Below are 56,620 nucleotides of genomic sequence, written 5' to 3'. Positions count from 1 at the left end.
AACACCAGGCCCCGGCCGTGCACCGCACCGAGCGAACGCCAGAAGCCGTTGTCCAACCGGCCCGGCAACCCGGCGCTCTGCCCGATCATCCAGAACGTGGCGAGGTAGGCCACCGACGCCAGCAGGGACAGCACCAGCACCGAGCCCAGCAGGGTGCCCAACTTGGCCGCGAGCACCGTCAACCGGCGCGGTCGCCAGAGCAACAGATTCACCACACCGCCCGAGTTCAGATCCGCGCCGATGTAGGAGGCGCCGACCAGGAACCCGAACAACACCAGGAACGCGATCAGGAAATGGAGCAACGACTCGGCCTGCTCAGCGAAGCTGAACACCCCCGGCAGGAAGTCGGCGGCGATCGGCAGCCGGTCCTGCCGGATCGGGTCGAGGTCCGCGCAGTCGGCGAAATACTCGCTCGTGTCGGTCGGCGACCTTTCCTGCAGGCGGGCCAGGCACTCCTGGTGCGTGGTCTCCATACTCCGTCGCGCGTCGACGGCCTGCTGCCGCGCCGAGTTCAGTTCACTGGCGGTCGGCTTGTGGGAACCGGTCAGCGTGGTCGCCGCCGTGACGGCGAACGCCAACACCAACAGGACGACCATGAGCTGCACGAAGCGACGCGCGGACAGCCGCTCCAACTCGGCACGCACCAGGTTCACGCTTCCACTCCCCGATCGAGATCGATCCCAGCCTGACCGTGCGGCAGCGACGAGTCGTCGACCTGCCGGGGCACCGACGGATGCTCGTACGCGCCGGTCAGCTCCAGGAAGACGCTCTCCAGATCCGGCCGCAGCGGCGTCAGCTCGCCCACCCACAGACCCTGCTCACCGAGCACCCGGCTGACCACCGTCGGGTCACTCGTCCCGCTCACCACCAACGCTCCGCCGTCCACGACCGCCGTCAGGTCGGCCGCGTGCAGCAACTCGACGGCCCGCTCCGGCTCGGCCACCCGCACCAGGAACTCATGCCGGTCGTAACCCGCCAGCACCTCGTCCACCCGACCGGTCGCCACCCGACGTCCCCGGGAGATGATCGTGACGTGGTCGCAGATCAGCTGGATCTCGCCCAGGATGTGACTGGACACCAGCACCGTCACACCGCTGGCCGCCAGAGACCGCACCAGGTCCCGCATCTCCCGGATGCCCGCCGGGTCCAGCCCGTTCGCCGGCTCGTCCAGGATGAGCAACCGCGGGTCCTTCAGCAACGCGGACGCCACCGCGAGGCGCTGCTTCATGCCCAGCGAGTAGCTCTTCACCCGATCATCGCCGCGGTCGTACAGGCCCACCAGATCCAGCACCTCGTCGACCCGCGAGACCGGCACCCCACCGGCGCGGGCCAACAGCCGCAGCGTGCGGTGACCGGTGAAGTTGCCGAAGAACTGCGGGCTCTCCACGATGGCGCCGACCTGGCCCGCCACCCGGGGCAGCAGCTCCGGCGACGGTTCGCCGAGCACTGTCATCCGGCCGCTGTCGGCGCGTACCAGCCCGAGCAGGGCCCGCAGGGTGGTGGTCTTGCCCGAGCCGTTGGGGCCCAGGAAGCCGTGGACCTGGCCCGCCTCGACCAGCAGGTCGAACCCGTCCACCGCCACCCGTCGCCCGCTGCGCAGGCTGCTGAAGGTCTTGCGCAGACCCTCGATCTCGATGACCGCGCTCATCCGCGCGGCTCGGTACGTCGACGGGGCATGGGCCGTCCTTCGGGCTTGGTGATCAATGACACGGCGCTTCACCCTATGGCTGAGGTGCCGCCCGTGGGGGGCACCCCGGCGTTGCGTGGTTGGATGGTGTGGTGACTGGTGACCTGATCCCCGGCGCTGCCGGCGCCGCGCCTGCCGCCGCTCTCGTGGACCCGGATCTGGTGGTCAGCCTCGACGGCGTCGGCGTACGCCGCTCTGGCACCGCCCTCCTACAGGACCTGACCTGGCGCGTCGAACTGGACGAGCGGTGGGTCGTGCTCGGCTCCAACGGTGCCGGCAAAACCACACTGCTCAACCTCGCCGCCGGTCGGCTGCACCCCACCACTGGTGTCGCGCACGTGCTCGGCGAGCGAATCGGCCGCACCGACGTCAACGAGCTGCGTACCCGGATCGGGCTCACCACCGCCGCGATCGCCGAGCGGCTGCCCGCCGACGAGCGGGTCAGCGACGTGGTGGTGACCGCCGCCTGGTCGGTGGTCGGCCGCTGGCGGGAGAACTACGACCGCGGCGACGAGGTGCGGGCGCGGGCACTGCTGAGTCAACTCGGCGTCGGTGGCCTCGCCGAACGCCGCTACGGCACCCTCTCCGAGGGTGAGCGCAAGCGGGTGCAGATCGCCCGGGCCCTGATGACCGACCCGGAGCTGCTGCTGCTCGACGAGCCCGCCGCCGGGCTCGACCTGGGTGGTCGGGAAGACCTGGTCGCCCGACTGGCCGAGCTGGCGTACGACCCCGATGCCCCGGCGATGGTGCTGGTCACCCACCACGTCGAGGAGATCCCGCCCGGGTTCACCCACGCGATGCTGCTGCGCGAGGGTGGGGTGGTCGCCCAGGGCCTGCTCGCCGAGACGCTGACCGGTGACAACCTCTCCAAGACCTTCGGGCTGCCACTTGTGGTCGAGCGGTCGGGCGACCGCTTCACGGCTCGCGCCGCCTGAGCGCCGGACAGGCGGAGACGGCCGTGCCGCAGACCCGGGTTGCCGTGGTGGGCAGCGCCAACATGGACCTGGTCGCGATTGCACCCGCGCTGCCTCGACAGGGCGAGACCATGCTCGGCACCGACTTCGTGATGGTGCCCGGCGGCAAGGGCGCCAACCAGGCCGTGGCCGCGGTCCGGGCCGGCGCCTCCTGCGCCTTCCTCGGCGCGATCGGCTCGGACGCCTTCGGCGTCACCCTCAAGGCCCGCATCACCGCGGCCGGCGTGGACACCAGTCAGCTTCGCGTGGTCTACGGCGCCTCCGGGGTGGCGCTGGTGATGGTCAACGCCCAGGGGGAGAACGCCATCGTGGTCACCCCCGGCGCGAACGACGCCCTGGTCGGCCTCACCGAGGAGGAGTTGGCCACTGTGCGCGAGGCAGACGTCCTCGTCGCCCAACTGGAGATCCCGGTGCAGACGGTGACGGCCGCCGCGGTGGCCGCCCGCGAGGCCGGCACGAGGGTCATCCTGAACGCCGCCCCGGCACGGGACCTCCCACCCGAGCTGCTCGCCGCCGTGGACCTGCTGGTCGTCAACGAGGGTGAAGCGCAGGCGCTCGCCGGCCGGGGTCGGGAGGAGCCGCGCGCGCTGCTCGACCTGACCCCCCGGGCCGTGCTCACTCTCGGCGGTGAGGGCGCCTGGTACGTCGACCGGGACGGCACCGAGGTGCACGTGCCGGCGGTACGGGTCGACGTGGTCGACTCCACCGCCGCCGGTGACGCGTTCACCGCCGCGCTGGCCGTCGGCTGGGGCGAAGGGCGCGACCTGGTCGACGCGGTGCGCTGGGCGTCGGCGGCCGGCGCCGCCTGCGTCCGCAAGCTCGGCGCGTCGGTGGCGCTACCGCAACGCGCCGAGATCGACGAGCTGTACGTACCGGCCTGACCGCACCCGCCGCACACCGGCCGACTGGCCCGGGCGGGCCGGCCGTCAGCCGACGGGCTCGTCGGTGAGCTTCTCGCCGCGTCGGCGCAGCATGCCCAGCCCGGGGATGCCGGCCACGGCGAGCTTGAGGTCGCGGGTCACGTCCAGCAGGTCGTGCAGGTCGGGGCCGACCCGGTCCAGCGTGGCCAGGATCGGCAGGATGTCCGCCGTCAGGTGTTCCTTGAGCTTGGGCAACTCGTCGATGAGGTGGATCGCCGCGCTGATCTCCTCGTGACTCAACTCCTCGACGAACCGCCCGGCCATCGGCGCGGCCCGGCGCAGCGCCGGCTCGTACGCGGCCAGCAGCTCGGCCGCCGTGGCGGCGGCCTCCGCCGCGCTGCCCACTGTGGCGGCGGCGCGGCCCGCCACCCGGTCGGCCTCGGCCACCACCGTGCTCGCCGCCCGGGAGACCCGGTCGGCCTCGGCGACCACCACTGCGGCGGCGGTGGCCACCTCGGTGGCCGTGTCGATGGCGGTGGTCGCGGAGGCGCTGATGACTGCCACCTCGCGAACCGCGGCCTCGGCGTCAGTGAGCACCTGGTCTGTCCGGTCCAGTGTCGTCTCGATCCGGTCGACCACGCCGTTGATCCGGGCCAGCAGCGCCTCCACCCCGTCCAGCACCGCGAACGCGCGGGCGGGCACGGCGGCCATCGAGGTGGCCGAGCCGAGCGCCTGGTCGAGAGCGGAGCGGGTCAGGCCGACCACGGCGGCCGGGGTTGGGAGGGGAATCGCCATGGGGTCAAGTGTGCGTCGGCCGTGCCATAACCGCCCGACGGAGCCGGTCAGCGTGAGCGCCGGCCCGCGGTGTCGGCGCGGGCCACCCGCAGCGCCCACCAGATCAGCGGCGCCTGCAACGGCACCCGGCCGTACGCGATGGCCCGCTTCGTCGGGCGTCGGTGCCGCCAGTCCACCGCCATCTTCACGTTCGCCGGCAGGACGGCGACGAAGAGGCCGGCGGCGGCCCGACCGCCGGCCCGTCGGGTGGCCGGGTGCGCCACCGCCGCCGCCACTGCCAGTTCGGCGATGCCGCTGGCGTACGTCCAGAACCGGGCCGGGCCGGGCAACCCGCGCGGCACGATCGGGTCGTAGAGGCCGGGGCGTACCAGATGGGTGACGCCGGCCGCGGCGAGCAGGCCGGCCAGGGCGACGGCCTCGCCGCGGCGGGTGGTCATCAATGGTCCCCCTGCTGTTCGACGGCGCGCTGAACGGCCCGGTAGATCTGCCCGAACCGTAGCGCGTCGGGGGTGCGCACCAGCAGGTCCTCCCGGCCGTGGTGCTGCACCCACAGCTCGTGCACGTGGCTGCCACGCTCGTAGGAGCGGTCCAGCCAGCCGAGGGGGATCTCCAGGAACGGCGCCAGGGCCAACGCCCCCACCGCGCAGGCGGCCAGAATGATCAGCGCGAGCTGCCAGTTGCCCCGGTCCTGAGCCGACCACGCCAGTGACAGCACGCAGACCACGGCGACCAACGGCGGCAGCGAGAGCAGCAGCACCAGGACGCCGCGCCCCAGCACACGGCCGCGGACGGCGAGAGTTTTCTGCCCCCGGTCGTGCCAGACGAACGTCACGTCGGACAGGGCGATCACATGACCGCCCGCCCGGATCGACTCGGAGGTCACCTGCACCGCGTCGTCCCGGTAATAGAGGGTCATCACTAAGCCTAACCACCGGCAGGCAACCCTCGCCTCCGGTGCGGGCACGGCCGGACGAGCCGATCCGGCTCTGCGCGTGGGCCGCTAACGACGGCTGGCGGGGCGGGCCGGTTGGCTGTGCTCGACCGCGCGCTGCACCGCCCGGTAGATCTGCCCGAAGCGCAGCGCGTCACCGGTGCGCAGCAGACGCACCGGCTGACCCCGCCAACGGGCCCAGATTTCCAGTTGGCGGCTGCCCCGGGCGTACGAGCGGTCCAGGTGTTCGAAGAGGAAGTCGGCGACCGGTCCGACGGCCAACCCGACCAGCACCGACGCGCCGACGATCGCGATCGTCACGGTGGGCGAGCGGTGCAGCCAGACGGCCACGCCGATGCCGAGCACCGCCGCGACCAGCGGGCCGGCGAGCGCGGCTCCGATCGCACCCCGTCCCACCAGCACGCGCCAGGAACGGGTGCCCCGGCGGTGCCAGATCATGGTGATGTCGGCCAGCTTGTAGCTGCGACCGTCGACACTGACGGTGGTGGAGGTGACCTGCACCGACCTGTCGTCGTAATACGTGATCATGGCTGGACTCCCGCCCACGGGGCTGACACCACACTACTTACCCAAACGAGCCGGGTCGTAAGGTTGGCACGCGACTTCGACGAGGAAGTGAGGGCAGCGTGGGCGAGTTCGTTCGGCTGGAGACCACTGACGGCATCGGCACGATCCGGCTGGAGCGGCCGCCGATGAACGCGCTCAACACCCAGGTGCAGGAGGAGTTGCGCGCCGCCGCCACGGCGGCCACCGCCGATCCCGAGGTCCGCGCCGTCATCGTGTACGGCGGGGAGAAGGTCTTCGCCGCCGGCGCCGACATCAAGCAGATGGCCGAGATGTCCTACGTGGACATGGCTGACCGGGCGGCGAACCTGTCCAGCGCGCTCGGCGCGATCGCCCGGATCCCCAAGCCGGTGGTCGCCGCGATCACCGGGTACGCCCTCGGTGGCGGCTGTGAGCTGGCGTTGGCCTGTGACTGGCGGGTGGTCGCCGAGGACGCCAAGCTCGGCCAGCCGGAGATCAAGCTGGGCATCATCCCGGGTGCGGGCGGCACCCAGCGGCTGGCCCGCCTGGTCGGTCCGGCCCGCGCCAAGGACCTGATCATGTCGGGGCGGATGGTGGACGCCCATGAAGCGCTGCGCATCGGCCTGGCCGACCGGGTCGTCCCGGCCGCCGAGGTGTACGACACGGCCGTCGCGCTGATCACTCCGTACCTGACCGGGCCGGTGCAGGCGCTGCGCGCGGCGAAGCTGGCTGTCGACGGTGGCCTGGACATGGACCTGAACTCCGGCCTGGCCTGGGAGAGCCAGCTGTTCGCGGCGCTGTTCGCCACCGACGACCGGCGCGAGGGCATGGCGGCCTTCGTCGAGAAGCGCAAGCCGGGCTTCACCGGCCGCTGATCCGTCGCCGGCCGCCCCGACGGCGCCCTGACCTTGGCAACGTCCGGTGGCCGGGGCCACGGTCGCAGAGCCATGTGACTGGCCGGTAACCTGTGATCCCGGCCACGGACGATGGGAGCGACATGACGGAGCGGATCGAGGGTCACGGCGGCGAGTTGGCGCTCGCGGCACTACGCGCGCACGGCGTACGGGAGATGTTCACGCTGTCCGGAGGGCACGTCTTCCCGCTCTACGACGCCGCGTACAAGACCGACTTCCCGATCTACGACGTCCGGCACGAGCAGTCCGCGGTCTTCGCCGCCGAGGCGGTGGCCAAGCTCCAGCGTCGCCCCGGCCTCGCCGTGCTCACCGCCGGGCCCGGTGTCACCAACGGCATCTCCGGCATGACCAGCGCGTTCTTCAACGCCTCGCCGGTGCTGGTGCTCGGTGGCCGCGCGCCCGCGTTCCGCTGGGGCTCGGGCAGCCTCCAGGAGATGGACCACCTGCCGCTGGTCAGTCCGGTCACCAAGCACGCCGAGACGGTGTTCAGCACCGACGACATTCCGCGTGCGGTGGGTGCGGCGCTGAACGCCGCGCTCACCCCGCACCGCGGCCCGGCCTTCCTCGACTTTCCGCTGGAGACGGTCTTCTCGGTCGCCGAGGTCGAGCTGCCGACCGTGACGGGTGTCGACCCGATCGCCCCGGATCCGGAGGAGGTCGGCCGCGCGGCGATGCTCATCGCCGGGGCGCAGCGGCCGGTCATCATCGCCGGCTCCGACGTGTACGCGGGCGACGCGGTCGCCGCGCTGCGTGAGGCGGCCGAGGCGTTGCAGGTGCCGGTCTTCACCAACGGCATGGGTCGCGGCTCGCTCCCGCCGGAGCACCCGCTGGCGTTCGCGAAGGCCCGCCGGGCCGCGCTCTCCGGCGCCGACGTGGTCGTGGTGGTGGGCACCCCGCTGGACTTCCGGCTCAGCTTCGGTGACTTCGGTGACGCCAAGGTGGTGCACATCGTCGACGCGCCAAGCCAGCGGGCGACGCACGTGCAGCCGGCCGTCGCCCCCGCCGGTGACCTGCGCCTGATCCTGTCCGCGCTGGCCGACCACTCCGGCGACCGGGCCGACCACTCCGACTGGATCGCCGACCTGCGCGTCGCCGAGGACGCGGCGAAGGCTCGGGACGCCGCGGAGATGGCCGCCGAGACCGATCCGATCCGCCCGGCCCGGATCTACGGCGAGCTGCGTCGGGCGCTCGCCCCGGACGCGATCACCATCGGCGACGGCGGCGACTTCGTGTCGTACGCCGGGCGGTACCTGGAGCCGGCCCAGCCCGGCACGTGGCTGGACCCGGGCCCGTACGGCTGCCTGGGCACCGGCATGGGTTACGCGATGGGGGCCAGGGTCAGTCACCCGGACCGGCAGATCTGCGTGCTGATGGGCGACGGCGCGGCCGGCTTCTCGCTGATGGACGTCGAGTCGCTGGTCCGTCAGAAGCTGCCGGTGGTGATCGTCGTCGGAAACAACGGCATCTGGGGGCTGGAGAAGCACCCGATGCGGGCCATGTACGGCTACGACGTGGCCGCCGACCTCCAGCCGGAGCTGCGGTACGACACAGTGGTCAGCGCGCTCGGCGGGGCGGGGGAGACGGTCGCCAAGGCGGCCGACCTGGGCCCGGCGCTCCAGCGGGCGTTCGACTCCGGAGTGCCGTACCTGGTGAACGTGCTCACCGACCCGACCGACGCGTACCCCCGGTCGTCGAACCTGGCCTGAGTCGCACCCGCCGCCGCCGTCGCACCCGCGCCGGCGGCGGCGCGTTCACACCTCCGGTCGGTCACCCTCGCGCGGCGGCTCACCGTCGCGGCGGCGCAGGTCGTCCTCGCGTCGCCGCAGGTCTTCCTCCCAGCGTTGGAAGAGCTCCTGGTCCTGCTGCTGGGCGCGCTCCTCGACGGAGCGCAGGAACTCCGGGTCGTCGTCGGGGGCCACCGGCCGAGGGCGCTGCCGCTCGCCACCGCCGGTGCCGCCCGGCCAGCCCTTGCGGCTGCCGGGGGTGGGCTCCCGGCCGACGATGAACCAGGCGATCGAGCCGACCAGCGGGAAGAACAAGATGATCAGCACCCAGGCGATCCGGGGAAGGGCACGGATCTTGCCCTCCTCGGCGGAGAGGCAGCTGATCAGCGCGCAGACGGCGAGGACAATCTGCACCAGGAAGAGGAGTACGCCAAGCCGGGCCATGCACCCATGATGACGCACGGGATCGCGTCACCACAGTCCGCGCAGCACCAGCAGCACTCCCAGTAACGCCAGCACCACAGTGCCCACCGTGACCAGGGGCAGTGTCCGGCCGCCGGTGCGGGCCGGACCGGTGCCCGTACCCCGGGGCCAGCAGAGCACCAGCAGGGCGCCCCACACCAGAACGGTGCCGCCGGCGATCAGCGCACCGGTCGGGTCGCCCGTCGACGCCAGCCGGACGGCGAGCACTGTCACCACGGTCACCGTGAGCAGGGTGCGCCGCCAGGCCAGCCGGGTCCGCTCCGGTTGCAGCCCCGGGTCGCGTCCGGTGCTCACCGCCCGCCGACCGCCCGCATCAGGACGGCGGCCACCAGCAGCAACGCGCCGACGCCGACGGCGAGCGCCAGGATGGCGGGGAACCGGGACGCGGGCAGCTCCTGACCGAGCCGGATGGCCCGCTCGGTACGCGCCCAGTGGTCCACAGCACGGATCGCGACCGCCGCGCCGAGCAGCAGCAACGCCACCGCGATCACCTCCCGCAGGTGGCTCATCGGCAAAGGTGGCAGGAACTGCGCGGCGGCCAACCCGCCTCCGACCAGCGCCAACCCGGTGCGCAGCCAGGCGAGGAAGGTCCGTTCGTTGGCCAGGGAGAAGCGGTAGTCCGGTGTTTCACCGACCGAGCCCAGCTCCGCCGGGTCGAACCACCGCCTGATCGCCTTCCACACAACGGGAGATTATCCGCTTTACCTCCCGCTTAGCCTTGGTCGGTGACTGATCTCGACGTAACGACGCTGCGCACCGCGTACGACAACCAACTCCGCCCGGACATCCCCGACCCGGTTCCGGCCGGGGTGACCGTGGAGCGGGACGGGCCGCTGGTCCGGATCACGGGGCTCGACTCCGGAGGGTTCCTCACCTACCGCGACCTGGGCGGGTTGACAGGTGACGCGCTGGACGAGTTGATCGCCCGGCAGGTGCAGCTGTTCCGCGAGCGCGGCCAGTCGGTCGAGTGGAAGACCTACGCGCACGACGAACCGGCGGACCTGGTGGACCGTCTGCGCGCCGCCGGTTTCGTGCCGGAGGACCGGGAGACCGTCGTGGTCGGCCCGGTCGCGCCGCTCGCCGCCGCGCTGCCCGTCGCCCCCGAGGGGGTACGCCTGCGTGAGGTGACCTCCCGGGAGGACCTGGAGCGGATCGCCGCCATGGAGGAGGAGGTCTGGCAGGAGGACCGCTCGCACCTGGTGTGGGGCCTGGCCAAGGAGATCGACGCCGACCCGCACTCGATCACAGTGGTGGTGGCCGAGGCGGACGCGACGGTGGTGAGCGCCGGCTGGGTGCGCTTCCCGGCGAACACCGGCTTCGCCACCCTGTGGGGTGGGTCCACCCTGCCGCATTGGCGTCGCAAGGGCATCTACCGGGCGCTGGTCACCTACCGGGCCCGGCTCGCCGACCAGCGGGGTCGGACGCTGTTGCAGGTCGACGCCTCGGAGGACAGCCGGCCGATCCTGGAGCGACTCGGCCTCGTCGCGGTCACCACCACCACCCCGTACGTCTACACTCCGTGATCATGGAGCAGCGGTTGACGGACGAGGAGCGGCTGACCCTCAAGACCGGTGCCTTCGGCGCCGTCTTCCTGGTCTCCAACGCCGACCCCGGTGTCCTGGGGGTGATCCGGGAGAGCATCGCCGCGTCCGGCGCGCTGGCCGACGCCAGTGGCACTGTCAAGGAAGCGTTGACCACCGGCCCGCTGCCGCGACTTCCCCGGGACTCGCAGCTGGAGATCGAGTCGGTGGTGCTGCCGGCGCTGGGGCAGGCGGTGCGGATCCTGCGCGAGAAGTCCCCACGGGACGTGGACGCGTACCGCGAACTGGTGTTGGCCGCTGCGGACCAGGTGGCCCGGGCGCACGACGGGGTGGCGCCCGCCGAGGCGACCGCCATCGACCAGATCCGGGTCGCCCTGGCCGAGCCGGCCTGACCGGCTGCGCGTCGGTGAGCTGTGTCACTCTGTGTGCTGCCGGAGCGCAACCTACTGGCAGGTAACATTGCGCCGTGGGCAAGTGCACAACCGCCCGCGGTTGACCTGGCGTCGACCGACGCGCGACGCTGCGCCCCAGACCGGGCGAGCGAATCGCAACACCACACAGGAGGGTCGTCGAAGCGCGATGAACATCGTCGTACTCGTCAAGCAGGTGCCTGATTCGGGCGCGGACCGCAACCTGCGCAATGACGACAACACCGTCGACCGCGGTTCGGCGAACAACGTGATCAACGAGATGGACGAGTACGCCATCGAGGAGGCGCTGAAGATCAAGGAGGCGCACGGCGGCGAGGTCACCATCCTGACCATGGGTCCGGACCGGGCGACCGAGTCGATCCGCAAGGCGCTCTCCATGGGTCCGGACAAGGCCGTGCACGTGCTGGACGACGCCCTGCACGGCTCGTGCGCCGTCGCCACCTCGAAAGTGCTCGCCGCGGCTCTCGGTCAGCTCAATGCCGACCTGGTCATCTGCGGTGCCGAGTCCACCGACGGCCGGGTCCAGGTCATGCCGCACATGGTCGCCGAGCGACTGGGCGTCGCGGCGCTGACCGGTGCCCGCAAGCTCACCGTCGACGGCGCGACGCTGACCGTCGAGCGGCAGACCGAGGAGGGCTACGAGGTGGTCACCGCCGCCACCCCCGCCGTGGTCTCCGTCTGGGACACCATCAACGAGCCGCGCTACCCCTCCTTCAAGGGCATCATGGCCGCCAAGAAGAAGCCGGTGCAGACGCTCTCGCTGGCCGACCTCGGGGTCGCTGCCGACGAGGTGGGCTTCGACGGCGCCACCAGTGCCGTCGTCGAGCACACCAAGCGCCCCCCGCGCTCCGGCGGCGCCAAGATCACTGATGAGGGCGAGGGCGGCGTCAAGCTGGTCGAGTTCCTCGCCACCGAGAAGTTCGTGTGAGAGGGGGGTCTGACATGTCCGAGGTTCTCGTCGTCGTCGAAGCCACCAAGGAATTCGGCGTCAAGAAGGTCACCCTGGAAATGCTCACCCTCGCGCGTGAGCTGGGCACCCCGAGTGCTGTGGTGCTGGGCGGCGCCGGTGCCGCCGAGGCGCTGAGCGGCAAGCTGGGCGAGTACGGCGCGGAGAAGATCTACGCCGCCGAGGGTGACGAGATCGACGGCTACCTGGTGGCCCCCAAGGCGACAGTGCTGGCCGAGTTGGTCAGGCGGGTGCAGCCGGCCGCCGTGCTGCTGGCGTCGGCCCAGGAGGGCAAGGAGATCGCCGCCCGGCTCGCCGTCAAGCTCGACAACGGCATCCTGACCGACGTGGTCGGCCTGGACGCCGACGGCACCGCGACGCAGGTCGCCTTCGCCGGCTCCACCATCGTCAAGTCCAAGGTCACCAAGGGCCTGCCGCTGGTCACCGTCCGGCCCAACTCGGTCACCCCCGCCCCGGCGGCGGCCACCCCGGCGATCGAGCAGCTCAGCGTGTCGGTCACCGACACCGACAAGCTGGCTACTGTCGTCGAGCGGGTCGCCGAGCAGAAGGGCTCCCGCCCGGAGCTGACCGAGGCCGGCGTGGTCGTCTCCGGCGGTCGGGGCGTCGGCAACGCCGACAACTTCAAGCTGGTCGAGGAGCTGGCCGACCTGCTCGGCGGCGCCGTCGGCGCGTCCCGCGCGGCCGTCGACTCCGGCTTCTACCCACACCAGTTCCAGGTGGGCCAGACCGGTAAGACGGTCTCCCCGCAGCTCTACGTCGCCCTCGGCATCTCCGGTGCCATCCAGCACCGGGCCGGCATGCAGACCTCGAAGACCATCGTCGCGGTCAACAAGGACGGCGAGGCGCCGATCTTCGAGCTGGCCGACTTCGGGGTGGTGGGCGACCTGTTCAAGATCGTCCCGCAGGCCGCCGAGGAGATCCGCAAGCGCAAGTAAGCCAGCGATACGGCAGTGGCCGCCCGTGTGAACGGGCGGCCACTGCCGTGTCGGGAGCTGATCGGCGAGCCGGGGAGCTGAGCCGGCCCGCCGATCAGCCCGTCAGGGAGCCCCTCAGCAGGCTGTCGCCGGAGTGGCGGGTGTTGTTGTCGTACTGCTCGGCGGAGACGTCGACCACCGAGTAGCTCTTGAGGTCGACATTCGGGGGCAGGGGTAGCAGCGCGTCCGAGCCGCCACCCAGGGTGCCGACCGAGAACATCTCCATCGTCGTCGGATTGATGAGCCAGACCTCGTAGTACCCCGCGACGCGCGGGAGATTCGCCACATGCAGATGTAGTTGGCCGTCCTTCAAAACCCGGGCGTCACCCTTGGCCGTCGGCGGGGTCGCCCCGTACGCCGCCAGCGGTGCACTCGCCACCACCACCGGCGGCGGGGTGGGCGTCGGATCGTCCGGTCGGAGCACCGAGACGGTGCCCACCACGCCGACCGCTGCGGCGGCGGCCGCGGTCACCGCGGTGGCAACCCAACCGGACCAGCCGCGACCCCGACGGGATCGCCGTGCCGGGTCCAGTCGGGTCACCGTCGACTCGGCCGCCGCACCGAAGGTCTGCTCGGCCGTCGTGGTGTCGGCCTGCTCGGGCACCCGGTGTCGACGGCTCTCGGTCAGCAACGGCCCGGCCTCCGCAGCCCTGACCTGGGCTTCGATGCCCTGCCAGACGTGCTCCGGCGGGTCGGGCAGGTCGGCCAGGCCCTGCGTCTCGGTGCCGAGCCCCGCCACCTGCTGAAGGCTCGCGACCTCCGCGCGGCAGAGCGCGCAGGTGGCGAGGTGGGTGCTCTCCCCGTTGTCCGCCTCGCTCTCACCGAGCGCCAGAAATACCAGCCGGTCGTGGTCCAGGTGCTGCACCGTCCACCTCCCATCTGCGCTTCAAACTCGCCATGCCGCGTCGAATGTGACTCTTCACGGTGCCCAACGGCACGCCGGTCACGGTGGCTATCTGCTGGTGTGTCAGGTCGTCGTAGAAGGCCAGCTCCAGCATCCGTCGCTGGTCGTCCGGGAGACGAGCCAGCTCGTCGGCGATCACCAACCGGTCCACCACGCGGTCCGGGTCCGGCTGGGTCTGCGCCGGCTCGGGCAGTTGTCGGACCGTCTCAGCATCGCGGCCCACCTCGACGCCGCCGGCCAGCCGAAGATCACTCCGTTCGTGAACGACGTCTCGAAGGTCGACGCCGGCAAGGCCCGGCTGATCGTCCGGCACACCGCCGCGGCCCCGGCGGTCGACGTCCGCGCCGGTGGCACCCCGGTCTTCGAGGACCTGACCAACCCGAACGAGGCCAAGGGCGACGTCGACGCGGGCGAGGTGAAGGCGGACGTGGTGCTGGCCGGCACCGACACCGTGGCCATCGGCCCGGCGGACCTCAACCTCAAGGAGGGCACCGCCACGATCGTCTACGCGATCGGCTCCGCCGAGGGCAAGACCCTCGACGTGGTGGCCCAGACCATCACCGGCCTGCACTCCGCCCCGGGCGGCGTGCCCAGCGGTGACGGCGGCCAGGCCGGCACGGGCGTGAACACCTGGTGGTACGTGCTCACCGGTGCCGGCGTACTCCTGCTGCTTGGTGGTGGGGTGCGGATGGCGACCGCACGGACCGGCCGCAAGTGACGGTGCGCAATCGCGGCGCGCTGGCGGCCCTGGCCGCCAGCGTTGCCGCGCTCACCGCCGCCGCTCTGGTGGCGTGCGCCAACCAGCCGGCCGGGACGGTGGGGGCCGAGCAGGCGAGCACGCTGGCCAGCCCCGCACCGACCGCCGCCAGTGCCCCGTCGGTGTCGGTGACCGCGGGTGAACTGCCCGCCAATCCGAAGATCATCCCGCCGGTGCGGCTGCTGATCCCGGAGATCGGCGTCACCGCCACAGTCAACGCGGTCGGGATCAACGAGCGGACCAACGAGTTCGAGGTGCCGCCGAGCGTCGACCAGATCGGCTGGTACCGCTACGGCCCCGGCCTGGAGGCGGAGGCCGGCTCGGTGGTCATCGCCGGTCACGTGGACAGCGCCAAGCAGGGCAAGGGGGCGTTCTTCCGGCTGCGTGAGCTGGACCAGGGCGACACGTTGACAGCGACCGGCAGCGACGGCGAGGCGCGGCGCTACCGGGTCGTCGCCCGGGAGGAGTACGCCAAGACCAAGATTCCGCTGGACCGGTACTTCGCCCGCGACGGCAAGCCGCGGCTGACCCTGATCACCTGTGGTGGCCCGTTCGACGCCAAGGCGCGCAAGTACCGCGACAACATCGTCGTCACCGCGGCGCCCACCTGACCGGGTCCGCGCGCATCGGGCCGGGGTGGAGTTCCACCCCGGCCTTTGCGTGCGGTCCCCTCCGGCATCCGGTCCCCAAGGTGTCGGCCGTACGCTGAACGGCGATGGCTTACCTGGATCACGCGGCGACGACTCCCATGCTCGATGAGGCACTGGAGGCGTACGTCGCCACCGCCCGCGAGGTCGGCAACGCGTCCTCCCTGCACGCGGCGGGCCGTCGTGCCCGCCGCCGGGTCGAAGAGTCACGCGAACGGGTGGCCGCGGTGCTGGGCGCCCGGCCCTCCGAGGTGATCTTCACCGGTGGTGGCACGGAGAGCGACAACCTCGCGGTGAAGGGCATCTTCTGGGCCCGCCGAGCAGCCCGGCCCGACCGCCGCCGGGTGGTCTCCAGCGCCGTCGAGCACCACGCGGTGCTGGACGCGGTCGACTGGCTGGCCCAGCACGAGGGCGCCGAGGTCGGTTGGCTCCCGGTGGACGCCGTCGGTCGGCTCGACCCGCAGACCCTGCGCGCCGAGTTGGCCGCGCACGCCGACCAGGTGGCCGTGGTCACCGCGATGTGGGCGAACAACGAGGTGGGCACCGTCCAGCCGGTGGCCGAGCTGGCCGCCGTCGCCGCCGAACACGGTGTGCCCTTCCACACCGACGCCATCCAGGCGGTCGGTCAGGTGCCGGTCGACTTCGGGGCCAGCGGGGTCGCCGCGCTGACCGTCACCGGGCACAAGTTGGGCGGCCCGACCGGGGTGGGCGCGCTGCTGCTCGCCCGGGACGTGCCGGCCACGCCGCTGCTGCACGGCGGCGGCCAGGAACGCGACATCCGCTCCGGCACCCTGGACACCGCCGGCATCGTCGCCTTTGCGGTCGCCGTGGAGACGGCCGTGAAGGGTCAGCAGGAGTACGCGGCCCGGGTGGCCGCGCTCCGCGACGACCTGATCGAGCGGGTCCGCCAGGCGGTGCCCGAGGTGATCTACAACGGTGACCCGACCGACCGGCTGCCCGGCAACGCGCACTTTTCCTTCCCCGGCTGCGAGGGCGACGCGCTGCTGCTCCTGCTCGACGCGCAGGGGATCGCCTGCTCGACCGGCTCCGCCTGCTCGGCCGGGGTGGCCCAGCCCTCGCACGTGCTGCTGGCGATGGGCGCCGACGACGACCGCGCCCGCTCATCGCTTCGCTTCACCCTGGGCCACACCAGCACCCAGGCCGACATCGACGCCCTCATCGCGGCCCTCCCGGCGGCGGTCGACAGAGCCCGCCGAGCCGCCGCCCTCCGCACCCCCCGCTGACCCGGGCCCAGCCCCCGCGATCTTGCACTTTCGGTTGTCCGTTCGCGCCTTGTGCGGCATATGTCGCCGCAGAAACTGCAAGATCGCGTCGACGGGTGCGCGGGGCGGGCCAGGGTTCGGGGGGATTGCGGGGCTGGTGGATAGGGTTGTGGTGGGGACGGGCGGGACGGGGAAGGGGAGTGGGTCGGTGAGGGTTCTGGCGGCGATGTCGGGTGGGGTTGACTCGGCCGTGGCGGCGGCGCGGGCGGTGGCTGCCGGGCACGATGTGACCGGCGTGCACCTGGCGCTCGCCCGCAACCCACAGACCTATCGGACCGGGGCGCGCGGCTGCTGCACCCTGGAGGATTCCCGGGACGCCCGACGGGCGGCCGACGTGATCGGCATCCCGTTCTACGTGTGGGACATGGCTGACCGCTTCCACGAGGACGTGGTCGACGACTTCGTCGCCGAATACGCCGCCGGTCGTACGCCGAATCCCTGCCTGCGCTGCAACGAGAAGATCAAGTTCGCGGCGGTGCTGGACCGGGCGGTGGCCCTGGGCTTCGACGCGGTGGTGACCGGGCACCACGCCCGCCTCGGCGCGGACGGGCTGCTGCGGCGCAGTGTCGACCTGGCCAAGGACCAGTCGTACGTGCTCGCCGTGCTCACCCGCGAGCAGCTCGACCGGTCGATCTTCCCGCTCGGTGACTCGACCAAGGCGCAGGTCCGCGCCGAGGCCGCCGAGCGTGGCCTGGCCGTGGCCGACAAGCCGGACTCACACGACATCTGCTTCATCGCCGACGGGGACACCCGCGGCTTCCTGGCCGGCCGGCTCGGTGAGGCGCCCGGCGACGTGGTGGACGCGTCCACCGGCGCGGTCGTCGGCAGTCACAGCGGTGCGTACGCGTACACGGTGGGGCAGCGCCGCGGGCTGCACCTGGACCGGCCCGCCCCGGACGGCCGGCCACGCTACGTACTCTCCATCACCCCGAAGACCAACACGGTGACGGTCGGCCCGGCCGAGGCCCTGGACGTGTCCGACGTGCACGCCGTACGTCCGGTCTGGACCGGCGGCGCCCGTCCGGACGCCCCGGTCGAGTGCGAGGTGCAGTTGCGCGCGCACGGCGACGTGGTGCCGGCGACCGTCGCCCTCGACGGTGACCGGCTGCACGCCGAGCTGCGCCGACCGGTTCGCGGCGTCGCCGCCGGTCAGGCAGTGGTGGCGTACCGACCGGACCCGGCCGGCGACGTGGTCCTCGGCTCCGCGACCATCACCGGCTGACCGCACGGCCCGGGTGTCCGCGGGATAGCCTTCGCCCGTGACAGATCAGGCGTGGCCCTGGCCGGCCGGCGCGGCAACCGGAATTGGTTCGCTGCCCGGCACCGACATCGGCGAGGCTCAGCGGGTGGTCCTCGGTGAACTTCCCGAGCTGCCCCACCTGCCCGAGTTGCCGACCCGTGGCCCCGGAGCGGACATGATCGGCCGATCCGCCGGGCTGCTCGTCGAGCTGCCCGTCGAGGTGTACGCGGGGCGGTGGCGGGTCGCCCCACGCCCGGGCCGCGACCTGCGCCGGGCCCGTGACCTGATGGAACGCGACCTGGACCAGCTCGCCGAGCAGGCCGAGGGGTACAACGGGCCGATCAAGGTGCAGGCTGCCGGCCCGCTCACGCTGGCCGCCTCCCTGGAGTTGCCGATCGGTGGCCGACTGTTGCGCGATCCCGGCGCGGTCCGTGACCTGACCGGCTCCCTCGCCGAAGGGCTGCGCGCGCACGTCGCGGCGGTTGCCCGCCGGCTGCCCGGGGCATCGGTGCTGCTGCAACTGGACGAACCGTCACTGCCGACCGTGCTGGCCGGGCGGGTGCCGACCGAGAGCGGGCTGGGCGCGTACCGGGCGGTCGAGTCGGTGGACGCCGCCGCCCTGCTGCGCACGATCGTCGACGCGGTCGGCGTACCGACACTGGTGCACTGCTGCGCCCCGGACGTGCCGCTGGAGCTGATCCGCTCCACCGGCGCCGTCGCGGTCGCCCTCGACCTGGACCTGGTCACCAAGCTCGACCCGCTGGGTGAGGCGATCGACGCCGGCCTCGGGTTGCTGGCCGGGGCCGCGCCGGCCCGGCCGCCGTCGGCCGGTGGCGCGCCGACCTCCGCGCAGATCGCCGATCGGGTACGCCAGGTCTGGGACCGCCTCGGCTTTCCCCGTCGGCAGCTCGCCGAGCAGGTGGTGGTCACCCCGGCCTGCGGTCTCGCCGGTGCCACCCCGGAGTACGCGCGGGAGGTGCTCGCCGCGTGCCGGGACGCCGGCCGACGGCTCGCCGAGGTGTGAGGTTTCCTGTCGTACCCGGTGGGCAGGATGACGGTCATGATTGGACAGCTGCGTTCAGTGGTGATCGACTGCCCGGATCCGCGGGCGTTGGCGGCGTTCTACGCCGAGCTGCTCGGGGTGCCGCTCGCCGAGGGCGACTCCGACGACGACTGGGTGGTGCTGGGCGGCCCGCCCGGTCATCAGCCGCGCCTCGCCTTCCAGCAGGCGCTCAACCTGCGCCCCCCGGTCTGGCCGGATCCCGAGCGCCCACAGCAGTTCCACCTCGACGTGACGGTGGACGACATCGAGGCCGCCGAGAAGGCGGCGCTCGCGCTGGGGGCTCGGCGGCTGCCCGGCGAGGGCGAGGGCTTCCGGGTCTACGCCGATCCGGCCGGCCACCCGTTCTGCCTCTGCTGGGACTGAGCCCGCCGTGGGTTGCGGCGGCCGGGCATGATGGCCGCCGTGATCCCCACCTCTGCGCTGCGCGCCTCCGCTTCGCTCTTCGGCCTCGCCTACGGTGACGCGCTGGGCAAGCCGACCGAGTTCCTGACCGTCGCCGAGATCGAGCGCCGGTACGGCCCGGCCGGTCCGCGTGAGCTGTCCGGCGAGCCGGCACTGGTCACCGACGACACCCAGATGGCGCTGGCGGTGGGTTGGGCGCTGCACGAGGCGCCGTCGTTCACGCCGGAGGCAGTGGAGCCACTGCTGCGGCAACGCTTCCTGGCCTGGGCGGTCAGCCCGGACAACAACCGTGCCCCGGGCATGACCTGCCTGCGCGCCTGCGCCGAGCTGAGCCGTGGGGTGCGCTGGCAGGAGGCGACGGTGGTCGGCTCGAAGGGCTGCGGAGCCAACATGCGGGTCACCCCGGTCGGGTTGCTCGACGTGGACCTCGACACACTCGCCGGGTTGGCCCAGTTGCAGGCCGGGCTGACCCACGGCCACCCGACCGGGTTGGCCGCCAGCGAACTCACCGCCTACGTGGTCTTCGCGCTGCGCGCGGGCGCCTCGCTGCCCGACCTTCCCGCGCTGCTCACCGAGCGGGCACTGTCCCAGCGCCTGGTCTACCGGGAGCGGTGGCTGGGAGACCTCTGGCAGCGCGCCGGGTCCGGTTCTCCGCAGGAGTTCATCGCCCAGGGCTGGGACGAGTGTCTGGCGGTGCTGGGCCGACTGACCAACACCCTGGCGCTACCGGACGACGGTGGTGACCCGTGTCAGGCCACCGGGGAGGGCTGGGTGGCCGAGGAGGCGCTGGCCACCGCGCTGCTCTGCGCCGTACGGCACGCCGACGACCCGGTCGCGGCGCTGGCCCGCGGCGCGACCACCGCCGGCGACTCCGACTCGATCGCCGCCCTGGCCGGCGCGTTCGTGGGCGCGGCCGTCGGCATGACCGCCTGGCCGCGCGACTGGGCCGACCGCATCGAGTACGCGGACCAGTTGGCCACGCTCGGCGCGACCTGGGACTGATCCGGCCCGGTTCGGTCTGGCCTGGCTCGGCCTGGCTCGGCCTGCTCGGCCTGCCCCGCCTGGTTGGCTGACCGGCCTGCCTCGGCCGGGCAGTCATGATCAACTCGGTTTCCTGTAAACCGGGGCATCCGGGGCCTCAGGACACCGCGACTTTCAGGAACCCGAGTTGATCATGAGCCGCGCTCGGCCGCCAGGACGGGGAGGGGTGGTCGGCGGGCGGTCAGGAGGTGGGGAGGTGGCGCAGGCTGCGGACCTTTCGCCACAGGTCGGCGTCGCAGCGACCGGCGTGGTCGGCGAAGGCGGCCGAGCTGAGTCGGATCGGCTCGGTGAGGCTGAGGTAGCTGTCGTGCTCCGCGCCCGGGTCCCACTCCCGGGTGGGAATCCGCACGTGGTCGTCCCTGTCGCTCTTGTCCTGGCTGGTGATCTTCAGGACGTCGGCGCCCCGGGAGTCGGCGCGCAGCACCAGGCATGGGCGCACCTTCGACCCGCTGCCGTCGGCGTACGGCACGTCGGCCCACCAGATCTCACCGGGCGCCGGGGCGTCGCCGTGCCGGTCGGTGTCGCGCGAGCGGGGTTTGGTGGACGGCCGTTCGGCGCCACGGGGCCGCGGCGGGGTGGAACGACGACCACCGGTGCCGCCCCGACCCGGCCGGGTGCCCGGACGCCGGTTGGCCACCCGGTGCCGCCAACTGTTCCACGCCCAGCCGGCGGCCACCGCCAGCAGGATCGCCACCGCCCAGAGCAGTGCCTCGGGCATCCGTACCTCCGCGTCCCGGCGACCCGCCGGCCGCACCGTCCGGCGATCCTTGCACGCCGCCGCCCGCGCCGCCCGCCAACCACACCGCGGCCGCCCCACCGCCGCGCTGCACGCACACCTCCACGCCGCCATGCCCCCGGTGGCACTCGGCCGTCACCCTTGATCACTTGATGACCAGTAGCTGGATCGCCCCGTCGACGGCTACTGAGCATCACGTGATCACCGGATGGGGCTGAGGGTGAGGTCGCTTCGGGCGCGGGTGGGCGGCGGATTGTCCCACCGGCCCGATACGGTGCCGGAGTAGCGTGATCAGGGAGGTCGCAGGCGTGTCCGAAGGTGGCGGTGTGTCCGAGGAACAGATCGGTCAGCAGGTCAGCCCGGCGCAGGAGGCGGCGGCCGGGGCTGAGCCCACGCCGCAGGCCCGGGAACGGCATGCCGCGCTCAGTCAGGAGTTGACCGAGCATCAGTACCGCTACTACGTGCTGGACGCGCCGACCATCCCCGACGCCGATTTCGACAGGCAGTTGCGCGAGCTGGAGGCGCTGGAGGAGGAGTTTCCGGCGCTGCGGACGCCCGACTCGCCGACCCAGCGGGTGGGTGGCACGTTCTCCACCGACTTCACCCCGGTCACCCATGCCGAACGGATGCTCTCGCTCGACAACGCCTTCGCCGACGAGGAGTTGGCGGCCTGGGCCGAGCGGGTCGAACGGGACGCGGGCGGCCCGGTGCCCTACCTGTGCGAGCTGAAGGTCGACGGGCTGGCGATCAACCTGACCTACGAGAACGGCCGGCTGGTCCGGGCCGCCACCCGAGGCGACGGACGTACCGGTGAGGACGTCACGGCAAACGTGCGCAGCATCCGGGACGTGCCCAGCCAGCTCGTCGCGTCCGCCGAATTCCCGGACGTTCCCGAGTTGGTGGAGGTCCGGGGCGAGATCTACTTCCCGATCGCCGCGTTCGCCGATCTCAACGCGGGTCTGGTGGAGCAGGGCAAGGCGCCCTTCGCCAACCCCCGCAACGCCGCCGCCGGCAGCCTGCGACAGAAGGATCCACGGGTCACCGCCACCCGGCCGCTGCGCCTGGTCGTGCACGGCATCGGCGCCCGCCGGGGGTTCCAGCCCACCGCCCAGTCCGAGTCGTACGCGGCGCTCAAGTCGTGGGGGTTGCCGACCAGCGACCGGTGGCGGGTCGTCCCGGACCTGGCCGGCGTGGCGGAGTTCATCGCCTACTACGCCGAGCACCGGCACGACGTCGAGCACGAGATCGACGGCGTGGTGGTCAAGGTCGATCCGGTCTCCATTCAGGGCCGGCTCGGGTCGACCAGTCGTGCCCCGCGCTGGGCGATCGCCTTCAAGTACCCGCCGGAGGAGGTCACCACCAAGCTGCTCGACATCGACGTGAACGTGGGGCGCACCGGCCGGGTCACCCCGTTCGCCGTGCTCGAGCCGGTGCGCGTGGCCGGTTCCACTGTCGCGCTCGCCACCCTGCACAACGCCCGCGAGGTGGAGCGCAAGGGGGTGCTGATCGGCGACACGGTGGTGCTGCGCAAGGCCGGCGACGTGATTCCCGAGGTGCTCGGCCCGGTGGTCGACCTGCGGCCAGCCGATGCCCGGCCGTTCGTCATGCCGACCAGTTGCCCGGCCTGCGGCACCCCGCTCGCACCGTCGAAGGAAGGCGACGTGGACATCCGTTGCCCCAACACCCGCAGCTGCCCGGCACAGTTGCGGGAGCGGGTGTTCCACCTCGCCGGCCGGGGTGGGTTCGACATCGAGGTGCTCGGCTACAAGGGCGCGGCCGCCCTGCTCGACGCGGAGATCATCAGCGACGAGGGCGACCTGTTCCAGCTCGACGCCGAGCAGCTGTCCCGGTCGCCATTCTTCGTCAACAAGGACGGCAGCCTGGGCAGCAACGCCACCAAGTTGCTGGACAATCTCGCGGTCGCCCGGGAACGGGACCTGTGGCGGGTGCTGGTGGCGCTCTCCATCCGGCACGTCGGCCCGACCGCGGCCCAGGCGCTCGCCCGGCACTTCCGCTCGATGGACGCCATCGACGCGGCCACCGAGGAGGAGCTGTCCTCCGTCGACGGGGTCGGGCCGACCATCGCGGCCAGCATCCGGGAGTGGTTCGCGGTGGACTGGCACCGCGAGGTGGTCCGCAAGTGGGCCGAGGCCGGCGTACGGATGGCCGAGGAGGCGGTCGACGAGGGTCCGCGCCCGTTGGAGGGGTTGACCGTGGTGGTGACCGGCACCCTTGCCGGTTTCTCCCGCGACCAGGCCGCCGAGGCCGTGCAGAGCCGGGGCGGCAAGGTCAGCGGGTCGGTCTCCAAGAAGACGAGCTTCGTGGTGGTGGGGGACAACCCCGGGTCGAAGGCCGACAAGGCCGCCAGTCTCAAGGTGCCGGTGCTCGACGAGGACGGGTTCCGACTCCTGCTGGACGCCGGCCCGGACGCCGCCCGGGAGGTCGCTCAGCTGGGCGGCTGACCCCGCCGGCGGCCGGGCACGGCGACTGGCCGCGTATACCAACTTAATTACGACTACGACCGATTCGTGACTGTCGTACCGGGAAACTGGGGGCCGAGGGCGTTTCATTGGGTCACGGCGCGCGCACCGGCACGCCGATGGTCGGTCGGGAGGTGTGGTGGAGGTCGCCGACCCACGCAACTCGCTTCCTGCGGGACGGGTCGCACTGTTCGCCGCCTTCATCGCCGGCATCCTGGCGGTCGCCGCGCTGACCGCTGCCGTTCCACTCGCGACGCTCCCCGGCGAGTTGTCCCAGTTGCCGGTGGCGTTCTGGACGATGGCCGCGCTCGCCGTGGTCTGCGACGCGCGCCCGTTCGTGCCACCGGGGCGCCGGCAGACGTCGGCGGTGTTCCCGTCCACCTGCTTCACCTTCGCGATCCTGCTCGGCTGGGGTCTCGGCCCGGCGGTGCTGGTGCAGGCGGTGGGCGTCGTCGTCTCGGGTTGGCGGATGCGGCACGCGGCGTGGCGCACGGCGTTCAACGTTGGCCAGTACGCCTGTGCTCTCGCCGCCGCCTACGGGGTGATCCAGCTCGGCTCGGGCACCATCTTCTCCGGTGGGCGGTTGCACTGGACCGATGTGGCCGCCGTCGGCGGTGCCGCGCTGGCCTGGTTCGTCGTCAACTACGGGTTGGTCAGCTGGGCGGTGCGGCTCCGGTTCGGGGATCGCTGGTGGCCCACCGTCCGCCAGGGCCTCGGCTTCGAGTTGCTCTCCACCGGCTCACTGCTGCTGCTCGCCCCGGTGCTGGTCGCGGCGGCGCGGGTCAGCGCCGCGCTGATCCCGCTGGTGCTGGTACCGCTCTTCGCCGTCTACCGGATGGCACGGTTGACCAACGAACAGCAGCACCTCGCCGCCGCCGACCCGCTGACCGGGCTGCCCAACCGCAAGGCCCTGCTGGCCGAGGTGGCCGAGCAGGTGCACCTGCACGCCGAGCGGACCGCCCGTGGTGAACCCGACGGGCAACTCGCGCTCCTGCTGATCGACCTGGACCGTTTCAAGAACGTCAACGACGCCCTCGGGCACGCCGTGGGCGACCGGCTGCTGGTCGAGGTCAGCGCCCGACTCACCGACATGCAGCCACGACCACAGATGATCGCCCGGCTGGGCGGTGACGAGTTCGCCATCGTGATGACCGGGCTGACCGACGTCGGTCAGACGCGGGAGTTGGCCGACCGGGTGGTTCAGGCGCTGGCCGAGCCGGTGCCGCTCGACGGGCTGCCGTTGGACGTGGGCGGGTCGATCGGGATCGCCTTCTTCCCGGAGCACGGCGAGGATTTCGCCACCCTGATGCGCCACGCCGACGTCGCGATGTACGACGCCAAGCACCGCAACGACACGGTGGCCGTGTACGCCCCGGAGTCCGACCACAACTCCGCCGAGCGCCTCGGCCTCCTCGCCGACCTGCGCCGCGTACTGGAGACCAGCCCTTCGGCCGAGGGGCCGTTCGACGCCGACGCCGAGCCGGCGGTTCAGGGCCGCGGCGAGGGTGCGCAGCCGGACGGGAACGGCCGGCACGGCGTGCCGAGCGACGCCGAGCGGACTGCCGACGTACCCCTTGTCGCGTCGGCGGAGGTGCGCGGCGGTGACGGGGCGGCGCTGCCTACCGGCGCCCCGGCCGAGGGCGCGCTGCCCACCGCGGCGTCGGACCGGTCCGCGGCAGCGGCGGACCCGGCGTCGGCGGTCGCCACAGCACGGCCGGGAGCTGCCCGGTGGTGGGCACGCCGTCGGCGCACCGACGCCGAGCTGGTGCACTCCGATGAGCTGATCAACCGGATCGCCACCGGAGCCGACCCGATCCGGGGGCGCAACGCCCGTGCCACGGTCGCCGGCGCCCGTTCCGGCCCGGTCCGGGAGCGGCGCGCCGGGGGCGGGATCGGTCGACGGTCCCCGAACGGGGGCGCGGCGGGCAAGGGGCGCGACGGGGCTCGGCGGGACGTCGGGCCGGGTACACCAGGGCAGCCACTCGAACCGACCGGGTGGGCACACGCGGACGATGAGCCGGCCGACGACGCCGGGGAAATCACCATGTACTACCAGCCGCAGATCGCCATCGCGACCGGTGAGGTGGTCGGCGTCGAGGCACTGCTGCGGTGGCGGCACCCCCGGCGGGGCATGGTCGACCCGGAGGAACTCATCCGGGTCGCCGAGCAGAGCGCCGTGATGCGACTGCTCACCCGTCGTGTCGTCGACGACGTGGTGGAGCAGCTCGCCAAGTGGTCGGCGGCCGGCATCGGCCTGCGCGCGGCGCTGAACGTGAGCGTGCGCGACCTGCACACCGGCGAGATCGCCGACCAGATCGCCGACCGGCTGGCCCGCTACGGGGTGCCGGCCGAGCGGCTTCAGGTCGAGATCACCGAGGGCGCGTTGATGGCCGACCCGCGCCGGGTGCTGGCCACCATCTCCCGCCTGCACCGGATCGGGGTGGCCATCGCGCTGGACGACTTCGGCACCGGCTACTCCTCGCTCCAGCACCTGCGCCGCCTGCCGCTGGCCGAGGTGAAGGTGGACCGGTCGTTCGTCCTCGGCATGGCCGACGACGCCGACGACGCGGCGATCGTCCGGTCGATGATCGAGCTGGCCGGCGCGCTGGGGCTGCGGGTGGTCGCCGAGGGTGTCGAGGACGAGCGGACCTGGCGGATGCTGCACGCCGCCGGCTGCGACGCCGCTCAGGGCTGGTTCTACGCCCGGCCGATGCCGGCCGAGGAGTTGGTCACCTGGCTGGCCCGGTACCGGCCGGTCCGCCCGACCGGGGGGCACCCGCAGCCGGATGCCGATCGCCGTCCCACCCGCTGACCCGGCACGAGGGTCGCTGGAGGGGGAGTCGGGGACGCGGCACCGGAGCGGAACAATAGACTCGCTCCGGTCACCGCGTGTCACGCTCCACCTGTCGCGCGGCCGGCACACCGCCCGACCAGCAGGAATTCAGAAGGGGGCACGGATGGCCGCCATCTCCCGCGAGGAGGTCGCGCACCTGGCGCGCCTGTCGCGGCTCGCCGTCACCGAGGAGGAGCTGGACACGTTCGCCGGCCAGCTCGACGTGATCCTCCAAGCGGTCGCCCAGGTCGGCGAGGTCGCCGCCGCGGACATCCCGCCGACCTCGCACTCGGTGCCGCTGACCAACATCTTCCGCGAGGACGTCGTCACGCCGTGCCTGACCCCGGAGGAAGCGCTGTCGGGCGCGCCCGACGCCGAGGACCAGCGGTTCCGCGTACCGCGGATCCTGACCGAGGATGTGGCCTCATGAGCGAGCGTCAGCGAGCGAATCAGCAGTGCAGCGCCGTGGTGCCTCATGGCGTCGCGGAGCGAAGCGGAGTGACGGCATGAGCGATCTGATCAAGATGACCGCGACGGAGATCGCGGCCCTGGTCGCCGGGGGCGAGACGTCCGCCGTCGAGGTGACGCAGGCGCACCTGGACCGGATCGCCGCGGTCGACGACCGGGTGCACGCCTTCCTGCACGTCGACACCGAAGGCGCGCTCGCCGCGGCCCGCGCGGTGGACGAGCGCCGGGCCGCCGGCGAGGAGCTGGGCCCGCTCGCCGGTGTGCCGGTCGCGGTCAAGGACGTGCTCGCCACCCGGGGCGTGCCGACCACCGTGGGGTCGAAGATCCTGGAGGGCTGGCGCCCGCCGTACGACGCGACGATCGTGCAGCGGCTGCGGGAGGCCGGCACGGTGATGCTCGGCAAGACCAACATGGACGAGTTCGCGATGGGCTCCTCCACCGAATACTCGGCGTACGGCCCGACGCACAACCCGTGGGACCTGAGCCGGATCCCGGGTGGCTCGGGTGGTGGCAGCGCCGCCGCGCTGGCCGCGTACGAGGCGCCGCTGGCGATCGGCTCGGACACCGGCGGCTCGATCCGCCAGCCCGGCGCGGTCACCGGCACCGTGGGCGCCAAGCCCACCTACGGCGGCACCTCCCGTTACGGGCTGGTGGCCTTCTCCTCGTCGCTCGACACCCCCGGCCCGTGTGCCCGGACGGTGCTCGACGCGGCCCTGCTGCACCAGGTGATCGGCGGTCACGACCCGCGCGACTCCACCTCGATCCCGCAGCCGGTGCCGGACGTGGTGGCGGCGGCGAAGCTCGGCGCGACCGGTGACCTCACCGGTGTGCGGCTCGGCATCGTGAGCGAGTTCGTGGGCGAGGGCGCCGAGCCGGGCGTGATGGCCGCGTTCCGCGAGTCGGTGGACGCGCTGACCAAGATGGGTGCCGAGGTCGTCGAGGTGTCCTGCCCGACATTCGCGTACGCCCTGCCGGCGTACTACCTGATCGCCCCGAGCGAGTGCTCCTCCAACCTGGCCCGGTTCGACGGTGTCCGGTTCGGCCTGCGGGTCGGCGACGACGGCAACCGGTCGCTGGAGGAGGTCATGTCGCTGACCCGCGAGGCCGGCTTCGGCCCGGAGGTCAAGCGCCGCATCATGATCGGCACGTACGCGCTGTCGTCGGGCTACTACGACGCGTACTACGGGCAGGCGCAGAAGGTCCGGACGCTGATCACCCGGGACTTCACCGCCGCGTTCGAGCGGGTCGACGCGCTGATCTCGCCGACCACCCCGTCGGTGGCGTTCCCGATGGGCGCGCGGACCGCCGACCCGTACCAGATGTACCTGGCCGACCTCTACACGATTCCGACCAACCTGTACGGCGGGCCGGGCATCTCGGTGCCCTGTGGGCTCTCCGACGGGCTGCCGGTCGGTTTGCAGGTGATGGCCCCGACGATGGCCGACGACCGGATGTACCGGGTCGCCGCCGCGTTGGAGTCCGCCGTCGGCACGTTCACCCCACCGACGCTGTGAGGCAGGAGCCCCGATGACCACGACACTGCCCGCGTACGACGAGGTCGTTGCGCGCTTCGAACCGGTGATCGGCCTGGAGACCCACGTCGAGCTGGGCACGAACACCAAGATGTTCTGCGGTTGCCCGACCGACTTCGGCGGCGAGCCGAACACCCGGGTCTGCCCGGTGTGCCTGGGCCTGCCCGGTTCGCTGCCGGTGGCCAACAAGGCGGCCATCGAGGCGATCATCCGGATCGGCCTGGCGTTGAACTGCTCGATCGCCGAGTGGTGCCGGTTCGCCCGGAAGAACTACTTCTACCCGGACATGCCGAAGAACTTCCAGATCAGCCAGTACGACGAGCCGATCTGCGTCGACGGCTACCTGGACGTCGAGGTGGGCGGCGAGACGGTACGGATCGAGATCGAGCGGGTGCACCTCGAGGAGGACACCGGCAAGACGCTGCACGTCGGCGGCGCCACCGGCCGCATCCACGGCGCGACGGAGTCGCTGGTCGACTACAACCGGGCCGGCATCCCGCTGGTAGAGATCGTCACCAAGCCGATCACGGGCACCGGTGCGCTCGCCCCCGAGGTGGCGAAGGCGTACGTCGCCGAACTGCGCGACGTGATCCGCACCCTGGGCGTCTCCGACGTGCGGATGGAGGAGGGTTCGCTGCGCTGCGACGTGAACACCTCGCTCAACCTGCCGGGCGCGGAGTGGGGCACCCGTACCGAGACCAAGAACGTCAACTCGCTGCGGTCGGTGGAGCGGGCGGTCCGCTCGGAGATGCTGCGGCAGGCGTCGGTGCTCGACGCGGGCGGCCGGATCACCCAGGAGACGCGCCACTTCCACGAGGACACCGGTGACACCACCCCGGGTCGCTCGAAGGAGACGGCCACCGACTACCGGTACTTCCCCGAGCCGGATCTGGTGCCGATCGCCCCGGACCCGGCCTGGGTCGCCGAGCTGAAGGCCGCCCTGCCGGAGCTGCCCCGGGTGCACCGGCGTCGGCTCCAGCAGCAGTGGGGCCTCTCCGACCTGGACATGCAGTCGGTGCTGAACGCCGGAGCGGTCGAGCTGATCGAGGCCACCGTGGCCGCCGGCACCACCCCGGCCGCGGCCCGCAAGTGGTGGCTGGGTGAGCTGTCCCGCCGGGCCAACGAGAGCGGCGTGGAGCTGGCCGAGATCGGTGCCACCCCCGCCCAGGTCGCCGAGCTTCAGGGTCTTGTCGACGCCGGCAAGCTCAACGACAAGATGGCCCGCACGGTGCTGGAGGGCGTGGTCGACGGTGAGGGCTCGCCCACCGAGATCATGACCAGCCGGGGCCTGGAGGTCGTGTCGGACACCGGCGCGCTCACCGCCGCCGTGGACGAGGCGATCGCCGCGAACCCGGGCATCGCCGACAAGATCCGCAGCGGCAAGGTCGCGGCGGTCGGCGCGCTGGTCGGCGCGGTCATGAAGACCACTCGTGGTCAGGCCGACGCGAAGACCCTGCGTGAGCTGATCCTGGAGCGCCTCGGCGTCCAGGGCTGAAACCCACCCGGAGCAGGCCGCCGCCGGGATCCGGCGGCGGCCTTCCGCCACCCCCTGTCGACTACGCGGCCACCCCGCACCCCTCGCGAGGGCGTCAACGGCGACGCCTGGATGGAGCCACCGTGACCGAGCACGACCTCGATGTCCTCGACGAGATCCAGCAGCGGGTGCTCTGGCTCGCCACCCGGATCGTGGATGCCGCCAACCATGACCGGGCCACCGGCGACGGTGTGAAGGTCGGCGGCCACCAGGCGTCCAGCGCCTCCCTGGTCACGGCGATGACCGCGCTCTGGTTCGCGCACCTGGACGTCGAGGACCGGGTCGCCGTGAAGCCGCACGCGTCCCCGGTGTTCCACGCCATCCAGTACCTGCTCGGCAACCTGGACCGTTCCTACCTGCCCCGGCTGCGGGCCCGCGGCGGCCTCCAGTCGTACCCGTCGCGCACCAAGGACCCGGACGCTGTGGACTTCTCCACCGGTTCGGTCGGCCTGGGCGCGGCGGCGCCGCTCTTCGCCGCCGCCACCCGGCGGTACGTCGACGCGCACTTCGGGGCCCGCCCGCACTCCCGGTTCGTGGCGTTGATCGGCGACGCCGAGCTGGACGAGGGCAACATCTGGGAGGCGGTGGCCGACCCGGCGACCACCGGGCTGGGCAACGTCATGTGGCTCGTCGACTTCAACCGCCAGTCGCTGGACCGGGTGGTCCCCGGCATTCGGATCAACCAGTGGCGGGGCCAGTTCGAGGCGGCCGGCTGGCACGTCGTGGAGGTCAAGTACGGCCGCCGGCTCGCCGAGGCGTACGCCCGGCCGGGCGGCGAGGCGCTGCGCGACTGGATCGACGCGATGCCCAACGAGCAGTACCAGTCGCTGTTCGGGCTGACCGGCCCGGCGCTGCGCAAGCAGTTCCTGGACGGCGCTCCGGCCGGCATCGCCGAGCTGATCGCCGACGTCTCCGACGAGGAGCTCGGCCCGCTCGTCACCGACCTGGGCGGGCACGACCTTCAGGCGATGCTGGACGCGTACGCCCAGTGTGACGCGGTCACCGACCGGCCCAGCGTCGTCTTCGCGTACACGGTGAAGGGTTGGGGGTTGCCCATCGCCGGCAATCCGCGCAACCATTCCGCGCTGCTCAGCTCGGAGCAGGTCGACACGCTGCGCGCCGCGCAGGGGTTGACCGCCGAGACCGAGTGGGACCGCCTCGACCCGGCGTCACCCGCCGGGATCCAGGCCGGCGCCCGCCGGGAGGCGCTGTCCCGCGCGCCGCGCGAGCGCGCGTTGGGGGTCACCGTCCCGGAGAGCACGGGAGTACGCGCAACCAAGCCGATCTCCACGCAGGAGGTCTTCGGTCGGGTGCTGGTTGACCTGGCCCGGGACCGGGAGGTGGGCCGCTACCTGGTCACCACCGCCCCGGACGTGGCCACCTCCACCAACCTCGCCGGGTTCATCAACAAGACCGGGGTGTTCGCCCCCACCGAGCAGCGTTCCTGGACCGAGGACCGGATGCTGCGCTGGACGGAGAGCCCCGCTGGGCAGCACATCGAGCTGGGCATCTCGGAGATGAACCTGTTCCTGCTGCTCGGTCAGCTCGGGCTGTCCTGGGACCTGTCCGGGCAGCCGCTGCTGCCGGTGGGCACTGTCTACGACCCGTTCGTGCTGCGCGGCCTCGACGCGTTCCTGTACGGCACCTACTCCGGCTCCCGGTTCGTGGTGGCCGGCACCCCGTCCGGCATCACCCTCGCCCCGGAGGGCGGCGCCCACCAGTCCACGATCACCGCGTCGGTCGGCCTGGAGCTGCCCGGGGTGACCTTCGTCGAGCCGGCGTACGCGGCCACCCTCGACTGGCTGCTCTGCGACGCGCTCGGTCAGATCGCCGGCGGGTCGGCCCCGGCCGCGACCGCCGCACCCGCCGAGGACGGCGCGTACTACTTCCGGTTGAGCACCCGACCGCTGGACCAGGCGCCGTTCGAGGCGGCCCGGGCGCGGCTCGGCGACGCGGTGCTGCGCCGTCAGGTCGTCGCCGGGGCGTACCGGCTGGTCGACGCGCACCAGGCGTACCCGCACCTGGTCGACGCCCCGGTGGTGCAGCTGGCCGCCTCCGGCGCGGTGCTGCCCGAGGTGCTGGCCGCCGCTGCCGAGTTGGCCGACGAGGGCATCGCCGCGCACGTGGTCGACGTGACCTCACTGGACCGGCTCTACCGGGCCTGGCAGCGCACCCTTCGCCAGGGCGTACGGACGGCCACGGTGCCCAGCGTGCCGGGCGCGCTGCGGTCCGCGTTCGCCGATCGGGTGCCGGTGGTGACAGTGCACGACGCCGCGTCGCACGCGATGGCCTGGCTCGGTTCGGCGGTCGGCGCACCGGCGGTGCCGCTGGGCGTGGACGAGTTCGGCCAGTCCGGCAGCGTCGCCGAGCTGTACGAACTGCACGACCTGCTGCCCGGCAGCATCGTCAACGCCGCCCTGGCCGCCATCGCCCTCCGCTGACCCGTCGACCGCCCGCCGGTCCGCTGGCGGGCGTCGGCTCAGCCGGTCGGCGTCGGCGTGGGTGTGGCGGGGACACCACCGCTCGGCGTGGGTGTGGGTGTGGCGGGGACGCCGGCGGTCGGGTTCTCCACCAGGCGTCGTTCCAGGTTGACCTGGGCCTGGCCGGTGCCGCCGACGGTGATGGTGTCGTACGCCTGGAGCAGCTTCTGCTCGTCGAAGTAGAGCACGCTCATCGACAGCGGGGTTGGCTTCTCACCCTCCAGGCCGCGCAGCCCGGCGCCGCCGGTGGAGCCCTCCACCATCAGCGTGGTGCGCTGCTGCCCGGGCGCCTGCGGCAGCTCGGAGACCTGCCGGGAGTGGGTGTGCCCGGCCAGCACCAGCGGGCAGGTGCCGGCGAGCGGCCCAGCCGACGCCGGGTCGTGCACGAGCGCGATGTTGACCGGTCGCGGTGAGCTGCGGACCGTCGCGGCGAGCTGGTTGCCGGCCCCGATCACCTGGTCGGCCACCTGCTGGGTCAACCCGCTGCCGGCCGGGGAGGTGTTCTTGTCCGGGGTGAAGCGGGGGTCGCCGATGCCGGCGATGGTCAACCCGGCGACCGTCGTGGTCGTGTTGTTCAACACGATCGCGTTCGGCTGACGGGCCACCGCGGCGGCGGTCTTGCCGGAGTCGTGGTTGCCCCGGATGAAGACGTACGGCTTCTTCAGCAGGCCGATCGAGGCGACGAACGAGGCCTCCGGTTCGCTGCCCCAGTCGGTGATGTCCCCGGTGTCGATCACCACGTCGATGCCGAACTGCTCCACTACCGTCCGGATCAGTTGCCAGCCGGTGGGGTTGAGGTGCATGTCGGAGACGTGCAGCACCCGCGTGGTGCCCGGGGTCGGCTCCAACAGCGGAAGCGCCGACACGGTGGTGTAGAGCTGGCTGACGTTGCCGACCAGACGCTGCAACTGCTCCGCGTACTTGGTGTAGTCGTTGGCGATCCGGCGGGCGTCACCGACGATGGCCGGCGCGTTGACCAGCAGCCCCTCGTAGCGCGGCTCCTCGATGGCCTGCGGACGAAGGGTGGCCGCCGCCGTGCCGAGGCTGCCGGCGGTGACCAGCAGCGCCAGCCCACCCGCCCAGGCGGTGCGCCGGGCGTTGCGGAAGATCAGCCCGGCCAGGATCAACGTGACAAGCACCGACGCGCCGAGGGTACGCAGGCCGAGGCGCATCACCCCGGAGCGGACGTCCTCCACGGCGCTCTGGCTGGCCCGGCTGATGCTGGCCGGATCGTCGATCAGCGCCTCGGTACGCCCCTGGTCGAGCGCGCCCAGCCGGACGGTGAGATGGGTGGGCCCGTCGTGGCTGTCGAGCAGCAGCGCGCCCAGCGGCGGGATGTCGACTGTGGTGCCGCCGTCCCGGGCGGGGGAGATGCTGAGGTTGGCCCGGAACGGGCCGATGTCGGTGCTCACCTGGCCACCGGCCAGCACCCCGAGCACCGCCCCGGCCAGGGCCACGGCGAGGACGGCGACGATCAGCCCGAGGCGGCGCAGCGGGCCGGCCGCGCCGACCCACCAACCCGTCGTCGGGCGCGGCTGATCGTCACCGGTCACCGGGTCGTCCCGGTCACCGGCGTCGTCGTGCCCCTCGTCGCGTTGCCCGTCCATGCTGAAATTCTGACCTGCCCGTCGGAAGATCTTGGCAAACCTGAACGGATGGTGACGCAATCAGCTGCGTCCGCCGTCACCACCCGCGAAGACCACCCGCAGCAGCCGGTCGTCGTCGCCCGCCGGATCGCCCCGGCCGTCGTGGTTGGAGGTGCTCACCCAGAGCGACCCGTCCGGTGCCGCGGCCACCGCACGGAGCCGACCGTAGCGGTTGGTGAGCAGCTCACTGGGCTGACCCAGCAGGGTGCCGGTGTCGGTCAGCTCCATCACCCAGAGGCGCTTGCCGCGCAGACAGCCGGTGACCAGCAGCCGGTCCGTGGCCGCCAGACCGGAGCAGGACGCGTCCGACGTCGCCCACTGCGCGATCGGGTCGGTGAACCGCTTGTCGCCGGCCTGGCCCTCGACCTCCGGCCACCCGTAGTTGCCGCCCCTGGTGATCTGGTTGATCTCGTCCCAGGTGTTCTGGCCGAACTCGACGGCGTACATCCGCTTAGCGGCGTCCCAGGCGAGACCCTGGACGTTGCGGTGCCCCAAGGACCAGACCGGGGAGTTGGGGTACGGATTGCCGGCGGCGGGCTTACCGTCCGGGGTGATCCGGAGGATCTTGCCGCCGAGGCTCTTCACGTCCTGGGAGAGGGGGCGCTGACCGGCGTCACCGGTGCTGACGTAGAGCTGTTTGTCCGGTCCGAAGCCCAGCCCACCACCGTTGTGCACATTGGCCTTCGGGATGCCGGTGAGGATCGGGGTGGGCTGCCCGCCGAGTTGCAGCCGGGCGACCCGGTTGTCCCGCTCGGTGGTGTAGTAGACGAACACCGTCCGGTCCCGGGCGTAGTCGGGGGAGACGGCGACGCCGAGCAGGCCACCCTCGCCCGCCGCCGCCACGTCGGGGATCGTCTGCACCGGGCGGACCCGCAGCCCGTCCGGCCCGGACTCGGGCCCGACCTGGAGGATCCGGCCGTTGTCCCGCTCGGTGACCAACGCACCGCCGTCCGGCAGGAAGGCGATCGCCCACGGCACCCGCAGACCCTTGGCGAGCACTGTCGCCACCGCCTGCTGGCCGGCACCGCCGGGGCTCGCCGACGCGGACGGGGTCGGCAGGTTGGGCGGTTCGCCGGCCGGGTCGGGCTCCGGCTCGCCGAAGCTGCAACCGGCGGTGAACAGCAGCGCCGCGCAGGACGCCGCGAGGGCCACCCGGAGGCGGTGGATGCGAGGGTACGGGGGACGGGCGCTCACCCGGCCCAGGGTAGCCCGCCGCGCGACCCGGCCGGGCCCGTCGAGAGGCAACGGGTGCCGATGGACCCGCTCGATGATCCCCGGTTAACCACTCACCGAGCCCGTACGGCCAGCAGCGCGGTGTCGTCCTCACGGTGTCGGATCGAGGCGAGCACCAGGTCGCACAGGTCGTCGAGGGGCAGCGTGTCGGTGCCGGTCAGCCGGCCCACCAGCTCGGCCAACCCCTCGTCGATGGAGCGGTCCCGCCGTTCGATCAGCCCATCCGTGTAGAGCAGCAGGGTGTCGCCGGTGGCCAGGATGGTCGACTGGCTGCTGCGGGGCGACGGGCGGCCCAGGCCGAGCAGCGGCTCCGGCGTCGCCTCAAGGGACTCCACCGCCCCGCCGACCCGGACCACCAGGGCCGGCGGGTGCCCTGCGTTGGACCAGGTCACCTCGTGCACACCGGCGCGCTGCGGACAGATCCGCACCAGCGTCGCGGTGGCGGCGATCGGCAGCCGCAGGCCACGGATGGCGCCATCCAGGTTGCTCATCAGTGACCCGACCGCATCCGGCCGGCCGAAGGCGTTGCCCCGCACCAGGTTGCGCAGCTGGCCCATGGTCGCCGCCGCCTCGATGTCGTGCCCGGCCACGTCACCGATCGCCGCGATCACGTCGCCGTCGGGCTGCACGAAGGCGTCGTACCAGTCACCGCCCACCTCGACCCGGTCGGCCGCCGGCTGGTAGCGGGCCGCCAACTCCAGCTCCGCCACCACCGGCAGTTGGGGCAGCATGCTGTGTTGCAGGACCTCGGCGACGTGCCGTTGCTCGCCGTACATCGAGCTGTTGCCGACGGCCTGGCCGGCCCGACGGCCGATGTCGACAGCGGTGAGCAGGTCCCGGTCGTCGAACTGCTGACGCTCTCCGCCGTTGACGAGGGTGATCGCCCCCAGCACCGTGCCGCCGACGCCCCGCACCGGCACGCTCAGGTAGGAGGCGATGCCCAGCCGACTGGCGATGGAGGCCATCTCCGGGTGGGTGGTGCCCCTTGTCACGTCGGCCAGGGACGCCACGCTGCCGAGCCGGGGCTGGCCGGTCCGGAGCACGGTCCGGATGATCGACTCGGAGCTCAGCCCGGTACGCAGCAGATCGCCGAAGCGGTCGACGTCCGCCGCGCGGGCCGGGTCCCGGTGCACCGAGACCACCTCGCGGGGCAGGCCGGTCGGCCCGATCAGGGTGAGCAGGCACCAGTCGGCGAGCAGCGGCACCATGGTGGCTGCGAGCCGGCGCAGCGCGATGCCCACGTCCAGGGTGCCGGCCAGCGTCTCGCTCACCCCGGCCAGCAGTTCCAGCCGCCCGTGCGCCTGCACCACCCGCCGCCGGGCCTCCTGCGCGCCGTCGAGCGCGATCCGCAGCCGCAGCTCCGACGAGCAGGCGGCGGCCAGGTCGGCCAGGGTCCGCAGCTGCGCTGCCGTCCAGGCGCGGGGCTTGCTGTCGATGGCGCAGAGCGAGCCGAGCACCCGGCCGGAGAGGTCGGTCAGTGGTATCCCGGCGTACGCGACCACGCCAAGGTCGTCGATGGCCAGGTTGTCCCGGACGCGGGGGTGGAGCCGGGCGTCCGGCAGCACCATCGGCACCTCGTCGTCCACCACGTGCTGACAGAACGAGTGACTCAGCGGGGTCTGCCGACGCTCCGACCAGGGCTCCGGCAACCCGACCGCCCCCGGGAAGAACTGCCGGTCGGCGGAGACCAGGGAGACCAGCGCGACCGGCACGTCCAACAGGTCGCTGACCAGCCGGGCGAACCGGTCGAACGCCTCGTCCGGGGCGGCGTCCAGCCCGGTGTCGGCGAGCGCGCGCAATCGCGCCGGGTCGCCGAGCACCGAGGGTGGCGCAATGGAACGCCGGGCGGAGGCGGGGGAGCCGTCGTTCATCGTGCACCTGTCTGCCGGGCGGAGGCGGACGGCCCTCCGACCCTTCCTTATACCTCGCGCGGGCCCGGATCGAACCTCGCTGTGCTGAGTCTCGCCCGCCGCCGCCTCGTGCGCCACCGCTCGGGACGCCGGTTCGCCGCCGTGCCTGCACCGGCAGCGGCCGCGGGGACTATCGTCGACGGACGTGAAGGTATGGATTCCGCACCAGGCCGGCCTGAACCTCCTGGGCGAGCTGCCCGCGGACGTGACAGTGGAGGTCTTCGAGCACACTGACCGGATGCCGTCCGAGGCGGCCGACGTCCGCTTCTGGGTGCCGCCGTTCCTGGGCGGCTCGGACGCGACGGCGGTGCTGCGGGAGCTGCCCGACCTGGCCGTGGTGCAGTTGCTCTCCGCCGGGGCGGACGCCTGGGCCGGCCGGACACCGCCGGCTGTGACGCTCTGCGACGCCCGGGGCGTGCACGACCCGTCCACCGCCGAGTGGGTCGTCACCGCGATCCTCACCCAGCTGCGGGCGTTCCCGGCGTTCGTCCGCGCGCAGGCCGAGCGGCGCTGGACGTTCGCGGAGAACACCCCGACCGACGAGCTGACCGGTAAGCGGGTGCTCATCATCGGCGCCGGCTCGATCGGTGCTGCGGTGCGCGACCGGCTCGCTCCGTTCGACGTGAGCTTCACCCTGGTCGCCAGGACGGCCCGCCCGGAGCAGGGGGTGCACGCCGTCGAGGAGCTACCCCGGCTGCTGCCCGACGCGGACGTGGTGGTGGTGCTGGTGCCGCTCACCGACCAGACCCGTGGCCTGATCGACAAGGCGTTCCTGGCCGCGATGCCGGACGGGGCGCTGCTGGTCAACGCCGCCCGCGGCCCGGTCGCGCACACCGAGGCGCTCGTCGCCGAGCTGGGCACCGGTCGGATCTCGGCGGCGTTGGACGTCACCGACCCGGAGCCGCTGCCCGCCGACTCGCCGCTCTGGGGCATGCCGAACGTGTTGCTCACCCCGCACGTCGGCGGGTCGGTGCGCGGGCTGTTGCCACGGGCCTACCGGCTGGTGGGCGATCAGGTCCGCCGGTTCGCCGCCGGGCAACCGCTGATCAACACGGTGGTCGACGGCTACTGACCGGGGGTGTCCGCCGGAGCGTCCGGCAGCGGCTGGCCGGTCGCCGCGACCAGTCGGGGCAGATCCGCCCCACGGACGGCCGGCAGAGTGACCTGGCGGCCGTCGTCGAGCCGGGCCACCGCGCGCCCGCGCTGGTCGGTGGTCAGCTCGAGGACCTGGTCCCACTCGATCCGACGCTGCCCGACCAGCGCCCGGATGCGCAGCTCCCGCGCGTCGGCGTCGGTGCCGGCCCGCCAGGCCCACACCGCGACGGCGAGCGGGACGAGCAGCACCGGCAGCAGGTAGTCCCGGGCGTTGGCCAGCGGCAGGGCGCCGACGAAGGCGATGATCGCGGCCACCAGGATGGCTTGGTTGTACCGGAAGCGGACCGTGTCGGGCTTACTCACCCTCCGATGATCCCACTCCGGGTTGTTTCGGCTCGCGGCGGGCGGTGCCGGCAGCGTGCGGTACGCCGTACAGTGACACAGGTCGTTGTCTCCCCTGAGTGACCGGCAAGTAACCAATTCGGCCGTCCATCGTTGCCAATCGTGGGTAGCGGACTCGCAACGTCCGATGTCCCGCACCGCCGCACCGCCCCCGTGCCCCCTCACGAAGGCGACCGCCGTGCTCCTCGCGTACCCGTTCCGCGTCCTCGTCCCCCGCCGTGCGGCACCGGAGGCCGCCACGTCCGTGGCGGTGGCGCTGCTCCTCCTCGCCGGTTCCGTCGACCTGGTCCCGCCCTCGGTGGTGATCGCGCTGGCCGCCGGTGCCGGCGCCACGCTCGCCGGGCTGCGACTATCCCGGCTGGCGTCGCGGCGCGGCACCGATCCGACACCGCGTGCGGCGGGGGTGCTACTCGACGCGGCGGTGGTGGCGGCGGGTCTCACCGCCGTCGTGTTGCCCCTGGCCGGCATCGGGCACACCCTCGCCGTGTTGATCGGCTCGCTGGTCGTGGCGGCCCTCTCGACGGCCGGTCTGTACCGGCTCCCCGGCCGATCCCGGCCGGCGGCCCCGGTCCGGCTGCGGTGGCTGGTCGAGTCGACCGGCCCGGCCGTCGGACTGGCCCTCGCCGGCTGGTTGCTACTGCCCCCCGACGGCCTTCCGGTCCCGGTTCGGCTGGTCTGCGCGTTGACGCTGGGCGGGTTGGGCATGGCCGCGTTGAACGCGTTCGCGGGGCCACGTCGGCGCTCGGGTGCGGCGCTCTGCCGGGGCGGCGTCCTGCTCACAGTGGGCGGGCTGGTGCTGCTGGCCACGTTGCCGTCAGCGCCGGCCGGCCGGGTGGCACTGCTGGCCGTACCCCCGTTGGTGTTCGGGATGTTGCTCGTCGCGGTCGGCGCGGCGGATGCGGCGGACGACACGGAGTCGGCGGAACCGGTCGCCGCGGCCTGGCCCCAGTCGGTGCTCCCCGCGGCGGTGCTGCTGCTGGCATCGGGTCTGCACCTGGGAGCCGGCCGCGCACCGGACCGGACGAGCGTGCTGTTGGCCCTGGCGGCGATGCCGCCCCTGGTGCTGCGCGAGCTGCTGCGCGCGGGCGACGCGTCCACGTCCGTTCGGCGTGCCGCTCATCGGCGACCGGCCGGCCGTTCGCTGCGGCACCGCCGTGCGGCCCCGGGCCGCTGGCCGGGCGCGCCGGAGCCGCCGCCCGAGCGGGGGCCGGGCGCCCCGGAGGGCGCGGCGACCGCGATGGGTGCCGGCTCGACCTGGTCGCCAGATCACAGTTCCGCGTTCTCGGGGCTCAACCAGCGACCCGCGGCGGCGAGCCCCGGCGACCGGGCCGCCCTGCTGGACGCCCTGGCCGCGATCGGCGACGTTCCGGCGTCGGCCGGCGCGCTGCTACTGGTGGACCTGCACGGCACCGAGGGTCTCGGCCCGACGGCCCGGGAGGACGTGCTGGCCGAGGCGGTGCACCGGGCCCGCGCGGTCATCGCCCCCGACGATCTGGTCACCGGGTGCACGGGTACCGGCTTCGCGGTGGTCACCGCCGCCGGGCCGGTGCTGGCGTACGCGCTGGGCACCCGACTGTTGAGCGCGCTCAGCCCGCCCTACCGGCTGGCCGGCGCGATGCTGCGCGTGCAGACGAGCATCGGGTTGGCCGAGGTGAGCGGCGCCGGGCCGGCGGACGTGCTCCGGCAGGCCGAGCTGGCCCGGCGACGTGCCGTGCAGCTGGGCCGGGACCGAGTGGAGTGGTACGACGCGTTCCTGGAGGAACAGCTGGTGCGTCGGCTCGACCTGGAGCGCGAGCTGCCCGGTGCGGTGGCGCGCGGCGAGCTGGACCTCGTCTACCAGCCGGTGGTCGACCTGGCCGACGGGCAGCCGGTGGGCGCGGAGGCGCTGCTGCGGTGGCGCAGCCCGGTGCTCGGCACTGTGCTCCCGGCCGAGTTGCTGCCGGTCGCCGAGGACCTGGACCTGGTCGGCGAGTTGGAGTGGTGGGTGCTGGACCGGGCCTGCCGGCAGTTGTCCGACTGGTCGGTGGGTGTCCGGGAGCTGTGGATGGCGGTCAACGTCACCACCCGGGAGCTGACCACCCCCGCCTTCGTCCAGCGGCTCGCGGCCGTGCTGGCCGCGTACGGGGTGCCACCGGAGCGGCTGGTGGTGGAGGTGAGCGAGCCGAGGGTCGCCGGTGATCTGTCGACAGTGGTGGCTCGGCTGGCCGGGCTCCGGTCGTTGGGTGTACGCACCGCGTTGGACGACTTCCGGCCCGAGCACGCCTCGCTGGCCCAGCTTCGCCGCCTGCCGATCGACCTGCTCAAGGTGGGCCCGGAGTTGGTGGGCGCACGCCCGGACGGGCAACCGCCGCTGATCGACGTGGTGGTCAACGTGGGTGAGCGGCTGGGCGTCGAGATCGTCGCCGAGGAGTTGGAGTCGTCGACCCAGGTCGAGGGGGCGCGCCGGGGTGGCTGCCGGTACGGGCAGGGGTTCGCGCTGGCCCGGCCGGCGACGGCCGAGCGGGTCGAGGCGTACTTCGAGGAGTTTCCCTCAGCGTCTCGCTGAACCGGTTCATCTCCCCCGGGGCGGTGCGGTGCTGCCGCGCGGCGTGAGGTGAGGTGTCTCGTCCTGCACCCGCCCGGCCGGTTGCCCGGCGACGACGGCGAGCAGTTGCCGGGCGGCGTGCGCGCCGTACGCCGGGATGTCCCGGCCCAGCGCGGTCAGCGGCGGGTGCACCAGCCGGCACAGCGGCGAGTCGTCCCAGGCCACGATGGACAGATCGCCGGGCACGGTCAGGCCCATCTCCTGGGCGACGGAGAGCCCGGCGATGGCCATCACGTCGTTGTCGTAGATGACAGCGGTTGGCCGGCCGGCCGAACTGAGCAACCGGCGGGTGGCCCGGCCGCCCTCCTCGCCGGTGTAGTCGGACCAGACGGTGACCGCGTCGACCAGGCCGAGCCGTTGGCAAACCGCCGCGAAGGCGTCGGTGCGGATCTCGGTGTGCCGCAGGTCGGGCAGGCCGGCGACCCGGGCGATCCGCCGATGCCCGAGCGCGACCAGGTACTCCACCGTCTCGGTCAGCGCGGCGGCGTCGTCGGACCAGAGACTCGCCAGCTCACCGGTGCCGCCGGGGCCGCCGATCACCACCGCCGGCAGTTGCAGCTCTTCGAGTGCGGGAATGCGACGGTCGTCGGTGCGCAGGTCGCAGACGAGCACCCCGTCCACCCGCCGTTCGCCCCACCAGCGCCGGTAGACAGCGATCTCGGCGTCCGGGTCGGTCACCACCTGGAGGGTCAGCGCGTACGAGCGGGCGGAGAGTTCGGCCTCGACGCCACTGATCAGCGCCATGAAGAACGGCTCGACGCCAAGGGTTCGCGCCGGTCGGCACAGGGCCAGGCCGATCGCCCCGGCGGTGGCGGCCGAGAGGGCGCGGGCGGCGCTGCTGCGGCTGAAACCGATCTCCGTGGCGATGGCCAGGATGCGCTGCCGGGTGGCCTCGGAGACGCCGGGCTGCCCGTTCAGCGCGTACGACACGGCGCCCTTGGACACCCCGGCGCGTCGGGCGACGTCGGCGATGGTCGGCCGCTTCACCGGCGTGCTCCTTCGCTCTCTGGCCGTTGACAGCCCGGATTCCGGACCGTACCGTAGCTCAGCTTATCCGGTTCAGTACGGCATCTTTCGATGCGGGAAGGTGCGGTGAAATCGTGAGCCGACAGGCACTCTACGACGGTTGGACAGTGCGAGCGGCCCCCGGCGCACAGGTGCCCGAGGAGATCGCCGGCCGGTCCGTGCCGGCGACCGTGCCGGGCTGCGTGCACACCGATCTGCTCGACGCCGGGCTGATCCCCGATCCCTACCTCGACGACAACGAGCGGTCGCTGGCCTGGATCGGACGCACCGACTGGGTCTACCAGACCACAGTCGTCCACCGGGCGGGCGGCGACGAGCGCGTCGACCTGGTCTGCGCCGGCCTGGACACCGTCGCCACGCTCACCCTCAACGGTGTGGAGGTCGGCCGCACCGCGAACATGCACCGCGGCTACCGGTTCGACGTCCGACCGCTGCTGCGCGACGGGAACAACGACCTGGTGGTCACGTTCGACTCCGCGTACCGCTACGCCGAGGCGCAGCAGGAACGGCTCGGCGACCGGCCGAACGCCTACCCGGAGCCGTTCCACTTCATCCGCAAGATGGCCTGCAACTTCGGCTGGGACTGGGGGCCGACGCTGGTCACCGCCGGCATCTGGCAGGAGATCAGTTTGCACGCCTGGTCGACCGCCCGACTGGCCACCGTCCGTCCACTGGTCACCATGGACGGTCGCGACGGCCGGGTCGAGGTGCACGTCGAGGTCGAGCGGGTCGCAGACGTCCCGCTGACCGTCCGCGCGGCCGTGGACGGCGCCCGCGCCGAGGTGGTCGTACCGGCCGGGCAGCGCACGGCCGTGCTGAGCCTCACCGTTCGCGAGCCCGCGCTGTGGTGGCCCCGGGGGTACGGCGAGCAGACGCGCCACCCGATCGATGTGACACTGCACTCGCCGGACGGTGACACCCTGGACGAGTGGTCGCACCGGATCGGCTTCCGCTCGGTACGGCTGGACACCACACCCGACGAGCACGGCACCCCGTTCGCGTTGTCGGTCAACGACGTACCGGTCTTCGTCCGCGGCGTCAACTGGATCCCGGACGACGTGTTCCCCACCCGGATCACCCGGGCTCGGCTGGCCGAGCGCTTCGACCAGGCGGTCACGGCCAACGTCAACCTGCTGCGGGTCTGGGGCGGCGGCCGGTACGAGTCGGCGGACTTCTACGACCTCGCCGACGAGCGCGGTCTCCTCGTCCAGCAGGACTTCCTCTTCGCCTGCGCCGCGTACCCGGAGGAGGAACCGTTCGGCACCGAGGTGGCCGCCGAGGCCGCCGAGCAGGTGACCCGGCTCGCGCCGTACCCGTCGCTGGTGCTCTGGACCGGCAACAACGAGAACATCTGGGGCTGGCACGACTGGGACTGGCAGCAGGCCCTCGCCGGGCGCACCTGGGGGCGCGGCTACTACCTCGACGTGCTGCCCCGGATCGTCGGCGAGCTGGACCCGACCCGCCCGTACTGGCCGGGCAGCCCCTGGTCGGGCACCGAGGCGATCCACCCCAACGACCCGGCGCACGGCACCACCCACATCTGGGACGTGTGGAACACCGACGACTACACCAGATACCGGGAGTACGTTCCGCGCTTCGTGGCCGAGTTCGGCTACCAGGCCCCACCCGCGTACGCCACGCTGCGGCGGGCGTTGAGCGACGAACCCCTGGCGCACGACTCACCGGGCATGGCGCACCACCAGAAGGCGGCTGGCGGTGACGCCAAGCTCCAGCGGGGCCTCGACGCGCACCTGCCCGCCCCGGCGGACTTCGACGACTGGCACTACCTGACGCAGCTCAACCAGGCCCGGGCGATCCAGCTCGGGGTGGAGCACTTCCGCTCGCACCGGGGCGTCTGCGCGGGCACCATCGTCTGGCAGCTCAACGACTGCTGGCCGGTGACCTCCTGGTCGGCAGTCGACGGCGACGGTCGCCGCAAACCCCTGTGGCACGCGTTGCGCCACGCGTACGCCGACCGGCTGCTCACCGTGCAGCCGCGCGACGGCGGCCTGGCCCTGGTGGCGGTCAACGAGACCGCCGAGGCATGGACCGCGACGGCCGCGGTCACCCGGTTCACGCTCACCGGGGAGCCGAGGGCGAAGACCTCGGTCGACCTCGACGTCCCGGCGTACTCCTCGGTGGTGCTGGCGCTGCCGACGGACCTGGCGCGGCCGGAGGATGCCCGGCGCGAGTTGCTGGTCGCGGAGGCCGGTGGCACCGCGGAGCGCGGCCTGTGGTTCTTCGCCGAGGACCGGGAGGTGGACTGGCCGGCGGCGGCCTGGGACGCGACGGTCGAGCCGGTCGACGGTGGGCAGCGGGTCCGGGTCACCGCCCGCACGGTGCTGCGCGACCTGACGCTCTTCCCGGACCGCCTCGATGCGACGGCGGAAGTGGACAAAGCCCTGGTCACCCTGCTGCCCGGCGAGTCGACGACCTTCACCGTGCGCGCCGACGCCGCGCTGGACCCGGCGGCCCTCGTCGCCCGCCCGGTGCTGCGCTGCGTCAACGACCTGACGTCGAGCTAACCACGCCGTCCCCGCCGCCCCGCGCGCGCCGCCCCGCGCGCGCCGCCCCGCGCGCGCCGCCCCGCGCGCGCCGCCCCGCGCGCGCCGCCCCGCGCGCGCCGCCCCGCGCCGATCTTGCAGTTTCTGTTGTCGACATGGGCGGGATATCCCGTTGTGTCGGCGCAGAAAGTGCAAGATCGGCGCGAGGTGGGCGGGGCAGGGCGGGCATCACGCCCGGGGGCGCGATCCGGCGGTCAGGCGCGGGCGGCGGCGAGCACCTGGCCGACCAGGGCGCCCGAGGTGCCCGAGCGCTCGTACTCGGGCCGGTTCAGGCTGCCACCCATCAGCGGCGCCGGGTTGCGGTGCACGGCCGGGCTGTCCGAGCTGACCAGGGCCGCGAAGTGGTACTCGTCGGCGCCGGTCGCCTCGACGATCCGGGCGATGTTGCGCGGGGTGATGCCACCGCCCGGCATGATGACGATCCGGCCGGCGGCCCGGCGCACCAGGTCCGCGATGAGCGGAGCACCCTCCAGCACGCTGACCTCCTGACCCGAGGTGAGCACCCGGTGCACGCCCAGCTCGATCAGCTGCTCCAGCGCCGCGTGCGGGTCACGGGTCATGTCGAACGCCCGGTGGAAGGTGATGCTGACGTCGCCCGCGGCGGCGATCAGCCGGCGGGTGGTCGGCACGTCGACGTCACCCTCGGCGGTCAACGCGCCGATCACGATGCCGTGCGCGCCGGCCGCCACCGCGGCCCGCACGTCCCGCTCCATGGCCTCGATCTCGAACGGCGAGTAGATGAAGTCGCCGGCGCGGGGACGGACGATCACGTGTACCCGGATCCGGTTGACCGCGCGCACTGTCGTCTCGATGGTGCCCAGGCTGGGGGTCAGCCCGCCGTCGAAGAGCGCGGAGCACAACTCCACCCGATCGGCGCCGGCCTCCTCGGCGGCGACCGCTCCCTCGACGCTGTCGATGCAGATCTCGAATGTGTTCATGATTCTTCCTTTTCCGTGCGAGGCGATGCCGCTTCGGTCCGAGACGGTGCTGTGGTCCAGTCGATGACGGCCGTGACGGCACCAACGGGCACGCCGCCGCCGAGCACCGGCACCTGGCGCAGCGCGTCGGCCCCACCCACCGGTACGCCCACGGCGTCGAGGGCGGCGATGGCGATGGCGGTGGTGGCTCGGGGCGAACCGTCGATCGCCTTCACCGCCACCGCGTGACCGTCCGGTGCGGCCACCGCGAGCACGCCCTCGGCCCCGCCCTTGGCGAGGACGCCGGGCAGCGCCCGCATCAGGTCGGTGTTCGGGTGCCCGTTCCAGCCGCCGACGTACTCCGGATGCTGGCGCATGGCCTGCGCGACCAGTGCCTCGTCGCTGCCGGGGGGCGCGGTGACCAACGCCTGGAAGGTACGGGCCAGGCCGGTCAGCGACAGGCCGAACAGCGGTGCCCCGCAGCCGTCGACAGCGTGGTGCGCGATCGGCGTGCCGGCCAGCCGGGCGACGGCGGCGGCGGTTTCCCGCTGGAGCGGGTGGTCGGGGTCGAGGTAGTCGTGGGTGCTCCAGGACCGCGCGACGCACGCGACGAGCATCGCGGCGTGCTTGCCGGAGCAGTTCATCCGGATCCGGTCGCGCTGTCCACCGGCGCGGATCAGCCGGTCCCGGGTCGGTTCGTCCTCCGGCCAGTCCACCGGGCAGCCGAGCGCGTCCTCGGTCAGGCCGGCCCCGGCCAGCATCGCTCGAACCACCTCGACGTGCCGGTCGTCGCCGGTGTGGCTGCCGGCGGCGAGGGCCAGCGCCGGGCCGGTCAGCTCGTCCCCTGCCGCCGTCCGGCAGGCCAGTGCCTGCACCGGCTTGAGGGTGGAGCGGGGGAGCACCGGCTCGTCGGGTACGCCGGCGGCGAGGGCGACAGCCCCGTCCGGGTCGAGCACCACGACGCTGCCGTAGTGCCGGCTCTCGACGAAGCCGTTGCGCACGACCCGGGCCAGTTCGGCGTAGCGGAAGATGGTCACCGGGGGGTGTTCCCTTCGAGGAGTGGTGGGGGCAGCTCGGCGGTCCGCCGGCCGCCGAAGCGGCCGTTGCGGGCCTGGAGTACGCGGGCGAACTTCGACAGCGAGGCGTTGACCACCAGGTAGATCAGCGCCACCACCAGGAACGTCTGGATCAGCAGGTGGGTGTACGAGGAGAGCACCTGCCCGCTGTAGAGCAGCTCGGTGTAGCTGACCACGAAGCCGAGCGAGGTGTCCTTGAGCAGCCCGACCAGCTGGCTGACCAGGGACGGGGCGAGTTGGAGCAGCGCCTGCGGCAGGACCACCAGCGCCATCACCTGCCCGCGGCGCAGCCCGACCGCGAGGCCGGCCTCGGTCTGCCCGCGGTCCAGCGCCAGGATGCCGGACCGGAAGATCTCCGCGAACGCCGCCGAGTTGGAGACCACCAGCGGCACCACGAGCTTCCAGAAGAGCGGGAAGTTCAGCCCGTACTGCGGAAGCGCGAACAGCGTCACGTAGATCAGCAGCAGGGTGGGGACGGTCCGGAAGATCTCCACGTACGCGCCGGCCAGCCAGCGCAGCGGGCGGTGCGTCGACAGCCGGCCGAGCGCCAGGAGCAGCCCGAGCGCGGCGCTGAGCACGGCGGTCGCGGCGGCAGCGCGCACCGTTGCCCAGAGGCCGTTGAGCAGGTACCGCCAGATGGGCCAGGTGGTGAACGGTTCCCACCGGGCGGCGGCCAACTCGCCGTGGCTGGCGAACTGGTAGACAGCCGCGACCAGGGCGCCGACCAGGAGAATCGCGCCCAGCACTGTGGCGATCCGGATTCGGCGCTGGGCGCGGGGGCCGGGCTCGTCGAAGAGGATCTGTTGCGTCTTGTTCATCGGACGATCGCCAGCCTTCGTTCGAGCAGGCCGGTGACCTGACCGATGATCAGCGCCAGCAGCATGTAGGCGAGGCCCGCGCCGGTGAACACGGCGATCGGTTGGGCCTCGACCAGGTTCACGGTGTTGGCCGCCTGGGTCAGCTCGACCACGCCGACGGCGGCGGCCAGCGAGGTGTTCATCAGCAGCGCGATGCAGATGTTGCCGATCGGCTGGATCACCGCCCGGAGTCCCTGCGGCAGGATCACGTGCCGCAGGGACTGGCCGAAGGTGAGCCCGATGGCTCGGGCTGCCTCAGCCTGGCCCACACCGACCGTGTTGATCCCGGCGCGGATCGCCTCGGCCAGGTACGCCCCCTCGTACACCGCGATGACGATCGCGGCGGAGGTGAACAGCGGGAACGTGATGCCGATGGTCGGCAGCGCGAACACGAAGAGCACCAGTAGCGCCAGCAGCGGAAGGTTCTGGAACACCTCCACGTACGCGGTGCCGATGGCGCGTAGCAGCGGGACGGGGGCGATGCGCAGGGTGGCCACGACGATGCCCAGCAGCATCGCGCCGACGGTGGTCACGACGGTCAGTTCGACAGTCGTGACCAGGCCGTGGCCAAGCTCGCTCAGGTGGGCGGTGAGGGCTTCCATCGGTACGAGAGGTTGCTCAGGAGCCGTCGGCGGAACCGAGGGCGGGCGGGGTGGGCGCCCCACCCTCCACCACCGAGCCGAGGGTGCCTTCCCAGACCTTCGCCCACGTGCCGTCGGCCTGGATCTTCTTCAGCCAGTTGTTGACGAACTCCTTGAACTGCGCGTCCTCCCGGTTGAGGCCGATGCCGTAGGCCTCGGTGGTGAATGGCTCGCCCACCACCTTCATCCCCGGGTTCGCCTTGGCGCCCGAGGCGAGCAGCGTGAAGTCCTGCACGTACGCGTCGCCGCGCTTCTGCAGCAGCGCCTGCAACGCCTGCGGGTCGGTGCCGAAGGCGATCTGCTTCGAGCCGGGCGCGGCGGAGGGCAGCGCGGTGACGGCGGGGGTGTTCGCCCCGACGATCACGGTCTTGCCGGCGAGGTCCTTGACGCTCTTGATCGAGGTGTCGTCCTTGCGGACCCCCACGGCGAGGCCGGAGGTGAGGTACGGCCCGGCGAAGGCGACCTGGGTGGCCCGCTGCGGGGTGATCGTGTACGTCTGGAAGACCGCGTCCACCGACTTGGCCTGGAGCATGGCCTCCCGGGTCTGGGTGCCGATGGTCGTCGTCTTCACCTCGGGCTTGCCGATGATGTACTTCGCCAGCAACTTCGCCATGTCGGCGTCGAAGCCCTCGATGGTGCCGCTGACCGGGTTCTGCTGGGCGAGCAGCGGCGCGTCCAGGGATCCGCCGATGTTCAGGTAGCCGCGCTTGCGGATCGCGTCCATGGTGGAACCGGCCGGGATGTCCGCGTCGGTGGCCACCGGAGCGGCGTCGTACACCGACTGGGCAACCACGCCGTCGCCGCCCAGGCCGGGGTTGCCGGGCAGCGTCGGAGCGCTGCCGCCGCTGTCGCCGCCGCAGCCGGCGGCGGCGAGGGCCACCGCCACCGCGGTGGCGGTGAGGGCGAGCGAGCGTCGCCGGGTGAAGCTCTTCTTGAAGATTGACATGACACCCTCCCGTTGGGGGCTAGTGCTGGAGGATCTTGGATAGGAAGTCGCGGGCCCGCTCGGTGCGCGGAGCTGCGAAGAATTCGTCGGGAGTGCCGGACTCGACGATCCGGCCGTCGTCCATGAAGACCACCCGGTCGGCGGCGCGACGGGCGAAACCCATCTCGTGGGTGACCACGATCATGGTCATCCCCTCGGCGGCGAGGGAGACCATCACGTCGAGCACCTCGTTGACCATTTCCGGGTCGAGGGCCGAGGTCGGTTCGTCGAATAGCAGCACCTTCGGTTGCATCGCCAGGGCTCGGGCGATTGCGGCCCGCTGCTGCTGCCCGCCGGAGAGTTGGGCCGGGTGGTGGTCTGCCTTGTCGGCGATACCGACGCGCTCCAGCAGGGCCATCGCCTGCTGCCGCGCCTCGGGTCGGGGAATCCGGCGGACCCGGGTGGGGCCGAGGGTGATGTTGTCCAGCACCGTCTTGTGCCCGAAGAGGTTGAAGGACTGGAAGACCATGCCGACATCGGCGCGCAGCCGGGCCAGCGCGCGGCCCTCGGCGGGCAGCGGCTCACCGTCGATCTCGATGCTGCCCTGCCCGGCGGTCTCCAGCCGGTTGAGGCAGCGGCACAGTGTCGACTTGCCGGAGCCGGAGGGCCCCACCACGACGACCACTTCGCCGGCGGCCACCGTGAGGTCGATGTCCTTGAGCACGTGCAGCGGACTGAACCACTTGTTCAGGCCGCTTACCGACACCATCGGTCGGTTCGCACCCGTCATCTCCGGTGCCACCAGACGGCCTCACTTCCTTCGACTACAAAACTAAGTCAGCTTCATATCGAACCAACAGGGCCATCTAAAGGTAGCCAGCAAACTAAGTCAACCGGTTGCTTGAACAAACTCCGGGTGCTAAGAAGCTGACGTGACGATTGACGACGCGCCACGCGATGCCCTCCGGGGCGGCCCCCGGGAGCTACTGCGCTGGGTGGCCACCGGTGCGGCCGTCAGTCGGGCCGACCTGTCCCGCCTCTCCGGGCTCTCCCCGTCGACGGTCTCCCAGCGGGTCGAGGCGTTGATCAGCCAGGGGTTGCTGGAGGAGGCCGGTGCCGGGCGGTCCCGGGGTGGGCGGCGACCCCGCCAACTCGCCGTGCCCACCGGCGGCGCCGTGGTCGGCGCCATCGACCTCGGCGCGCATCACGCCCGCGTCGGTGTACTGGATCTCTCCGGGCGGGTGGTCCAGGCCCGCACCCTGCCGGTCCGCATCGAGGACGGCCCGGAGGCGGTGCTCGGCGCGCTACTCGCCGAGGTCGCCACGCTGGTCAGCAGCGATCCGACGGCCGGCGGCGGGGCGGTGGCCGGCGGCTCGACGGGAGGTGCGCTCCGCGGCGTCGGCATCGGGATTCCCGGTCCGGTGCAGCACTCCACCGGGCGGATCGTCAGCCCATCGAGGATGCCCGGCTGGAACGGCTTCGACGTCGCCGCGTTCTGCGCCGGCCGTGTCGACGTGCCGGTCATCGTGGACAACGACGCCAACCTGATGGCGCTCGGCGCGCACCGCACCGCTCATTCCGAGTTGGACCACGCCGTCTACATCAAGGCTGGCACCGGAATCGGCTCCGGTGTGATCTCCAGTGGACGGTTGCACCGGGGCGCGCAGGGATCGGCCGGGGACATCAGCCACTGCCGGGTGGTGGCCGATCCCGCGCCACCCTGCACCTGCGGCAACGCCGGTTGCCTGGAGGCGGTGGCCAGCGGCGCCGCACTGGTCACCGCGCTCCGGGAGCAGGGTGTGCCGGTCTCCGACCTGACCGGTGTGATCCGCCTGATCGACGACGGTGACCGGCAGGCCACCGCCCTCGCCCGGCAGGCCGGCCGCGCCGTCGGCGAGATCCTGGCCGTGGTGGTCAACTTCTTCAACCCGCAGGTGGTGGCCATCGGTGGTCGGCTCGCCGACTGCGAGCCGCTGCTGGCCAGCATGCGAGCCACCCTCTACGAGCGGTGCCTCCCGCTGGCCACCCAGACCCTGCTCATCGAACGGGTCGCCGCCGGCCAGGACCTCGGTATCACCGGCGCCGCCCACCTGGTGATCGACCACGTCGTAGCGGGCGCCTGACCTCGCCCGCTCTGATACCCAGCGTGATTCACCCTGCGCGGCACGCCGGATATGTAATCCCTTGACCGGGTTATGCCGCAGATCATCCTGACAGTTTCCTTACAGGCAGTCACGTAGCCTTCCGGTGTTCCTCGCTCACCCGTGATTGCACCTGGGGGTTTCGACGTGCGGATCAACGGACGGCTGCTCGCGCCGATCTCGTTGGCAGTGGTGCTGGCGACCGCCGCCTGTAACCTGTCGGCACCGGCGTCCGGGCAGGCCGAAGTCCCACGCTCCGGCCCGAGTACGCAGAGCTCAGCTCCGAGCCCCGGCGACACGCCGACCTCCAGCCCGACTCCGCAGATCCCGACCGACGCGCAGATCCCCACCAGGGCCGCGGGCACCTTCACCACCGCCACCGGCAACGGTCGCGTGATCGGCAAGGGCAAGAAGCGGGTGCGCTACAGCGTCTCGGTGGAGAAGGGCATCAAATGGGGTGACATCCCCGCCTGGAAGCCGGATCGGTTCGCCGCGAGCATCGAGCAGGTGTTGGCCGCACCGAACGGGTGGGCCACGTCCGCACAGCACCCGGTCAGCAACGCCGCGGTGAACCTGACCCGCGCGTCGTGGTCCTTCCAGCGGGTCGCCACCTCGACTGTCGACGTCGACGTGCGGCTCGCGACCCCGAGGACGGTGGACAGGCTCTGCGGCGCTAGCGGCGTCGACACCGAGGGCGTCTACTCCTGCAAGTACGGCAAGACCATCATGATCAACCTGCGGCGTTGGCTCCAGGGTTCACCGGGATACCCGGTCAGCATCGACGAGTACCACGCCGGCGTGATCAATCACGAGTTCGGCCACTTCCTCGGCTTCGCCCACATGAAGTGCGGCGGTCGCGGCAAGCCGGCCCCGGTCATGATGACGCAGACGATGGGCCTGGGCGGGTGCGTGCCCAACGTCCGCCCGTTCGTCGGCGATGGGCAGTTCGTCAGCGGACCGTGGGCGCCATCCTGACCTGGTGATTCCCGCCCCGCCGAATTGTTTACGCCGATGGATCTGGCGGTGGCGCTGTTTGCCCGGAAGGTCTGAGGTGCGGGGTTCACCCGGGTTCGGATGACTCCTCCAACTGGCTGCCAACTCCAGAGTTGCTGTCCCTCGCCGTTGGCGTATCGAACTCCGGGCTGTCCTGGGACGAGATGGCGGTGGAGACGAGGCTGGCCGCGACCGGCTGCACGGGCGCGACGTCTTCGGGCGTACGCAGGCGCGGCGGCGCGGGCATCCACGGCTTCAAGTTCTGGATGATCTGCTCGTAGAAGTCGTCGATCGCCTGTAATACAGAATCGATGAAGGCACCCCGTCCGCTGCCACGCTTCGTTCCCGCCGCCGTGCTCTGGGCGACCCGGAACGCCCGAAGCTCGCGGGTGGGGTCGATGATCAGCGTCGTAGGTTCGGTGCGGACCTGGCGCAGGAGGTCCGTCGCACCTCCGCCTCGGGCATGCATGGCGAACGCCTCGATGCGAACCGTCTCCGGCGCGTCCCTCAGTTGGCGAATCAACCAGTTCACCCTTGTGGTCGGTCTGCCGGTGCGAGGGGCGTCCACATCGACATGGCAGGCGATCTGCCCGGCCCGCAGGTCGGCCACGACCTGGAGAGGGCCGACCGCGCCTGGAATCCTGATGCTGCCGGTCAGCGTTCCGGTAGTGCAGAGTTGGTTGACCAGCGCCTGAGTGCGCGCGGCCGGATCGCTAAGATCGCGGCGGCTCAGCGCAGGGGTGACATCAGTACCCAACTGTCGTCCGAGACGCAGGCAGGCGTAACGGATCAGGGCGTCGAAGCGTCCGACCACGTCCGCCGCTCCGCTGTCGCTGGCCCGCAGCGTTCCGGCTGATACTCCGTCGCGCACCTGCACCCAGGCCGGCCCCATGTCGCTGAACTCCAGCGCGCCTGAACGGGGATGCTCGAGATACCTGATCAGCTCGCCCAGGATCCACGCCTGGTCCGGGTCAGCGACGCCACGGTATTCCTTCTGGATCACCGCCTGGGTCAGGATCTCCGTCCAGGGCAGGTGGTACAGAGCGACCTTGCGCAACTTCCGGCGATCGATCGCGGTCGGATGTTGACCCGGAACGGGGGCGATTTCATTGGAGATCGTGATAAGGGCGTCGAAGCCCTGCTCCCGGGCGATATCCAGGTATGCCTCCAACTGCTCGGTCTTGAGCGCGTTACTGCCGGTCTTTACCTCCACCAGCGCCGTCCACTGCCGCTGTCCTCGCGTGACACGGATGAGACCGTCCGGAAAGAGCTGCTGGTTTCCGAGCTTGAACGGGACTTCGATGAAGGTCTGCACCGATCCGGCCGGTGCGCCGAGGGACTGGGTGAGCGCACGCCCGAACTCCCGGACCGCGCTCATCACCGCCAGCAGGGCGGAGGTCGCTCGACGCTCTTGTTCCTCCGCCCCGTTGATGCCCGACGTAGGAATCAGGCGGGCAGCGAGCCAGGTCTCCTCAGACATGCAAGTGACTCCTCGTGAAGGCGGTGGTACGAGAAGTTACTCGCGATCCGGCACGGAAAGCGGCGGGACCGTCGGCACGTACGAACGGAAAGAGTTGCCCAATTGGATGTCGGGGGATCCGCCTGGCCGATTCCGCTTGCCGGTCGGAGCCCTAGGCGTCAGCAGTTTGGCTTGTGTCTGCGCTTCTGTCCGCTAACTGACTGCGGGTGGGTTTGCTGGCGCGATCGGGGGAACAAGGCGTCGGGGTCGCGCCAGCAGCCGGAGCTGGAGCGTAGACGGGTCAGCCCGCTTAATCTTGTCGTTCTCTCGGTCGCAGTTGTCCAGTGTCGCCTCACACTCGGTTGGCCAGCGCTACGGCATCGGCGAGCAATGCGTCTAGGTCGTCGTCGGCAATGGCGTCATCGCCCAAGATGGCTAGGATCACCAACCCCTGAATTCGACCAGCCATCTGCGGATCGATGGCTGTCTCGACATCAGGATCCACTGCGGCCCGGATCAGCGTCTCGGCGGAATTGGCGTCGATTTCCGGCGCACCGGCGGGAGTTGCCGCTCGCATGTCGGCCACGAACCGCATGATCTCTCCAGGGGGCGTCCGTTCGTCGAAGCGTCGGTTCACCGCGAAGTAGAAGACCGCACCGAGGAGGGTCGGGAAGCCGTCCCAGCCGAGCTGGTCGAGGCGGGCTTCGACGCGGTCGTTGGCCTCGTGGTCGCCTCTGACCATCGTCCGGATGTAGTCGACCATTTCAGGGCTGCTCATCAGATTGCTTCCTCTCGCGGCGCTTCTTTGCCATGTTCCAGACACCTCGGAGGCCCACCACGACTGCGCCAGCAGCCATGATGACTGATGTGACCGGGTGCTCCAACTGAGGGCGGTCAACCGGCGTGCCGGGGCTGGCGGAGGTGGATGTCGTGCTACCACTCGATCCCGAGCCCTTGAAGCTCTTTTGCAGCTCGCGAAGGCCAGTGGTGATCGACTGTTCGGTCTGTTTGAGGGTGTCCTCGGAATCGTCCGCCTTCCTGATGTGCCGGCGGAGGAATGCCTCGGCTTTCCGACTGCGGCCTTCTGCTTCCTCTACCAGGCGCTCGCCGGATGGCGATGCTTCATTAACTGGGCCGGAGGACGCGGCACCGGGGGCGATGGTGTTGACATACACGGTGATGTGTCGGGCAGCCTCGGCCAGGAGGCGGGCGTAGCGGCCGGCTTTGTCGCGGGCCACCTTGGCGTCCGCGACTGCCGCGCTTAACCCCCGGTCAGCGCTGCCTCGCTGTACCCCGGCGAGGTGTGCCAGGGCCTGCTCCGCATCCGTCCGGGCGCGCAGCGCCGTGACGGCGGCGGTGTCGAGCTTTTCGCGTACGGCGAGAAGCTGCGCGACGACCTCGGCGATGCTGCCGCTCATCCGAGGCGGGTGAGGTAGGTGTTTGCGTGTTTGGCGGTGTTGTCGAAGCGGCGGCGGGTCGGTTCGACCTCTGCCCCGGCTGCGGCAAGCGCCTGATGTGCTGCCGTTACGTCCTCGTTCCGGCTGCCCTGTAGGACGGCGTCCGCCATTCGGGTCGCTGCCTCCGCGTCGGAAGCGGCCTGGTCGAAAACCCGCCGTCCCTGGCGGGCGGCTTCGATGGCCGCGCGAAGGGACGCCTTGACCTCGCCAACGCTCATCGCTGTGGCCGATGCTCAGCCGAGGATGCTGATGTAGCGACGTGCCGCCTCCGAGCTGCCCTGCACCAGGGCCATGGCTTCGGCCAGGCGCTGCTTACTCTGTTCGCCGCGGGCGATGGCTTCGGCGATGGTCGGGTGCCCGGTGCCGGCGGAGATTGCGCGTAGCCGGGCCAGCATCTGTTCGGTGTTGTCGGCGGCGGCCCGGATCTGGTTGATGGTGGCATTGCCCTGCTCGGCGGCCTGCATCAGCGCCGCCTTGACTTCCTCGATGCTGGCCATGCCGCCTCCGTCTGACGATCCCGCAACGAGTTCACGTTTGCGTGGTCGGACGGACACTATCCGACGGGAAGTCGGCGCGCAGCCCTGCATCCACGAGTCAAGATCAGGTACTGCCGCTACGGACGGGATGTCCGGCGTGGTGGGCGACGGTAGCTTCACGGGGTGCACGAGAACACGACGGGCGAGCCGGGGCCATGGCGGATTCTGGGCGAACGAACGGTGTATGAGGATCGGTGGCTGCGACTTGATCTGGTCGACGTGGAGCCGCCAGGACTCGAACCCTTCGCCCACCATGTCGTTCGGCTGGATCGTGTCGCCGTCGTCGCCGTGCTCGACGAACACGATCGAGTTCTGATGTTGCGGCGCTACCGATTCATCCCTGACGAAACAAGGTGGGAACTGCCCGGCGGCATCGTCGAATCGGGCGAGGAGGCGGTAGCGGCGGCAAGCCGGGAAGTGGAGGAGGAAACCGGCTGGCGGCCCTCGCGCCTGACCCGTGTGGTCACCTACCAGCCGATGATCGGCATGGTCGACTCGCCACATGAAATCTTCGTTGGGCGTGGTGCCACTTATTTCGGCCCGCCAACGGACGCGGAGGAGGCCGGTCGCGTCGAGTGGGTGCCGCTGAGTGACATGCCGGACCTGATGGCGCGCGGCGAGTTGGCGGGGTCGGGAACCTTGGTCGCCATCCTGCACGTCATTGCTGGCCTGACGCCGAATCCGTCAAGCCCTTAATCCGATCTATCCGGCGCCGGTATCGCACAGATCCGGTCATGTTCACCAGCGAGCCGGCTTCCCGTAGATGAGAGCGGGCCTCCTCACTTTCTCCCCGAACCAAATGTGCCTGCGCGAGATCGCAGCGCATTCCGGCGCTGCGGGTTGCGCCCACGGGAGTGGTGTACGACTTGCCCGTGATGGGCGTGTTGGGTAGATAGGAGACGGCCACCGCGCGATCCTTCGAGACGGCTAA

The 56,620-nt window shown here is 71.9% G+C and carries 53 protein-coding genes and 2 pseudogenes (1 of these 55 cut by a window edge); 27 read left to right on the top strand and 28 right to left on the bottom strand.

Going from position 1 to position 56,620, the window contains the following annotated elements; genetic code table 11:
* On the bottom strand, window positions 1–653 hold the 5' portion of the coding sequence (locus tag ACIA47_RS04415) for an ABC transporter permease subunit (protein WP_396705449.1). The gene continues 358 nt to the left of window position 1, outside the view; the window shows 653 of its 1,011 coding nt (coding positions 1–653); it begins with the start codon at window positions 651–653; its stop codon lies off the left edge, out of view.
* Window positions 650–1,648, bottom strand: coding sequence for an ABC transporter ATP-binding protein (locus tag ACIA47_RS04410; RefSeq protein WP_396705447.1), 999 nt, complete (start codon window positions 1,646–1,648; stop codon window positions 650–652). The genes ACIA47_RS04415 and ACIA47_RS04410 overlap by 4 nt, the downstream gene beginning before the upstream one ends.
* A gap of 131 nt (window positions 1,649–1,779) precedes the next feature.
* On the opposite strand from ACIA47_RS04410, the gene ACIA47_RS04405 reads away from it, so the two are divergent.
* Window positions 1,780–2,622 (top strand): ABC transporter ATP-binding protein, encoded by an 843-nt coding sequence (locus tag ACIA47_RS04405; protein ID WP_396705445.1) that lies wholly within the window; start codon window positions 1,780–1,782, stop codon window positions 2,620–2,622.
* Window positions 2,623–2,645: 23 nt separating this feature from the next.
* Window positions 2,646–3,542, top strand: a complete 897-nt coding sequence (locus tag ACIA47_RS04400) for a ribokinase (protein WP_396705443.1) — start codon at window positions 2,646–2,648, stop codon at window positions 3,540–3,542.
* A 45-nt stretch (window positions 3,543–3,587) separates the two neighbouring features.
* Here the strand turns inward: ACIA47_RS04400 and ACIA47_RS04395 are convergent, their stop codons facing one another.
* From ACIA47_RS04395 to ACIA47_RS04380, 4 genes are all read right to left on the bottom strand, one after another.
* Window positions 3,588–4,316: a hypothetical protein gene (locus ACIA47_RS04395; RefSeq protein WP_396705441.1), complete on the bottom strand. Its 729-nt coding sequence runs from the start codon at window positions 4,314–4,316 to the stop codon at window positions 3,588–3,590.
* Between the two features lie 47 nt (window positions 4,317–4,363).
* Window positions 4,364–4,753: a hypothetical protein gene (locus ACIA47_RS04390; protein ID WP_396705439.1), complete on the bottom strand. Its 390-nt coding sequence runs from the start codon at window positions 4,751–4,753 to the stop codon at window positions 4,364–4,366.
* Window positions 4,753–5,232 (bottom strand): DUF6232 family protein, encoded by a 480-nt coding sequence (locus tag ACIA47_RS04385; protein WP_396705437.1) that lies wholly within the window; start codon window positions 5,230–5,232, stop codon window positions 4,753–4,755. Before ACIA47_RS04385 ends, ACIA47_RS04390 begins: the two co-directional genes overlap by 1 nt.
* 84 nt (window positions 5,233–5,316) lie before the next feature.
* Window positions 5,317–5,796 carry a DUF6232 family protein gene (locus ACIA47_RS04380; protein WP_396705435.1) on the bottom strand — a complete coding sequence of 160 codons (480 nt, stop codon included), beginning with the start codon at window positions 5,794–5,796 and terminating at the stop codon, window positions 5,317–5,319.
* 98 nt (window positions 5,797–5,894) lie between these two features.
* Between ACIA47_RS04380 and ACIA47_RS04375 the strand changes: the two genes are divergently transcribed.
* Window positions 5,895–6,668, top strand: coding sequence for an enoyl-CoA hydratase/isomerase family protein (locus tag ACIA47_RS04375; RefSeq protein WP_396705433.1), 774 nt, complete (start codon window positions 5,895–5,897; stop codon window positions 6,666–6,668).
* Between the two features lie 122 nt (window positions 6,669–6,790).
* Entirely contained in the window at window positions 6,791–8,413 is a 1,623-nt protein-coding gene (locus ACIA47_RS04370; protein WP_396705431.1) for an acetolactate synthase, read from the top strand.
* Between the two features lie 45 nt (window positions 8,414–8,458).
* Here ACIA47_RS04370 and ACIA47_RS04365 read toward each other — a convergent pair whose 3' ends face one another.
* From ACIA47_RS04365 to ACIA47_RS04355, 3 genes are read right to left on the bottom strand one after another with little or no spacing between them, the layout of a single operon-like run.
* On the bottom strand, window positions 8,459–8,875 hold the full coding sequence (locus tag ACIA47_RS04365) for a PLD nuclease N-terminal domain-containing protein (protein WP_396705429.1): 417 nt from the start codon (window positions 8,873–8,875) through the stop codon (window positions 8,459–8,461).
* A 27-nt stretch (window positions 8,876–8,902) separates the two neighbouring features.
* Window positions 8,903–9,208 carry a DUF202 domain-containing protein gene (locus ACIA47_RS04360; RefSeq protein WP_203125650.1) on the bottom strand — a complete coding sequence of 102 codons (306 nt, stop codon included), beginning with the start codon at window positions 9,206–9,208 and terminating at the stop codon, window positions 8,903–8,905.
* Entirely contained in the window at window positions 9,205–9,597 is a 393-nt protein-coding gene (locus ACIA47_RS04355; RefSeq protein ID WP_203125648.1) for a DUF202 domain-containing protein, read from the bottom strand. The genes ACIA47_RS04360 and ACIA47_RS04355 overlap by 4 nt, the downstream gene beginning before the upstream one ends.
* Before the next feature lie 42 nt (window positions 9,598–9,639).
* Here ACIA47_RS04355 and ACIA47_RS04350 point away from each other — a divergent pair, with 42 nt between their 5' ends.
* From ACIA47_RS04350 to ACIA47_RS04335, 4 genes are all read left to right on the top strand, one after another.
* Window positions 9,640–10,437, top strand: a complete 798-nt coding sequence (locus ACIA47_RS04350; RefSeq protein WP_396705426.1) for a GNAT family N-acetyltransferase — start codon at window positions 9,640–9,642, stop codon at window positions 10,435–10,437.
* Entirely contained in the window at window positions 10,434–10,847 is a 414-nt protein-coding gene (locus ACIA47_RS04345) for a hypothetical protein (RefSeq protein ID WP_203125638.1), read from the top strand. Before ACIA47_RS04350 ends, ACIA47_RS04345 begins: the two co-directional genes overlap by 4 nt.
* A 187-nt stretch (window positions 10,848–11,034) precedes the next feature.
* Window positions 11,035–11,814, top strand: a complete 780-nt coding sequence (locus ACIA47_RS04340) for an electron transfer flavoprotein subunit beta/FixA family protein (RefSeq protein ID WP_396705423.1) — start codon at window positions 11,035–11,037, stop codon at window positions 11,812–11,814.
* A gap of 14 nt (window positions 11,815–11,828) precedes the next feature.
* Window positions 11,829–12,788, top strand: coding sequence for an electron transfer flavoprotein subunit alpha/FixB family protein (locus tag ACIA47_RS04335; RefSeq protein ID WP_396705421.1), 960 nt, complete (start codon window positions 11,829–11,831; stop codon window positions 12,786–12,788).
* A gap of 94 nt (window positions 12,789–12,882) precedes the next feature.
* On the opposite strand, the gene ACIA47_RS04330 is transcribed toward ACIA47_RS04335, so the two are convergent.
* Both ACIA47_RS04330 and ACIA47_RS04325 read right to left on the bottom strand, forming a co-directional pair.
* On the bottom strand, window positions 12,883–13,692 hold the full coding sequence (locus ACIA47_RS04330; protein WP_396705419.1) for an anti-sigma factor domain-containing protein: 810 nt from the start codon (window positions 13,690–13,692) through the stop codon (window positions 12,883–12,885).
* A pseudogene (locus tag ACIA47_RS04325) lies at window positions 13,646–14,023 on the bottom strand (RNA polymerase sigma factor); the annotation flags it as partial. The gene ACIA47_RS04330 and the pseudogene ACIA47_RS04325, both read right to left, overlap by 47 nt.
* Between ACIA47_RS04325 and ACIA47_RS04320 the strand changes: the two are divergent.
* The 7 genes and pseudogenes from ACIA47_RS04320 to ACIA47_RS04290 form a co-directional block, all read left to right on the top strand.
* Window positions 13,937–14,449: pseudogene (locus tag ACIA47_RS04320) on the top strand (hypothetical protein); the annotation flags it as partial. The pseudogenes ACIA47_RS04325 and ACIA47_RS04320 overlap by 87 nt on opposite strands.
* The gene (locus ACIA47_RS04315; protein ID WP_396705417.1) at window positions 14,446–15,099 is read left to right on the top strand and encodes a class F sortase; all 654 of its coding nucleotides are present in this window, start codon (window positions 14,446–14,448) and stop codon (window positions 15,097–15,099) included. The pseudogene ACIA47_RS04320 and the gene ACIA47_RS04315, both read left to right, overlap by 4 nt.
* A 104-nt stretch (window positions 15,100–15,203) precedes the next feature.
* Window positions 15,204–16,379, top strand: coding sequence for a cysteine desulfurase family protein (locus ACIA47_RS04310; protein ID WP_396705415.1), 1,176 nt, complete (start codon window positions 15,204–15,206; stop codon window positions 16,377–16,379).
* Between the two features lie 187 nt (window positions 16,380–16,566).
* On the top strand, window positions 16,567–17,640 hold the full coding sequence (gene mnmA / locus ACIA47_RS04305) for a tRNA 2-thiouridine(34) synthase MnmA (protein ID WP_181545405.1): 1,074 nt from the start codon (window positions 16,567–16,569) through the stop codon (window positions 17,638–17,640).
* Window positions 17,641–17,677: 37 nt separating this feature from the next.
* Window positions 17,678–18,682, top strand: coding sequence for a methionine synthase (locus tag ACIA47_RS04300; protein ID WP_396705413.1), 1,005 nt, complete (start codon window positions 17,678–17,680; stop codon window positions 18,680–18,682).
* A gap of 36 nt (window positions 18,683–18,718) precedes the next feature.
* A complete protein-coding gene (locus ACIA47_RS04295; RefSeq protein ID WP_396705411.1) occupies window positions 18,719–19,084 on the top strand; it encodes a VOC family protein in 366 nt (121 codons plus the stop codon).
* Window positions 19,085–19,114: 30 nt separating this feature from the next.
* Window positions 19,115–20,125 carry an ADP-ribosylglycohydrolase family protein gene (locus tag ACIA47_RS04290; protein ID WP_396706360.1) on the top strand — a complete coding sequence of 337 codons (1,011 nt, stop codon included), beginning with the start codon at window positions 19,115–19,117 and terminating at the stop codon, window positions 20,123–20,125.
* 220 nt (window positions 20,126–20,345) lie between these two features.
* Here ACIA47_RS04290 and ACIA47_RS04285 read toward each other — a convergent pair whose 3' ends face one another.
* Complete coding sequence (locus ACIA47_RS04285) at window positions 20,346–20,882, bottom strand: type II toxin-antitoxin system PemK/MazF family toxin (RefSeq protein ID WP_396705409.1); 537 nt, start codon at window positions 20,880–20,882, stop codon at window positions 20,346–20,348.
* A 344-nt stretch (window positions 20,883–21,226) separates the two neighbouring features.
* Between ACIA47_RS04285 and ligA the strand changes: the two genes are divergently transcribed.
* From ligA to ACIA47_RS04255, 6 genes are all read left to right on the top strand, one after another.
* On the top strand, window positions 21,227–23,362 hold the full coding sequence (gene ligA, locus ACIA47_RS04280; RefSeq protein ID WP_396705407.1) for an NAD-dependent DNA ligase LigA: 2,136 nt from the start codon (window positions 21,227–21,229) through the stop codon (window positions 23,360–23,362).
* Between the two features lie 157 nt (window positions 23,363–23,519).
* A complete protein-coding gene (locus ACIA47_RS04275) occupies window positions 23,520–26,192 on the top strand; it encodes an EAL domain-containing protein (RefSeq protein WP_396705405.1) in 2,673 nt (890 codons plus the stop codon).
* 145 nt (window positions 26,193–26,337) lie between these two features.
* Window positions 26,338–26,643, top strand: coding sequence for an Asp-tRNA(Asn)/Glu-tRNA(Gln) amidotransferase subunit GatC (gene gatC, locus ACIA47_RS04270; RefSeq protein WP_091393256.1), 306 nt, complete (start codon window positions 26,338–26,340; stop codon window positions 26,641–26,643).
* Window positions 26,644–26,719: 76 nt separating this feature from the next.
* On the top strand, window positions 26,720–28,195 hold the full coding sequence (gene gatA / locus ACIA47_RS04265; RefSeq protein ID WP_203124711.1) for an Asp-tRNA(Asn)/Glu-tRNA(Gln) amidotransferase subunit GatA: 1,476 nt from the start codon (window positions 26,720–26,722) through the stop codon (window positions 28,193–28,195).
* Window positions 28,196–28,208: 13 nt separating this feature from the next.
* On the top strand, window positions 28,209–29,708 hold the full coding sequence (gene gatB, locus ACIA47_RS04260; RefSeq protein ID WP_203124709.1) for an Asp-tRNA(Asn)/Glu-tRNA(Gln) amidotransferase subunit GatB: 1,500 nt from the start codon (window positions 28,209–28,211) through the stop codon (window positions 29,706–29,708).
* A 122-nt stretch (window positions 29,709–29,830) separates the two neighbouring features.
* Window positions 29,831–32,188, top strand: coding sequence for a transketolase-like TK C-terminal-containing protein (locus ACIA47_RS04255; RefSeq protein WP_396705402.1), 2,358 nt, complete (start codon window positions 29,831–29,833; stop codon window positions 32,186–32,188).
* A gap of 38 nt (window positions 32,189–32,226) precedes the next feature.
* Here ACIA47_RS04255 and ACIA47_RS04250 read toward each other — a convergent pair whose 3' ends face one another.
* From ACIA47_RS04250 to ACIA47_RS04240, 3 genes are all read right to left on the bottom strand, one after another.
* Complete coding sequence (locus ACIA47_RS04250; protein ID WP_203124706.1) at window positions 32,227–33,834, bottom strand: metallophosphoesterase; 1,608 nt, start codon at window positions 33,832–33,834, stop codon at window positions 32,227–32,229.
* Between the two features lie 60 nt (window positions 33,835–33,894).
* Entirely contained in the window at window positions 33,895–35,067 is a 1,173-nt protein-coding gene (locus tag ACIA47_RS04245) for a PQQ-dependent sugar dehydrogenase (protein WP_396705399.1), read from the bottom strand.
* A gap of 92 nt (window positions 35,068–35,159) precedes the next feature.
* Window positions 35,160–36,977 carry a GAF domain-containing SpoIIE family protein phosphatase gene (locus tag ACIA47_RS04240; protein WP_396705396.1) on the bottom strand — a complete coding sequence of 606 codons (1,818 nt, stop codon included), beginning with the start codon at window positions 36,975–36,977 and terminating at the stop codon, window positions 35,160–35,162.
* A gap of 184 nt (window positions 36,978–37,161) precedes the next feature.
* Here ACIA47_RS04240 and ACIA47_RS04235 point away from each other — a divergent pair, with 184 nt between their 5' ends.
* On the top strand, window positions 37,162–38,088 hold the full coding sequence (locus tag ACIA47_RS04235) for a 2-hydroxyacid dehydrogenase (RefSeq protein WP_396705394.1): 927 nt from the start codon (window positions 37,162–37,164) through the stop codon (window positions 38,086–38,088).
* Here ACIA47_RS04235 and ACIA47_RS04230 read toward each other — a convergent pair.
* Window positions 38,082–38,474 carry a PH domain-containing protein gene (locus tag ACIA47_RS04230; RefSeq protein WP_396705393.1) on the bottom strand — a complete coding sequence of 131 codons (393 nt, stop codon included), beginning with the start codon at window positions 38,472–38,474 and terminating at the stop codon, window positions 38,082–38,084. The genes ACIA47_RS04235 and ACIA47_RS04230 overlap by 7 nt on opposite strands.
* A gap of 217 nt (window positions 38,475–38,691) precedes the next feature.
* On the opposite strand from ACIA47_RS04230, the gene ACIA47_RS04225 reads away from it, so the two are divergent.
* Window positions 38,692–41,058, top strand: a complete 2,367-nt coding sequence (locus ACIA47_RS04225; RefSeq protein ID WP_396705391.1) for an EAL domain-containing protein — start codon at window positions 38,692–38,694, stop codon at window positions 41,056–41,058.
* Between the two features lie 6 nt (window positions 41,059–41,064).
* On the opposite strand, the gene ACIA47_RS04220 is transcribed toward ACIA47_RS04225, so the two are convergent.
* On the bottom strand, window positions 41,065–42,084 hold the full coding sequence (locus ACIA47_RS04220) for a LacI family DNA-binding transcriptional regulator (protein ID WP_396705389.1): 1,020 nt from the start codon (window positions 42,082–42,084) through the stop codon (window positions 41,065–41,067).
* A 113-nt stretch (window positions 42,085–42,197) separates the two neighbouring features.
* Here ACIA47_RS04220 and ACIA47_RS04215 point away from each other — a divergent pair, with 113 nt between their 5' ends.
* The gene (locus tag ACIA47_RS04215) at window positions 42,198–44,648 is read left to right on the top strand and encodes a glycoside hydrolase family 2 protein (RefSeq protein WP_396705387.1); all 2,451 of its coding nucleotides are present in this window, start codon (window positions 42,198–42,200) and stop codon (window positions 44,646–44,648) included.
* A gap of 233 nt (window positions 44,649–44,881) precedes the next feature.
* On the opposite strand, the gene ACIA47_RS04210 is transcribed toward ACIA47_RS04215, so the two are convergent.
* Genes ACIA47_RS04210 through ACIA47_RS04185 form a run of 6 tightly spaced genes read right to left on the bottom strand, consistent with a single transcriptional unit; the run spans window position 44,882 to window position 49,893 of the window.
* Window positions 44,882–45,625: a copper homeostasis protein CutC gene (locus tag ACIA47_RS04210; protein WP_396705385.1), complete on the bottom strand. Its 744-nt coding sequence runs from the start codon at window positions 45,623–45,625 to the stop codon at window positions 44,882–44,884.
* Window positions 45,622–46,641 (bottom strand): asparaginase, encoded by a 1,020-nt coding sequence (locus tag ACIA47_RS04205; RefSeq protein ID WP_396705383.1) that lies wholly within the window; start codon window positions 46,639–46,641, stop codon window positions 45,622–45,624. The genes ACIA47_RS04210 and ACIA47_RS04205 overlap by 4 nt, the downstream gene beginning before the upstream one ends.
* Window positions 46,638–47,498, bottom strand: a complete 861-nt coding sequence (locus tag ACIA47_RS04200; RefSeq protein ID WP_396705381.1) for an amino acid ABC transporter permease — start codon at window positions 47,496–47,498, stop codon at window positions 46,638–46,640. Before ACIA47_RS04200 ends, ACIA47_RS04205 begins: the two co-directional genes overlap by 4 nt.
* Complete coding sequence (locus tag ACIA47_RS04195) at window positions 47,495–48,139, bottom strand: amino acid ABC transporter permease (protein ID WP_112582064.1); 645 nt, start codon at window positions 48,137–48,139, stop codon at window positions 47,495–47,497. The genes ACIA47_RS04200 and ACIA47_RS04195 overlap by 4 nt, the downstream gene beginning before the upstream one ends.
* Window positions 48,140–48,155: 16 nt before the next feature.
* Window positions 48,156–49,124, bottom strand: a complete 969-nt coding sequence (locus ACIA47_RS04190) for a glutamate ABC transporter substrate-binding protein (RefSeq protein ID WP_396705379.1) — start codon at window positions 49,122–49,124, stop codon at window positions 48,156–48,158.
* 19 nt (window positions 49,125–49,143) lie between these two features.
* Entirely contained in the window at window positions 49,144–49,893 is a 750-nt protein-coding gene (locus ACIA47_RS04185; RefSeq protein WP_396705377.1) for an amino acid ABC transporter ATP-binding protein, read from the bottom strand.
* A gap of 142 nt (window positions 49,894–50,035) precedes the next feature.
* Here ACIA47_RS04185 and ACIA47_RS04180 point away from each other — a divergent pair, with 142 nt between their 5' ends.
* Window positions 50,036–51,226 carry an ROK family transcriptional regulator gene (locus ACIA47_RS04180; protein ID WP_396705375.1) on the top strand — a complete coding sequence of 397 codons (1,191 nt, stop codon included), beginning with the start codon at window positions 50,036–50,038 and terminating at the stop codon, window positions 51,224–51,226.
* Window positions 51,227–51,391: 165 nt separating this feature from the next.
* Complete coding sequence (locus ACIA47_RS04175; RefSeq protein ID WP_396705373.1) at window positions 51,392–52,219, top strand: DUF3152 domain-containing protein; 828 nt, start codon at window positions 51,392–51,394, stop codon at window positions 52,217–52,219.
* Window positions 52,220–52,304: 85 nt separating this feature from the next.
* On the opposite strand, the gene ACIA47_RS04170 is transcribed toward ACIA47_RS04175, so the two are convergent.
* The 5 genes from ACIA47_RS04170 to ACIA47_RS04150 form a co-directional block, all read right to left on the bottom strand.
* A complete protein-coding gene (locus ACIA47_RS04170) occupies window positions 52,305–53,717 on the bottom strand; it encodes a stress response protein (protein ID WP_396705372.1) in 1,413 nt (470 codons plus the stop codon).
* Window positions 53,718–54,048: 331 nt separating this feature from the next.
* Entirely contained in the window at window positions 54,049–54,474 is a 426-nt protein-coding gene (locus ACIA47_RS04165; RefSeq protein WP_396705371.1) for a hypothetical protein, read from the bottom strand.
* The gene (locus tag ACIA47_RS04160; RefSeq protein ID WP_396705369.1) at window positions 54,461–55,114 is read right to left on the bottom strand and encodes a hypothetical protein; all 654 of its coding nucleotides are present in this window, start codon (window positions 55,112–55,114) and stop codon (window positions 54,461–54,463) included. Before ACIA47_RS04160 ends, ACIA47_RS04165 begins: the two co-directional genes overlap by 14 nt.
* On the bottom strand, window positions 55,111–55,371 hold the full coding sequence (locus ACIA47_RS04155) for a hypothetical protein (protein WP_396705367.1): 261 nt from the start codon (window positions 55,369–55,371) through the stop codon (window positions 55,111–55,113). The genes ACIA47_RS04160 and ACIA47_RS04155 overlap by 4 nt, the downstream gene beginning before the upstream one ends.
* A 15-nt stretch (window positions 55,372–55,386) precedes the next feature.
* A complete protein-coding gene (locus tag ACIA47_RS04150; RefSeq protein WP_203120510.1) occupies window positions 55,387–55,650 on the bottom strand; it encodes a hypothetical protein in 264 nt (87 codons plus the stop codon).
* A gap of 162 nt (window positions 55,651–55,812) precedes the next feature.
* Here ACIA47_RS04150 and ACIA47_RS04145 point away from each other — a divergent pair, with 162 nt between their 5' ends.
* Window positions 55,813–56,385, top strand: coding sequence for an NUDIX hydrolase (locus ACIA47_RS04145; protein ID WP_396705365.1), 573 nt, complete (start codon window positions 55,813–55,815; stop codon window positions 56,383–56,385).
* Window positions 56,386–56,620: the final 235 nt, after the last annotated feature.

This window comes from Micromonospora sp. NPDC051227 (assembly GCF_044455385.1).
Lineage (GTDB): Bacteria > Actinomycetota > Actinomycetes > Mycobacteriales > Micromonosporaceae > Micromonospora.
Note: the sequence above shows the minus strand (reverse complement) of the source record. Positions and strands in the feature narration are given on the sequence as shown.

Bases quoted from the DNA above. Each gene is read 5' to 3' on its own strand.
- ACIA47_RS04410 (WP_396705447.1), bottom strand. From the start codon at position 1,648: ATGAGCGCGGTCATCGAGATCGAGGGTCTGCGCAAGACCTTCAGCAGC.
- ACIA47_RS04395 (WP_396705441.1), bottom strand. From the start codon at position 4,316: ATGGCGATTCCCCTCCCAACCCCGGCCGCCGTGGTCGGCCTGACCCGC.
- ACIA47_RS04390 (WP_396705439.1), bottom strand. From the start codon at position 4,753: ATGACCACCCGCCGCGGCGAGGCCGTCGCCCTGGCCGGCCTGCTCGCC.
- ACIA47_RS04385 (WP_396705437.1), bottom strand. From the start codon at position 5,232: ATGACCCTCTATTACCGGGACGACGCGGTGCAGGTGACCTCCGAGTCG.
- ACIA47_RS04380 (WP_396705435.1), bottom strand. From the start codon at position 5,796: ATGATCACGTATTACGACGACAGGTCGGTGCAGGTCACCTCCACCACC.
- ACIA47_RS04370 (WP_396705431.1), top strand. From the start codon at position 6,791: ATGACGGAGCGGATCGAGGGTCACGGCGGCGAGTTGGCGCTCGCGGCA.
- ACIA47_RS04365 (WP_396705429.1), bottom strand. From the start codon at position 8,875: ATGGCCCGGCTTGGCGTACTCCTCTTCCTGGTGCAGATTGTCCTCGCC.
- ACIA47_RS04340 (WP_396705423.1), top strand. From the start codon at position 11,035: ATGAACATCGTCGTACTCGTCAAGCAGGTGCCTGATTCGGGCGCGGAC.
- ACIA47_RS04335 (WP_396705421.1), top strand. From the start codon at position 11,829: ATGTCCGAGGTTCTCGTCGTCGTCGAAGCCACCAAGGAATTCGGCGTC.
- ACIA47_RS04310 (WP_396705415.1), top strand. From the start codon at position 15,204: ATGGCTTACCTGGATCACGCGGCGACGACTCCCATGCTCGATGAGGCA.
- ACIA47_RS04295 (WP_396705411.1), top strand. From the start codon at position 18,719: ATGATTGGACAGCTGCGTTCAGTGGTGATCGACTGCCCGGATCCGCGG.
- ACIA47_RS04290 (WP_396706360.1), top strand. From the start codon at position 19,115: ATGGCCGCCGTGATCCCCACCTCTGCGCTGCGCGCCTCCGCTTCGCTC.
- ACIA47_RS04285 (WP_396705409.1), bottom strand. From the start codon at position 20,882: ATGCCCGAGGCACTGCTCTGGGCGGTGGCGATCCTGCTGGCGGTGGCC.
- gatC (WP_091393256.1), top strand. From the start codon at position 26,338: ATGGCCGCCATCTCCCGCGAGGAGGTCGCGCACCTGGCGCGCCTGTCG.
- gatA (WP_203124711.1), top strand. From the start codon at position 26,720: ATGAGCGATCTGATCAAGATGACCGCGACGGAGATCGCGGCCCTGGTC.
- gatB (WP_203124709.1), top strand. From the start codon at position 28,209: ATGACCACGACACTGCCCGCGTACGACGAGGTCGTTGCGCGCTTCGAA.
- ACIA47_RS04250 (WP_203124706.1), bottom strand. From the start codon at position 33,834: ATGGACGGGCAACGCGACGAGGGGCACGACGACGCCGGTGACCGGGAC.
- ACIA47_RS04240 (WP_396705396.1), bottom strand. From the start codon at position 36,977: ATGAACGACGGCTCCCCCGCCTCCGCCCGGCGTTCCATTGCGCCACCC.
- ACIA47_RS04210 (WP_396705385.1), bottom strand. From the start codon at position 45,625: ATGAACACATTCGAGATCTGCATCGACAGCGTCGAGGGAGCGGTCGCC.
- ACIA47_RS04200 (WP_396705381.1), bottom strand. From the start codon at position 47,498: ATGAACAAGACGCAACAGATCCTCTTCGACGAGCCCGGCCCCCGCGCC.
- ACIA47_RS04195 (WP_112582064.1), bottom strand. From the start codon at position 48,139: ATGGAAGCCCTCACCGCCCACCTGAGCGAGCTTGGCCACGGCCTGGTC.
- ACIA47_RS04190 (WP_396705379.1), bottom strand. From the start codon at position 49,124: ATGTCAATCTTCAAGAAGAGCTTCACCCGGCGACGCTCGCTCGCCCTC.
- ACIA47_RS04185 (WP_396705377.1), bottom strand. From the start codon at position 49,893: ATGACGGGTGCGAACCGACCGATGGTGTCGGTAAGCGGCCTGAACAAG.
- ACIA47_RS04170 (WP_396705372.1), bottom strand. From the start codon at position 53,717: ATGTCTGAGGAGACCTGGCTCGCTGCCCGCCTGATTCCTACGTCGGGC.
- ACIA47_RS04165 (WP_396705371.1), bottom strand. From the start codon at position 54,474: ATGAGCAGCCCTGAAATGGTCGACTACATCCGGACGATGGTCAGAGGC.
- ACIA47_RS04160 (WP_396705369.1), bottom strand. From the start codon at position 55,114: ATGAGCGGCAGCATCGCCGAGGTCGTCGCGCAGCTTCTCGCCGTACGC.
- ACIA47_RS04155 (WP_396705367.1), bottom strand. From the start codon at position 55,371: ATGAGCGTTGGCGAGGTCAAGGCGTCCCTTCGCGCGGCCATCGAAGCC.
- ACIA47_RS04150 (WP_203120510.1), bottom strand. From the start codon at position 55,650: ATGGCCAGCATCGAGGAAGTCAAGGCGGCGCTGATGCAGGCCGCCGAG.